This is a genomic window from Streptomyces melanogenes, assembly GCF_014649795.1.
Taxonomy (GTDB): Bacteria; Actinomycetota; Actinomycetes; order Streptomycetales; family Streptomycetaceae; genus Streptomyces; species Streptomyces noboritoensis.
Map to the genome: position 1 here is coordinate 228680 of NZ_BMTS01000012.1, position 57671 is coordinate 286350.

Annotated in this window: 34 protein-coding genes and 1 other RNA gene (1 of these 35 cut by a window edge); 14 read left to right on the forward strand and 21 right to left on the reverse strand. The window is 71.5% G+C overall.

Going from position 1 to position 57671, the window contains the following annotated elements:
• Positions 1 to 636: 636 nt before the first annotated feature.
• Both IE252_RS25800 and IE252_RS25805 read right to left on the reverse strand, forming a co-directional pair.
• Positions 637 to 1107, reverse strand: coding sequence for a DUF1877 family protein (locus tag IE252_RS25800; RefSeq protein WP_190091852.1), 471 nt, complete (start codon positions 1105 to 1107; stop codon positions 637 to 639).
• 37 nt (positions 1108 to 1144) lie between these two features.
• A complete protein-coding gene (locus IE252_RS25805) occupies positions 1145 to 7789 on the reverse strand; it encodes an RHS repeat domain-containing protein (protein WP_190091853.1) in 6645 nt (2214 codons plus the stop codon).
• Positions 7790 to 8343: 554 nt separating this feature from the next.
• Between IE252_RS25805 and IE252_RS25810 the strand changes: the two genes are divergently transcribed.
• Positions 8344 to 11814, forward strand: coding sequence for an FG-GAP-like repeat-containing protein (locus IE252_RS25810; protein WP_190091854.1), 3471 nt, complete (start codon positions 8344 to 8346; stop codon positions 11812 to 11814).
• A 57-nt stretch (positions 11815 to 11871) separates the two neighbouring features.
• Here the strand turns inward: IE252_RS25810 and IE252_RS25815 are convergent, their stop codons facing one another.
• The 4 genes from IE252_RS25815 to IE252_RS25830 all read right to left on the reverse strand — a co-directional run bounded on the left by IE252_RS25815 (position 11872) and on the right by IE252_RS25830 (position 17300).
• Positions 11872 to 13176 (reverse strand): acyltransferase family protein, encoded by a 1305-nt coding sequence (locus tag IE252_RS25815; protein ID WP_190091855.1) that lies wholly within the window; start codon positions 13174 to 13176, stop codon positions 11872 to 11874.
• Positions 13173 to 15302: a bifunctional polysaccharide deacetylase/glycosyltransferase family 2 protein gene (locus tag IE252_RS25820; protein ID WP_190091912.1), complete on the reverse strand. Its 2130-nt coding sequence runs from the start codon at positions 15300 to 15302 to the stop codon at positions 13173 to 13175. Before IE252_RS25820 ends, IE252_RS25815 begins: the two co-directional genes overlap by 4 nt.
• A 71-nt stretch (positions 15303 to 15373) precedes the next feature.
• On the reverse strand, positions 15374 to 16057 hold the full coding sequence (locus IE252_RS25825; protein ID WP_190091856.1) for a hypothetical protein: 684 nt from the start codon (positions 16055 to 16057) through the stop codon (positions 15374 to 15376).
• Positions 16058 to 16340: 283 nt separating this feature from the next.
• Positions 16341 to 17300, reverse strand: a complete 960-nt coding sequence (locus tag IE252_RS25830; protein WP_190091857.1) for a LysR family transcriptional regulator — start codon at positions 17298 to 17300, stop codon at positions 16341 to 16343.
• Between the two features lie 125 nt (positions 17301 to 17425).
• Here IE252_RS25830 and IE252_RS25835 point away from each other — a divergent pair, with 125 nt between their 5' ends.
• Positions 17426 to 18694, forward strand: a complete 1269-nt coding sequence (locus IE252_RS25835) for an MFS transporter (protein WP_229848787.1) — start codon at positions 17426 to 17428, stop codon at positions 18692 to 18694.
• A 149-nt stretch (positions 18695 to 18843) separates the two neighbouring features.
• Here the strand turns inward: IE252_RS25835 and ssrA are convergent.
• From ssrA to ftsE, 5 genes are all read right to left on the reverse strand, one after another.
• Positions 18844 to 19213: a transfer-messenger RNA gene (gene ssrA, locus IE252_RS25840) on the reverse strand.
• Between the two features lie 80 nt (positions 19214 to 19293).
• The gene (smpB, locus tag IE252_RS25845; protein WP_190091858.1) at positions 19294 to 19791 is read right to left on the reverse strand and encodes an SsrA-binding protein SmpB; all 498 of its coding nucleotides are present in this window, start codon (positions 19789 to 19791) and stop codon (positions 19294 to 19296) included.
• A gap of 18 nt (positions 19792 to 19809) precedes the next feature.
• Positions 19810 to 20982, reverse strand: a complete 1173-nt coding sequence (locus IE252_RS25850; protein ID WP_190091859.1) for a S41 family peptidase — start codon at positions 20980 to 20982, stop codon at positions 19810 to 19812.
• 89 nt (positions 20983 to 21071) lie between these two features.
• Positions 21072 to 21989 carry a permease-like cell division protein FtsX gene (ftsX, locus tag IE252_RS25855; RefSeq protein WP_101388536.1) on the reverse strand — a complete coding sequence of 306 codons (918 nt, stop codon included), beginning with the start codon at positions 21987 to 21989 and terminating at the stop codon, positions 21072 to 21074.
• Positions 21990 to 22038: 49 nt separating this feature from the next.
• Positions 22039 to 22728, reverse strand: a complete 690-nt coding sequence (ftsE, locus tag IE252_RS25860) for a cell division ATP-binding protein FtsE (protein ID WP_101388537.1) — start codon at positions 22726 to 22728, stop codon at positions 22039 to 22041.
• Between the two features lie 280 nt (positions 22729 to 23008).
• On the opposite strand from ftsE, the gene IE252_RS25865 reads away from it, so the two are divergent.
• Positions 23009 to 23200 (forward strand): hypothetical protein, encoded by a 192-nt coding sequence (locus IE252_RS25865; RefSeq protein WP_190091860.1) that lies wholly within the window; start codon positions 23009 to 23011, stop codon positions 23198 to 23200.
• Between the two features lie 76 nt (positions 23201 to 23276).
• Here the strand turns inward: IE252_RS25865 and IE252_RS25870 are convergent, their stop codons facing one another.
• From IE252_RS25870 to IE252_RS25885, 4 genes are all read right to left on the reverse strand, one after another.
• Positions 23277 to 24320 carry a hypothetical protein gene (locus tag IE252_RS25870; RefSeq protein WP_190091861.1) on the reverse strand — a complete coding sequence of 348 codons (1044 nt, stop codon included), beginning with the start codon at positions 24318 to 24320 and terminating at the stop codon, positions 23277 to 23279.
• Between the two features lie 282 nt (positions 24321 to 24602).
• Positions 24603 to 25706: a peptide chain release factor 2 gene (prfB, locus tag IE252_RS25875; RefSeq protein ID WP_190091862.1), complete on the reverse strand. Its 1104-nt coding sequence runs from the start codon at positions 25704 to 25706 to the stop codon at positions 24603 to 24605.
• A 68-nt stretch (positions 25707 to 25774) separates the two neighbouring features.
• Positions 25775 to 27004 carry a serine/threonine-protein kinase gene (locus IE252_RS25880; RefSeq protein ID WP_190091863.1) on the reverse strand — a complete coding sequence of 410 codons (1230 nt, stop codon included), beginning with the start codon at positions 27002 to 27004 and terminating at the stop codon, positions 25775 to 25777.
• A 158-nt stretch (positions 27005 to 27162) separates the two neighbouring features.
• Complete coding sequence (locus IE252_RS25885; RefSeq protein ID WP_190091864.1) at positions 27163 to 28851, reverse strand: serine/threonine-protein kinase; 1689 nt, start codon at positions 28849 to 28851, stop codon at positions 27163 to 27165.
• Positions 28852 to 29259: 408 nt separating this feature from the next.
• Here IE252_RS25885 and IE252_RS25890 point away from each other — a divergent pair, with 408 nt between their 5' ends.
• The 6 genes from IE252_RS25890 (at position 29260) to IE252_RS25915 (ending at position 41306) form a co-directional block, all read left to right on the forward strand.
• Positions 29260 to 32493: an FtsK/SpoIIIE domain-containing protein gene (locus IE252_RS25890; protein WP_190091865.1), complete on the forward strand. Its 3234-nt coding sequence runs from the start codon at positions 29260 to 29262 to the stop codon at positions 32491 to 32493.
• A 420-nt stretch (positions 32494 to 32913) separates the two neighbouring features.
• Positions 32914 to 34281, forward strand: a complete 1368-nt coding sequence (locus IE252_RS25895; protein WP_190091866.1) for an ABC transporter substrate-binding protein — start codon at positions 32914 to 32916, stop codon at positions 34279 to 34281.
• Positions 34278 to 35621 carry a carbohydrate ABC transporter permease gene (locus IE252_RS25900; RefSeq protein WP_229848798.1) on the forward strand — a complete coding sequence of 448 codons (1344 nt, stop codon included), beginning with the start codon at positions 34278 to 34280 and terminating at the stop codon, positions 35619 to 35621. Before IE252_RS25895 ends, IE252_RS25900 begins: the two co-directional genes overlap by 4 nt.
• Positions 35618 to 36496 (forward strand): carbohydrate ABC transporter permease, encoded by an 879-nt coding sequence (locus tag IE252_RS25905; RefSeq protein ID WP_190091868.1) that lies wholly within the window; start codon positions 35618 to 35620, stop codon positions 36494 to 36496. The genes IE252_RS25900 and IE252_RS25905 overlap by 4 nt, the downstream gene beginning before the upstream one ends.
• Before the next feature lie 105 nt (positions 36497 to 36601).
• Positions 36602 to 38842 carry a bifunctional glycosyltransferase/CDP-glycerol:glycerophosphate glycerophosphotransferase gene (locus tag IE252_RS25910; protein WP_190091869.1) on the forward strand — a complete coding sequence of 747 codons (2241 nt, stop codon included), beginning with the start codon at positions 36602 to 36604 and terminating at the stop codon, positions 38840 to 38842.
• Positions 38843 to 39092: 250 nt separating this feature from the next.
• Positions 39093 to 41306 (forward strand): bifunctional glycosyltransferase/CDP-glycerol:glycerophosphate glycerophosphotransferase, encoded by a 2214-nt coding sequence (locus IE252_RS25915; protein WP_190091870.1) that lies wholly within the window; start codon positions 39093 to 39095, stop codon positions 41304 to 41306.
• On the opposite strand, the gene IE252_RS25920 is transcribed toward IE252_RS25915, so the two are convergent.
• The 3 genes from IE252_RS25920 to IE252_RS25930 all read right to left on the reverse strand — a co-directional run bounded on the left by IE252_RS25920 (position 41278) and on the right by IE252_RS25930 (position 44676).
• On the reverse strand, positions 41278 to 41652 hold the full coding sequence (locus IE252_RS25920) for a DMT family transporter (RefSeq protein ID WP_229848788.1): 375 nt from the start codon (positions 41650 to 41652) through the stop codon (positions 41278 to 41280). The genes IE252_RS25915 and IE252_RS25920 overlap by 29 nt on opposite strands.
• 34 nt (positions 41653 to 41686) lie before the next feature.
• Entirely contained in the window at positions 41687 to 43255 is a 1569-nt protein-coding gene (locus tag IE252_RS25925) for a bifunctional glycosyltransferase/class I SAM-dependent methyltransferase (RefSeq protein ID WP_229848789.1), read from the reverse strand.
• 188 nt (positions 43256 to 43443) lie between these two features.
• Positions 43444 to 44676 carry a glycosyltransferase 87 family protein gene (locus IE252_RS25930; RefSeq protein WP_229848790.1) on the reverse strand — a complete coding sequence of 411 codons (1233 nt, stop codon included), beginning with the start codon at positions 44674 to 44676 and terminating at the stop codon, positions 43444 to 43446.
• Positions 44677 to 44878: 202 nt separating this feature from the next.
• Here IE252_RS25930 and IE252_RS25935 point away from each other — a divergent pair, with 202 nt between their 5' ends.
• The 3 genes from IE252_RS25935 to rfbD are packed head-to-tail and all read left to right on the forward strand — an operon-like array spanning position 44879 to position 47807.
• Positions 44879 to 45946: a glucose-1-phosphate thymidylyltransferase gene (locus tag IE252_RS25935; protein WP_190091872.1), complete on the forward strand. Its 1068-nt coding sequence runs from the start codon at positions 44879 to 44881 to the stop codon at positions 45944 to 45946.
• On the forward strand, positions 45943 to 46926 hold the full coding sequence (gene rfbB, locus IE252_RS25940; protein WP_190091873.1) for a dTDP-glucose 4,6-dehydratase: 984 nt from the start codon (positions 45943 to 45945) through the stop codon (positions 46924 to 46926). Before IE252_RS25935 ends, rfbB begins: the two co-directional genes overlap by 4 nt.
• Positions 46923 to 47807 (forward strand): dTDP-4-dehydrorhamnose reductase, encoded by an 885-nt coding sequence (gene rfbD, locus IE252_RS25945; RefSeq protein ID WP_190091874.1) that lies wholly within the window; start codon positions 46923 to 46925, stop codon positions 47805 to 47807. Before rfbB ends, rfbD begins: the two co-directional genes overlap by 4 nt.
• 68 nt (positions 47808 to 47875) lie before the next feature.
• On the opposite strand, the gene rfbC is transcribed toward rfbD, so the two are convergent.
• From rfbC to IE252_RS25960, 3 genes are all read right to left on the reverse strand, one after another.
• Positions 47876 to 48490 carry a dTDP-4-dehydrorhamnose 3,5-epimerase gene (rfbC, locus tag IE252_RS25950; RefSeq protein ID WP_190091875.1) on the reverse strand — a complete coding sequence of 205 codons (615 nt, stop codon included), beginning with the start codon at positions 48488 to 48490 and terminating at the stop codon, positions 47876 to 47878.
• The gene (locus tag IE252_RS25955; protein ID WP_190091876.1) at positions 48478 to 50841 is read right to left on the reverse strand and encodes a glycosyltransferase family 2 protein; all 2364 of its coding nucleotides are present in this window, start codon (positions 50839 to 50841) and stop codon (positions 48478 to 48480) included. The genes rfbC and IE252_RS25955 overlap by 13 nt, the downstream gene beginning before the upstream one ends.
• Positions 50842 to 50922: 81 nt before the next feature.
• Positions 50923 to 52131 carry a CDP-glycerol glycerophosphotransferase family protein gene (locus IE252_RS25960; RefSeq protein WP_190091916.1) on the reverse strand — a complete coding sequence of 403 codons (1209 nt, stop codon included), beginning with the start codon at positions 52129 to 52131 and terminating at the stop codon, positions 50923 to 50925.
• A 378-nt stretch (positions 52132 to 52509) separates the two neighbouring features.
• On the opposite strand from IE252_RS25960, the gene IE252_RS25965 reads away from it, so the two are divergent.
• A complete protein-coding gene (locus tag IE252_RS25965; protein ID WP_229848791.1) occupies positions 52510 to 56070 on the forward strand; it encodes a bifunctional glycosyltransferase/CDP-glycerol:glycerophosphate glycerophosphotransferase in 3561 nt (1186 codons plus the stop codon).
• Positions 56071 to 56128: 58 nt separating this feature from the next.
• A protein-coding gene (locus IE252_RS25970) for a hypothetical protein (RefSeq protein ID WP_373298613.1) crosses the window boundary here: on the forward strand, positions 56129 to 57671 show its 5' portion. The gene runs 38 nt beyond the window's last position; 1543 of the gene's 1581 nt are visible here — the first part of the coding sequence; its start codon is at positions 56129 to 56131; the stop codon falls past the right edge of the window.

Consider the following 57671-nt stretch of genomic DNA (forward strand, 5'->3'; position numbering starts at 1 on the left):
GGAGCAACTGCCTGACTCAGACAAGGGCAGCCCGATCGGGCTTGACCTGTGCTGGACACCAGCGCCGGGCAATCCGGCCCGCACTGCACGCTGGGGGACAGACATGTCGGGCGGCACTTCCACGAGTACTCGGGCATTGCTTGGGATCGGCCATGACCGCGTACGAACGACGGGAGCCACAGGTAGTACTGACACTGCGGGTCTCACGGGACAGCGGCCGAACGTGGTAACCGCTGCGCACGATCCACATGACCAGGCTCCTGATCCCGGAACTCACATCCGCGTGGCCACCTTGCCGGTGCCTTCGATGCGCCCCGAGATCGCCAGGGCGCTGAGTTCCATCAGCAAGAGCACGTACCTGCGATCGAATGCCAGCCCCCTTGACAGATCACCCCACCGCAGCTAGCCCGGTTGGACAGCCTTCACAGTGAGCAAAATCGGCCGCGCCGTGGAGCCCCCATCCGTGCACCCAGAAACAGCTGACGGACCGCTGAAGGCGGATTGGGTACGCCGCTCGCGGCGACACCACAACTTCACCCCCCTCGCCACAAACATATGCACGCCATGACTCGCTCATGCGACTTCCAACGAAGCCTTTTACCGCTTCGCTAGCTTTCACCAATCTGACGCCAGAATTTATCCTTGAAACACGAAGGCCATGTTTTCACGCGACACTACAGCCCTGTCATACACCACACACAGACTCGAAATGCGGGCGTCCAGATCACTTAGATACCCCTCAGGGATCTCACCGGAGAAGAGCCTTGACGCCACAGTCACCGCATGAGTGAGGAAGGATTCATGACTTACAGAACCCAGGAAGTCTCGCACTCGAAGGACGTCAACGTAGTCCAGAATCGTGCACACTGTCCCGGCCCCATCATCCCCGAGAACATAGTCACCCTCGACGGCCATATCAGAGATGTCGTCCGCGCCTCCAGCAAGCAAGAATACCTGTCGAATAATATCCCACTCCTCCCCGAGATCACAGACCTCCCACTCGTCTTCACTTCGCTCCAGGTCCGCCTCCTCGACGGACCCGAATTTTGTAAGCACGAACTGAAATCCCGACTGAACATCGCCCGGCGCCACAGGGAAAGCAGCCATTTTCATCATTCTCCTCCTACCTTCTACAGGGAATTTATCAGTAGCTCCAAAGCGGGATCAGCGGCCCCGTCGGCAGCAGACTACCTCCGTAGCCCCAAGGTGACTTGGACCAGTCGTGGTTGTTGATGTTGCTACCCCACCAGTCCCGCGCACCATCCCATACCCTCCCGAGCCTGGATGGTTCGTTGGCCGGAGTCCGCACTGGAACCCGTTCAGGCGATGCCTCCGGGCTGCGAGGCTTGACCCTTTGGTTCTTATAGGCAATCACACCGGGGCTTATCGCCGAAGGGTAGGATTCTATAACCTCCCCCTTCTTGAACACGTTCGGCCCAGCCAGCGCGGGAAGATCGAACCCGACTTCCACGTTCAGGTGACTCGTAGATTTATCTTTCTTCAGCTGCAATTGGAGCTTTTCAACGTAGTCAAGCACCTCATCCTTTCCTTTCTTCTCGGCCTCACCTCCCGCATGCTTGACATCCCACACATACACCGTGTCAGAAGTCCAGTAAAGCAAGTCCGCCCGGCCTCCGAACTTTACACCTTTGACTCCACGGATATAGTTTTCACTATCCGAGAACCTCCTCGTCTGGCTAAGGTCAACGGTGACCTTACCCGGACCCATCGGTAGGGATATTCGCAGGTAATCGCGGTACCACATAATCACCGTGTCATGGGCCAAGGTGTACTGATCCTTGATCGCGGCATTCCTTGCCCTCCGGCGTTCCGCTTGAAGGTCTGGGTCGTAGAGTCCCGTCGGGTCGCTTCGAGAGATCGGACTGTTGTGACTGTAGGCGTACCCATTTACCTGTAGCGGATCGGCAACATCAACCACAGGGTCGGCTGAGAGGAAGTGGCCGTTGGCTTGGTCGTATTCACGGGCTCCCAGGTGCGTTAGATCGGTGGCCGTATCGTCGATTCCGGCACCCAGATACGTCCGCTTATTCGGCCAAGCCCCCGGCTTCGCCCCCCGCACCTCCCCGTACGGCTTGAACGCCCGGCGAGTGATCGGCTGCCCCGGCGACTGCTCCACCGACGTCGACGCCGTCCCCAGCTGGTCGCTCAGCAGGACGCTCAGTTTGTGGCCCGAGGTCGCGCCGTCCGTCGTCGACCGGACCACCGTCGGCGCGCCCGCCTGACCGTACGAACGGCTCGCCCGCGTGACCTTCCCCGCCGCCGTCGTCAGTTCCGTCTCGCCCAGGTACAGCACGCTGCCCGACGGCGAGTTCTCCAGGACGCGGTTGCCCTCGGCGTCGTAGACGTACTGCGTCTTGACGCCGTCGACCGTCACCGTGTCGACCTTGCGCTCCTGGGTCCAGGTGAAGCGCTGGGTGACGTCGGCCAGGTCGCGGACCGTGGTGTTGCCCGTGCGGTCGTACTCGTAGGCGCTGCCGCTGCCCGACGGAGTCGAGGTGACGTCCGTCAGCACGTGGGGCTGGATCAGGGTGCTCGGGCTGGTGCCGTTGCCCGTGATCGTCGTGCCGTAGCCGTACCGGAAGGACACGTCCTTCGTCGCGTCCGCCGGGTCGTGCTTGACATGGGTCGCGCGGTTGCCGAGGACGTCGAAGGTGTAGCTGTCCCAGTAGCCCGTCGACCCGCCCGCGACCGAACCGGCCGCCGGGGCGGCCGACTTGAGCGAGGCGGTGAGCGCCGCGTCCGGGCTGCTCTTGTCGGAGGCAGTGTCGGCCGCGTTGGCGATCGGGCCGCCCGACGCCGTGCCGTCCCCGTTGTACCCCCACTGCTGGCCACTGTCGGACTTGCAGCCCACTGACGTGGTGCCCGGGGTCAGGTTGGACGTCCAGGCGTGGACCAGCTGCCCCATCGCGTCGTACGTGAAGCACTGGTTGTCCCAGACGGACGTGCCCGCGTCCGTGAGCTGGCGGGCGTTGGACGTGACGTTGCCCGCCACGTCGTAGGAGTAGAAACTGCTGTTCACCCGGTGCGAGTTGGTCGTCTCACGGTCCGTGACCGTGCGCTGGAGTCGGCCCGTGTGCTCGTCGACGAAGTTCGTCGTCCAGACCCGGTACGGCTGGGGGCCGCTCACCACGCGCAGCGGCTCGCCGTACGGGGAGTACGTGACGTCCGTCGTGTACCAGCTCTGCCCCGACGTCGACTCCGCCAGACCATCGCTGTTGTAACGCGTGACGACCTTCTCCGCCGCCAAGCCGCCCACCGCCGGCAGGGTCACCGACAGTGGCTTGCCGGTCGGGGTGTACGAGAAGGCGTACGCGTACGTGCCGGACACGCCCGTCGTCATCGCATTGGCCGGGACCACCGTCTCCTTGCCCGTCGGCCGGTAGCCCGTGTCGTAGCCGGTGACCCTGTTGACGTAGTCGCCGCTCTTGTCGTGGCGGATCGACTCGACGGGCTGCCCGAGCGCACCCGGCAGGGTGTCGAACGAGAACTCCTTCACGGGCGAGGCCGTCGTGGAGCCTTCGCGGACCGCGACGATCCGGCTCAACTCGTCGTACGACGTGTACGTGCTGCCCCGGGAGTCGGTCACGCTCACCAGGCGGTCCGCGTCGTCGTATCCCGACGTCGTCTCACCCGTGTCCGGGTCGGTCGAGGCGATCAGGCGCTTGCGGGCGTCATAGGTGTACGTCCAGGCGTTGCCCGCCGGGTCGATGACCTTCGAGCGGTTGCCCCGGGCGTCGTACTCGTAGCTGGTCTGGCGGTACTCGGTGGACTGCGGGTTGGTGAAGTGCTGGATCGCGGTGACACGGCCGCGTGCGTCCGTGAGGGTCTTCACCGCAGGGGCCGCGCCGCCCGCCGGGACGGAGAACGTGCTGGTGTCCTGGTAGCTGGTGCTCGCCGCGTAGACGGACTTGCCGCTGAAGAGCGTGGAAACCCGGACCGGGCGCTCCAGGCCGTCGTACGTCGTCCGCGCCATGCTCGGAACCAGGCTGTCCGAGGCCCGCTTGAACTGTGCGGTCTGCGGGTCGCCCGCCGCCAGGTAGGGGTTCGTCTGCTCCCGGACGAGGCCGTGGTCGTCGTAGCGGGTGTCCGCGATGATCCGGCCGGGCCCGTGCGCCTCGCTCTGGGTCTGCACGGCACGCATCAGGCCGTCGTAGACGGTGACCTGCTTGGCGTACGTGCCGTCGTCCTTGATGTTCTCGACGGTGACGGCGGTCGGCTTGGTCTCCTTGTCCGTCGCCACCGCCATCTGGTAGGTGATCTTGACGTCGGGCGTCTGGGTGCCCGAGGAGCGAGCCGGGGTCCAGCCCTTCACGAGGCGGCCGAGCGCGTCGTACTCGGTGCGCGCCACACGACCGTTGGGGTCGGTGACGGTCAACGGCAGGGCACGGCCGGGGTCGAGTGTCGTGGTGGTCGCGAAGCCCTTGGGGTTGATGACCTTCGTCGAGGTGACGGGTCCGCCCGCATCGCCCGGCGTGTACTGGGTCTCGGTGGTGCCGACCAGCGGCTTCTTCACCGTACGGACGCGCCCCAGCGGGTCGTACGTCATCGTCACCGCAGGGCCGAAGGCACTGCCCGCGCCATTGGTCTCCGAGATCGTGGTGGCGAGCCCCTTGGCCGGGGTCTCGCCGTAGCCCAAACCGTCGTAGGACGTCCGGGCGGCCCCCGTCAGCTCCGTCGTCGCATCGGCGTTGGCGTAGTCGGCACACGACGTACTCGTCGAGCGGATCTGCTTGGGCAGTCCGATGAGGTTCGCGGACTCGTTGTGGACGTAGTCCGTCTTGGCACAGGTGTAGTCGCTGAGGCTCTCGCCCCCGGTTCCGTTGGGCCGGACGACGGCGGTCTGGACCTCGACAGGCAGACCGTGGTCGTCGTCGACCTTGGTCGTGGTGCGGACCGCCTGCCAGCTGGTGTCGACCGTCTGGATCGCGTCGGTGCGCTCCACCCCGGTGCGGTGGGCGAGCAGGGCGCCCGCACCGCCGTCGCGGTCGCGCGAAGCGGTCTGCTTGGACCACGGGAAGTTGAGGGTGCGCTTGAGCACCCGGCCGCCGGTGCCGTCGTACGTGATCGACTCGGCGGTCATCCCCCCGTACTGGGGCTGGTCGTCGGCGACCAGCGTCACCGTGCCGGTGGAGTCCTTGACCGCGCCGCCCGCACCCCGGAAGTAGCGGGTGACGGCGTACGACTGGGTCTGCGGGTTGCTGGCGGACGGCGTGTTCTTGCTGCCCTTGGTGGTGGCCACCTGCTGGAAGCCGCGCCACTCGCTGTACGTGCGCAGGTCGGGCTTGGTGAACTCGTCGTCACTCTTGCCCCAGGCCGCGCCGGAGTAGGAGTAGTTCGTCGTGATGCGGTCGGAGACCCCGGTGATCCGGTCGGTCTCCGTGACCGAGTCGACTAGGTACTTGTTGAACCAGGAGAGCGCGGGCTTCTCCTCCTCGCCGTCCGGCGACCATCGCACCGGGTAGCACGTGCCGGTGTTCTTGTCCTGGTCGACCGACGGCTCGGTGCGGCAGCCGCCCTTGTAGCGGACCTCGATGTCCGCCCCGTGCTCCGTGGCGACCGTGCCGATGCGCGGACGCGTGAAGCCCGGCCGGGGATCGCTGGACGACCTGGGAACCAGGTTGGGGAGTTGCTTGTCCTTGAGGTAGCCGCGCAGAGGGTGGTCGCTGCCCACGACGTACGGGCCGAAGCTGACGCCCGCGCTGGACATGAGCGTGCCGGTGCTGTCGCCCGGGGCGTATCCCCGACGGGTGATCTTGGTGAGCCACAGGCCCGGCGAGGTGTCGTACCAGTCGCGCGGGAAGCTCTGCTCAAGGCCGTACGTATCGACCTTGGCCAGACCGGTGACGCCCGGGCGCGCTGCCTCGGTGGTGATCGACTCCAGGCGCTTACGGGTCCAGAAGGAGGGGAATGCCGGACAGAGCTTGGAGTCGGACTTGCAGTTCAGGTTGCCGGGGACGTCCCACCAGGGACGGTAGGAGGCGGGATCCGCCGTGTTGTTGAACTTGGCCTCGTCGCAGGCGGTCGCGCCGGCCAGGCAGCGCTCCTTGGTGTTGAAGACAACACGGGCCGAGGGAGAGGTGAGCGACCCGGTGCGCAGCCCGTACTCGATGCTCGTCGGATAGCCGCCGCGGATGTACTTCTCGGGTGACTTGAACTTCTTGTTGGGGGCGTAGTAGTTCGTCTCCTGGGCCCAGTTGACGACCATGGCGTTGCCGTGGACGTCGACGACCTTGTCCAGACCCCAGTGCCAGGCCTGCTGCTTCTTGGTGGTGCCTTCGGCGCAGCGGGAGTCGGCGAACGCCGTGGCGTAGCAGGGCTCGCCGGGGTGGTTGCCGTAGACCGGGACGGTGAAGACGGAGTTGGTGTCGGCGTGGCTGCCGCCGACCTTGTTGAGGCCGTAGAAGTACTGGGTCCCATCGGTGGTGGTGACCACCCAGTACTCACCGTTGTTGTCCCCGTTGTCACCGCCGGTCCTGAGCTCGACGCGGGTGCCGTCGTCGTTCTGCGGACGGTAGGTGTCCGTGGTGCCGACCCGCACCAGCTCGGTCGTCCGGCCGCCGAGCGACATGACCGCGTTGTACGAGACCCAGCACAGGTCGGACGTCTTGTACTTCTTGTCCTTGTTGTTGGGTGCCCCGGCGTCGGTGTCCTTGCGGTCGTCCTGGCAGGCGCGGTAGCGGCGCTCGATGTGGCCGGGCTCGTACGTCCAGCCCTCACCGATCCACGAGGCCTGCGGCGAGCTGGTGGACGTCTTGCCGTCGACGGTCTGGGACGAGTACTCGAAGGAGATCTTCGGGGCCGGGCCCGCGGGGGCGGGCGGCACCGTCACGGGGTACGACCAGGTGAAGGCGCCGGAAGAGCTTCCGGCCGCCCACTTGCCGTCGCCCGCGAGCGGGGTGGCCTTGAACGAGCCTCCGTTGCCCGCGCCGGAGTCGACCGCGCCGATGACCGCCTTGTCCCCGCCGGCGGCGACCGGCTGGACGTACGCCGCCTGCATGACGCCGGAGGGAGCGGCGGCCCGGGGGGCGGCAGCCGGGGTCACCGTGCCGTCTGCGGCGGTGTCGACGGTCGCGGTGATCGTCTTGCCGTCGGTGTCGTTGACGGTCTCCAGGTCCTGGTAGGCCCGGCACTCCTCCACGTCCGGCGTGGTCAGGTAGCACTCGGGGAACTGCACGAAGTGCAGCCGGGAGGCCCAGTCGGCGCCGTAGAGGTTCGCGTACGTCTTGTAGTCGAGCTGCACGGACACCGGCACGGAAGCACCCGCCGGGGCCGTCACGGTGACGACCGCGCCGTCCACGCCGTCGGACTCGGCGGCCGTACGGGCGGACACACCCACCTGCCAGGTGCCCGTGGGTACGGAGGCTCCCGGGGCCTGGCCGAGCTTCACCGGGAGGGTTCCCACAGGCTCCAGACCGGCCGGAGTCGCGGTGGCGGACCCCGCACGGAGGGCCGTCTGCTGCGCGCTGGAGGAGAAGGTGACCGAAGCCGTGCCCGCGACGGGGGGTGTGGTGGTGCCCGCGGGAGCGTCGGTGGTGTTCGCCGGAGCCGCGACATCGATGCGGTCGAGCTTCGGGTCCCGGGTCCCGCCCTTGATCAGCTGGTCCTGGTGGAGGCTCTCCAGGACCAGGGCGTCACGCGGCACCTCGTCCCTGGCCGGGTCCGGCGGCTGCGCGAGCGCGGGCGTGGGCAGCAGGGCGATCGCCAGGGCCGCGCACACGGCTGAGAGCGCTGAGGCACGGCGGCGCCGACCACGTGCGGACAGCGGCATGACAAACACGGTGAAGTCCCCCCGGACGTCAACGGACGGCGCCTGGAAGGAACACAGGTGATGCCGCTTCAGAACGCGCTGATTCTGTGTGCCCGTTGTGAAGAAAGCCAGGGATATACGTGATCAGTGAAAATAACCACGCCGCGTATCGCCTCAACCACACCATCGGGGCAGGGAGTGCAGTATCCCGCCCAGGGGAGCAGGAATAGATCCTGATCGGCGGAGAACAGATAGCTCGGCCTGTTCGGGAGCAACTGTCGCTAATCAGCTCACGGATATGAACCGTTCGGCCATGAAAAGTGATCAATTGATGGGGTCATTTCCGCTCGGAGGACCTGGTTCGACTTTCGCGCGCACGGCAAGCGCACAGCTGCCGAAGGTGAGTCGGCGAGTGCGCGGGGTGACAGATCGGGCGTGACGGCGCTCCCCTCTTGAGCAATGATCTGGTCGCATCTTCACGTCTCGCGCACAGAAGCGGCAGGGCGTGACGACAGGAAGTGCCCGGTCGGTGGTCCGTAGCGACGCCGGCACGAGGGGGGAAGGGAACCTCGCGCATGACGAGCAGAGCGCGCCGCATGCCCGGACGCAAAGCAACAGCCGCCATGGCAGCGGCTGTTGTGGTGGCTTCGGGCGTGACCTATATCGGCCTGAATGATTCCGGGGGCAGCCACAAGAAGCCGCGGTCCACCGAAAACGCCGCGCCACTGGACGAGGCCGGGGCTGCGGCCAAGGCGAAGCGGACCGGAAAGGCGGTGGAAGCAGCGGCACTGCGTACCGCGTATTCGACCACCTGGGCCCGCCCGGACGGAATGCTCCAACGGCGCATCCACGCAAGTCCGATCCGAGCCAAAGTGGGTGGCGAATGGAAGGCGATCGACCCCACTTTGATCAAGGTCAGCAACGGCTGGTCCCCCAAAGCGACGAACGTGCGGATGACCTTCTCCGCCGGCGCCTCCGGCAGCGGGACCGAGCGCGCCTCGCGTGACCGGGCCCGCCGCGTTCCCCTGCTCGCACCCGCCGCGCCCAACGCCGCCACCGCGACCGGCAACACCCTCGTCACCCTGTCGACCGGTGGCCACGACATCGCGCTGACCTGGCCGGGACCGATCCCCCAGCCGGTGATCGACGGCTCGCGTGCGCTCTACCCGGAGATCCTGCCGGGCGCGGACCTGGTCCTGACCGCCGACGACGGCGGCTTCGCTCAGCTCCTGGTGGTCAAAAGCCGTCAGGCCGCAGCCAATCCGCAGGTGGCGCGCCTCGCGTACGGGCTCTCCTCTCCCGATCTCAACTTCTCACTCGACCCCACCACGCGCATCCTCACCGCGAAGGACGGCGGCGGAGATGACGTCGCCGAGTCACCCACCCCGCTGATGTGGGACAGCGCGGGGGCTCCGGCCAGCACCGACAGCGGAGGCGGGGGAACGGGTACGCCGCCACCGCCCGAGCCGACCCCGACGGACACACCGGACGGCTCGGCGTCGGGCGGGGAGACGCCCACGGCCTCGCCACAGCCGTCCGGCGCGGGCGACGACACGGACCGGGGCGACGTCTGGAAGGAGGTGCTGCCCGGGCCGTCGGACGTCGCGCCCGACCCTTCGATCGTCCGGCCCAACCTCACGCCTCCGCCGATCCCTCCGGAGGCCTCGCCCGAGCCCACCCGGACCGGGCCGGACGCGACGCTGGGCCTGGCTGCCCTGTCCGGGCCGCAGCCCGCCTCCCACGGCGCACTCGCTGACGTCGATCTCCAGGGATCCGACTGGGTTCTGACGGCAGATCAGGACTTCCTCAACGACTCGTCCACGGTGTATCCGGTCTTCATCGACCCGTCCGTCAAGAAGCACACCAACGACTGGACCACGGCTTACGACCGTCACCCGAACGCCAACTTCTACAACGGCCGGAACTTCAACAAGGGCGGCACCCACGAGGCCCGGGTGGGGTTCGAATCCGACACCTGGGGGACGTCCCGGTCCTTCTTCACCATCGACTGGGACGACGACCTCAAGGACGCCATCGTCTCCGACGCGACCTTGCGCATCCTGGAGACCTACTCGTGGTCGTGCGACGCACGACGGATGGACATCTATCTCACCGGTCAGATCAGCTCCAGGACGACGTGGAACACCGCGCCGAAGATGACCAGCGGCAACAAGCTGGCCAGCCGTAGCTTCGCCCATGGCTGGAAGTCCGGGTCCTGCCCGGACGACTACGAGGCCTTCAAGATCACGCCCACCGCACAGCGCGCGGTCACGAACGGCTGGAAGACCCTGACCATCGGTCTGCGCGCCGCAACGGAGGACTCCCAGTACGCCTGGAAGAAGATCCAGGCGGACGGTGGCAACGACCCGTACGTCGACCTCTCGTACAACCGGCGCCCCGAGCCCCCGACCGGACTCGACCTCGACCCGGATCTGAGCTGCGACACCACCGCCCCGTACGTCAACGTCGGCGCCTCTCAGCTGACTTTCTGGGCCGGGGCCAAGGACAGGGACGACAACCTGGCCTCGCTCCGCTTCCAGCTCTGGAAAGCGGGCACCAGCCCCACCAACAACAACCTCCTCGGCAACAAGGGCAACGTCTCCGTCGGCAGTCAGACGTCGTCCGCGAGGGTGCACACCGATCCGTTCTCGACGAGCGGGCTGCAGAGCGGTGCCACCTACTCGTGGCGCGTCATCGCCGTCGACAAGTACGGCGCCACGTCGAGCAGATACTCCCCTGCCGACATCCCGTGCCGGTTCGTCTTCGACAACCAAAGACCGAGCCCGCCCGTCGTCGCCTCGACGGACTTCCCCGACGCCGACCAGAGCGACAACGGATTCTGGAACGATCCCGAGGACTCCGTATGGAGCACCAAGAAGTTCGGCGAAGAGGGCTCGTTCACGTTCCGCACCGCCCAGAACGACGTCACGAAGTTCGAGTACAGCTACAACGGCGGCGCGTACAACTTCTCCGTCAACCGGACCGCCGGATCGCCGACCACCGTCGCTTCCAAGGCCAAGCCGCCTATGGCGGGCCCGATCGTCCTGTACGTACGGGCTGTTGATGCGGCGAACAACAGGTCCGAACCCCGCAAGTACCTCTTCTACGTGACCCCGCGGGACTCGGCCGACTCCCCGGGCGACCTCACCGGCGACAAGCTGCCGGACCTGATGGTGATCAGCGGCGACGGCGACCTGCGCACCTACCCCTCCCAGGCCCTTCCGGACCTGAGCAAGGGCAGCGGCAACCTCGGCTACTCCATGTCCGGCGGGTACCGCGGCAATCCCGACAAGGACCCCAACGGCTCGGACGGCAGGCCGATCTACACCGCGGCCCCGAGCGGCTACTGGAAGAACACGCTGATCGCGCACCTTGGTGACGTCTACGGGGGCGACGGCCTCCAGGATCTCGTCGCCGTCCGCGAAGGCAAGCTGTGGGTCTATCCCGGCGACGGATACGGCGCGGTCAACATCGACAAGCGCCAGGAGATCCTGCTGCCGTCGAACGCGCCGAGCCCTGCCTCCATCACGCAGATCGTCGCCGCCGGAGACGCCACCGGTGACGGCAAGCCGGACTTCTTCCTCCGGGTCGGCGACGCCTTCTGGGCCCTGGTCGGTTACAACGGCGCCACCGTCGACCAGGCGGTCCAGCTGTCACCCGACGCCTGGAGCACCCGTGACATCGTCACCGTCCAGGACGTCACGGGCGACGGCACCGCCGACCTCATCTACCGCAGCGACAGCGCCGGGCAACTCGCGCTGCGCGTCGGCAAGAAGGCCGCCACCGGCGGGGTCGATCTGAAGTCGCTGGCAAGCGCCGCCGGTTCGGCCAACGGCTCCGACGGGGTCTATGGCGCCTCCAGCTGGGGTCGGAGCAACATCCGGCTCCTCTACGGCACTCCCGACGCCGACGGAGACGGCATCTCCGACATCTGGGTGATCAAGGCGGACGGAACGGTCCGCTTCTACGCCGGTGGCCGCACCACGATGCCGACCGCCGGGATCCAGATCAACAGCGGCTGGCAGTCGAAGCTCGCCATCGGCTGAGCGCACGAAGAGGGGCCCGGACGAATCGTCCGGGCCCCTCTGTCGTTCCTCATGTGCTCAGCGCTCGGCCTTCCTCGGCCTGCCGTCCGGCCAAAGTCTCGGGCTGCGCTTGGCGGCCACGTCCTCGACCCAGCCGAAGCTCAGGACGCACAGGCCGATCAGGGTCCAGGTGAAGGCGAGCACCGGCCAGGGGCTGTCCAGCAGCCACGGCACGCTCTCGCCCAGGGAGCCGACGCCCCACAGCTGGTCCCACATCGTCGCGGCGGCGAGGATGCACACGTTGTGCCAGAGGTAGACCGTCACCGCGCGCGAGTTGAGCAGGGTGATCAGCCGGTCCCAACGGCGCAGCCGCGGCGGCCACTCGGACCACGAGGGGCTGAAATGGAGGAGCAGCAGAACGGCGCCGAACGACCAGAGGGCCTGGGCGAGCGGGATGCCGTCCAGCTCGTTCTCGCCGCCGAAGTCGTTCCGCATGGCCCACCAGAGGCCGGCCCCGAGGATGAACGGGACCACCGCCGGGACGATGTACCGCGGCACACGGCGCAGGATGCCCTGCTGGTGGGCCATGCCCAGGATCCAGCAGGCACCGAAGGTGGAGAAGTCGGTGACCGCGGAGTCGATCCGCTCCGGAATGTCGAAGCTGCCGAGGGTCATGACCGCCGACAACACCAGCGGCGCCAGGATCGTCGTCCACGGCACCTTGCGCAGATACCGCAGGATCACCGGCGACAGCAGGACGTACCAGAGGTAGGCGCGCAGGTACCAGAGCGGCTCGGCGACGTTGCCCGCCCAGGAGCCGTCCAGGAAGCCGTGGATGCCGGGCAGGTCGGACGCGTACGGAGGGTCGCTCAGCGGGACGATCCAGAAGAGCAGGTGCGTCCACCACCAGCCCGGGTGCCCGTCCGCGTCGGGGCCCCAGCCCTGAGCGATCATGCCGGTCACCCCGATCGCGCCCAGCAGCCACATCGGCGGCAGCAGCCGCCGCATCCGGCCGCGGATCACCTGGGGTGCCGGGCGCTTGAGGGAGCGTCCCATGAGGTTGCCCGCGAGGGCGAACATGACGCCCATGGAGGGGAAGGCCAGCGGCAGCCAGGCCCAGCCCATGAGGTGGTAGAGGACGACACGGAACAGGGCCAGCGCCCTGAGCAGGTCGAAGTAGCGGTCGCGGCCGGGCTTGGCGGGCGCGGGCGCCTCGGGCTTGTGGCGCAGGGCCGCCGCCGGCGGAGACAGGTAGCGGGGTTCTCCTCCCGCCTGCTCGGGGTGGTGGCCCGCGCCCTGCTCGGCGTAGGGAGCCGCGCCGGGCTCGTTCGTTCCGTACGGGCCGGGCTGCGGCCAGGCGCCCGTGGGCTCGGTGGTGGTCATGCGACGGGCCTCCGGTCGATGTTCTCCTTGCTGCCTCGCTGCGCCGGAATGCCCCCCGGCGCCTCCACGACCCCCGTCCGCCGCAGCTTCTGCCACCGCAGCCGGCCCCCGGTGAGGGCGGTGATCCAGGACTGGAGGAGCACCACGTACATCAGCTGGCGGTAGAGGACCTGCTGGAGCGGGAGGGACACCAGGTGGGTGAGGCGTTCGCGGTCCAGGCGGAACGCGTAGGCCGCGCAGACCAGTTGGATCACCAGCACGCCCAGCCACGCCAGCACGGTCTTCTGCGTCGGGCCGAAGACCAGGCCGTACAGGAGGAACACGTCGATCAGGGGGGCCAGGAGCGGGGCCAGGACCATGAAGAGCGAGACCAGGGGCAGGCCCACGCGGCCGAAGCGGCCCGAGGGGCCGCGCTCGAAGACCGCGCGGCGGTGCTTCCAGATCGCCTGCATCGTGCCGTACGACCAGCGGTAGCGCTGCGACCAGAGCTGCTGTACGGACTCCGGCGCCTCGGTCCAGGCGCGCGCGTTCTCCGCGTACACGACCCGCCAGCCGTCGCGGTGCATCGCCATGGTGACGTCGGTGTCCTCGGCGAGGGTGTCCTCGCTGATGCCGCCGACCCGCTCCAGGGCGGTGCGGCGGAAGGCGCCGACCGCGCCGGGGATGGTCGGCATGCAGCCGAGCACGTCGTACATCCGGCGGTCCAGGTTGAAGCCCATCACGTACTCGATGTGCTGCCAGGCGCCGATGAGCGAGTCGCGGTTGCCCACCTTGGCGTTGCCCGCGACCGCGCCGACCTTCGGGTCGCCGAACGGCTGCACCAGCTCGCGTACGGTCGACGGCTCGAAGACGGTGTCGCCGTCCATCATCACGACGATGTCGTACCGGGCGTGCCTGATGCCGTTGTTGAGCGCCGACGGCTTGCCGCCGTTGGGCTGGCGGATCACCCGGACGTTCGGCAGCCACATCGCCTCGACGATGTCGGCGGTGCCGTCGGTGGAGCCGTCGTCGACGACGAGCACCTCGATGGGGTGGTCGCTGGCCATCAGCGAGCGCACGGTGTTGGCGATGCACTCGCGCTCGTTGTACGCGGGGACGATCACCGAGACCGGCTCGATCACCTCGGGACCCCAGCGGAACCCGCGCGCCCGCACCTTGCGCGCGTGCAGGAAGGAGAGGATCAGCATCAGGCCGAACCGGGCGAAGACCAGCACGCCGATCACGGCGAGTCCGCCCACCAGGACGTCGGTGGTGTGCTCGGAGACCTGGACGGCGAAGACGAACGCCTTGCCCTTCCACAGGTCCATGCCGGTGACCGGGGTGTGCGCGCTCGGCGCGTTCAGGGCCTCGGTCAGATTCACGAACGTGTAGCCCTTGCCCTGGAGCTCGGGCAGGAAGGTGTCGAGCGCGGCCACGGTCTGCGAGCGGTCGCCGCCGGAGTCGTGCATCAGGACGATGGCGCCCTTGCCGTGCTTGGGCGTGGCGTTCTTGACGATCGTCTTGATGCCCGGGCGCTGCCAGTCCTCACTGTCCGTGGAGTCCAGCGCGGTGATGTACCCGCGGCTGCCCACGTACTTGATCACCGGCCAGTTCTTGTCGTCGATCGCGTCCGCGAACGACGAGTACGGCGGCCGGAAGAGGGAGGTGCGGATGCCGGCGGCGCCTTCGAGGGCCAGCTGGTTCTGCGCGAGCTCCCAGTCGATGCGGGCGTGCGACTGGTAGGAGAGGTCGGGGTGGTTGAAGGTGTGCAGGCCGACCTCGTGGCCCTCGTCGACCATCCGCTTGATCAGATCGGGGTAGCGGGCGGCGTTGGCTCCGGTGACGAAGAAGACGCCGTGCGCGTGGTACTTCTTCAGCTGGTCGAGCACCTTCGGGGTCCAGGTGGGGTCCGGGCCGTCGTCGAAGGTGAGCACCAGCTTGTGCTTGGGGATGTCGAGGCTGGTGGGCTTGCCCGTGCCCCGCGCGTCAATGACCGGGCCGCCGTCCAGGATGTGCTCGGGCACCCTGTCGGTGGAGGCGTCCGGGCGGATGCGGTGGTCGGCGAGTATCTCGTTGTGGACGTACCCGCGCAGCATCAGCATCGCGAAGAGCGCGACGAGGAAGAGCAGCGGCAGCAGATAGCGCATCGGCAGTCTGCGGCGTCTCTTGCGCGGGGTCGTGGCGGAAGTCGTACGACGGGTCGTACGGCGAGGGGCTTTCACGTGCTGGCTCCAGAGTGCGGAGTCGGCTTCGTCGACAGGCCCGTCGGGCCGCCGGACGAGCCGGTGGGGAGGCCGGGGCTCGCCGAGCGGCCGCCGATCGGCTTCGCGCTCTGCGAGGTGCCGGGGTGCGGGGTGGCGCCGGTGGGCTTGCCGGAGTTCTTCGTCCTGCCCGGCTTGGCGGTGCCGGAGGCCTTGGCCCGTGCGGAGCCACTGGCCGAGGGGTGCGCCTTGCCCTTGGAGGCGCCGGGCTTGGTACCCGGGCGGGGGGCGCGGGAGTCGGTGGGGGCCGGAGTGACCTGGACCGTCTCCGTCTTCTTCTCCTTGGCCGCGGGGCCGGGTATGCCGAGCCAGGGCGCGCGGGAGCTGCCGCCCATGAGGCTGCCTACGAGCATCACGGCGTAGCAGGTGCATGCCAGGCCGAAGACCCAGCCGAGCCGGCGCAGGTTCTTGCCGCGGCGGCCGCTCTCGTCCACGAAGACGGGACCGTCGGGGTCCCCCGCGGGGACCGGCGCCTGCGCCAGGTCCTGAGCCGGGAAGCGGACCTGGGCCTGGACCTGCGTCTGGACCTGGGCCTGGAACTGGGGCTGCGCCTGGGTCCGGACGTGGTCCTGAGTCCGGTCCTGGGCCCCGTCCTGCGCCGGGGCGTTGCCCGGCAGGCGTCCGGCGACGTTCAGTTCCATCGTGAAGTCGTCGAGCGGCCTACGGGGCTCCTCGAACGGGTTCCGGGGTCGCCCCGGAGGGGCTTCTTTTCGCCAATTGTCCACTTTGCGTACGCACTTCCCCACTGGATGATTCGCGGGTTGCGCGCACTCCTCTAGCGGGCGCTGCGTTCCGGACCGGGTCCCCACCCGTTCCACGCACCCCCACTACCACACCGCACCCGGGGAATGAATGTAGCGCACGCCGCTGTGAGCCGAGTTCACGCGCCAAGTGTTGTTCCTCAACTGGAACAACAGAGAGGCATCAGTCGGACATGAGGGACAGATCCTCCCCCGGAAGCCAGTATTCAGGGGGCAGTTCGAGCCACCCTGCGGCCTTTTCCATCCGCCGGGCGACCTCCTGGAGAACCTCCAGGCCGGGGTGGTGCAGCCCCTTGCGCCACACCAGCGACACCGGTGACAGCGGTACGGGGCGGACCAGCGGCCGCAGCACCATCCCGGATATCTCCATGAAGTCCGTGCTGGCCAGCACCGACCAGCCGCGCCCCAGCACCACCCGGGCGAACTCCTCCTTCCCGGAGATCTCCGGGAACGGCGCGGCCAGTTCCGCACCCCGCCCGGCGAAGAGCCGCGCGGCCAGATCCGTCCACTCGGCGGTGGCCGGATTGCCCGCCCCCGCGTACAGCGTCTCGCCCGCGAGCGCGTCCACCGGCACCTCCGCCAGATGCGCGAGGCGGTGACCGGACGGGAGCAGCACCGCCATCCGCTCGTACCGGACGGGCTGGTGCGAGAGGCCCGCCAGCACCGACGGGTCGAGACCTGCGACCCGGCCGAAGGAGACGTCGAGGCGCCCGGCCAGGATCTCGGCGGCGGCCCCGGTGAGCCCGCTCAGATAGCGCGCCACGAACTCCTGCCCGGCCGCCGCCTCGCGGGCCCGCACCAGCACCCGGTGGCCGGTGCCGACCGAGGCGCTGACGTCGACGAGCAGCGGACGGGCCTCGGCCGCCCAGCCGGTCCGCAGCTCGTCGTGCGCGGCGAGCACCCGCCGCGCGTACGGCAGCAGCCGCGCGCCGTCGGCGGTGAGCTCCACCGCGCGTGTGGTCCGTACGAACAGCTCGGCGCCCAGGTCGCGTTCGAGCCGCCGCACGTCCCGGCTGAGCGCCTGCTGGGCGACGAAGAGCCGGGCGGCGGCCCGGGTGAAGTGCAGTTCCTCGGCGACGGCGGTGAAGGCGCGCAGCAGCCGGGGGTCGATGTCCTGGGTCACGGACGGCAGTCAACCGCACCGACGCCGACAGCAGAAGCCCTCGTCCAGGACTGACAACGCAGATGCGTGAATGGCCTCTGATCAGGTGTTGGACGCCCGCGCCCGGCCCGGGCGAAGCTCGGTGCATGCCGCAACTGATGACCGTCTCGGGTTCGACGCTGGTGCTCGCCGGGCCCGTTCCGTACGAGCGCGAGCCCCGCGCTCCGAAAGCGCGGGCCACCCCCTACCGCCGCCTGTTCGCCGTCCCCGGCGCCCGCGCCTTCACCCTGGGCAACCTCATCGCGCGGCTGCCCATGGGCATGTTCAGCGTGAGCGCCGTGATCATGATCGCCGGGTCTCGCGGCTCGTACGCCCTCGCCGGAGCCGTCACCGCCACCGGCCTCGCCGCGACCGCCCTGGTCGCGCCCTGGACGGCCCGCCTCATCGACCGCCACGGCCAGGCCCGGGTCGCCGTGCCCGCCACCGCGCTCGCGGTCCTCGGCTCACTGGCGCTGCTGCTCTGCGTACGCCTGGACGCACCGGACTGGACGCTGTTCGCCGCGTACGCCGCGACCGCCACCACCCCGAACACCGGCGGCATGTCGAGGGCGCGCTGGGCGCACGTCCACCGGGGCGACCCGGCGGCCCTGCACACCGCCAACTCCTTCGAGCAGGCCGTGGACGAACTCTGCTTCATGCTGGGCCCGGTGGCCGCCGCGTTCCTGTGCACGGCCCTGTTCCCGGAGGCGGGCACGCTGCTGGGCGCGGTGCTCCTGATGACGGGCGTGCTGATCTTCTCGGCCCAGCGCGCCACGGAACCCCCGGTCGCCCCGCGCACCACGGCCCGCTCCCCCCTGCGCTCCCCCGGCCTCGCCCCGCTGCTCGCCGTCTTCCTCGCCACGGGCGCGGTGTTCGGCTCGATGGAGGTGGTGACCCTGGCATACGCGTCGGGGCTCGGCCACGGCCCGTCGGGCGGCGCGGTCCTGGCGCTCCAGGCCGCCGGGTCGGGTGCGGCGGGTCTGGTCTACGGCTCGGTGCGGCCCGCGCGTTCCGTCGCCCGGCGGCTGCTGGTGTGCGTCGGCGCGATGACGGCCCTGATGTGCCTGCCGCTGCTGGCGGCCCGTACGGGTTCGCTCGCCGTCCTCGCGGGTGCCCTGCTCCTGGCGGGCGCGGCGACCGCGCCGACGATGGTCACCGGGATGACCCTGGTCCAGCGCCTCACCCCCGAGGGCCGTCTGAACGAGGGGATGACCCTGGCGGTCACCGCGATCCTGGGCGGCATCGCGGCCGGCTCGGCCACCGGCGGCTGGCTCACCGACCACGCCTCGGCCCCGACCGCCTACCTCGCCCCGGTCTGCGCGGCGGCCCTCGCACTGGCGGCGTGCGCGGCGGGCCCGGCACGGCGCCGGGCGTGAGGACGTGCGCGTACGACAAAGGCCCGGTCGCTGTAGTAGCGGCCGGGCCTTGGTCTCACATGGGATGAGGGGGTCTGGGGGTCATGCCCCCAGAAAGAGGACGAGGTGGACCGGGCTCGCGCTGTTTGCGAGCATGGTCCACCTTCACCTCGTGGAGATGGCGGGAATCGAACCCGCGTCCAACGGTGCGGAATCAGGGCTTCTCCGTGTGCAGTTCGCTGCGATTTTCTCAGCCCCGGAGATCACGCGAACAAGTCTCCGACGGGCTCAGTCACTGTTTGATTTCCTTCTGGGCCCCGTGACCGGGCTCAGAAGTTTAGATCCCTTGATGATGCCAGGATCCGGGTCGGGATCACCCCCGGGCTGACACTTCGCAAGTCGCTACTTAGGCAGCGAGGGCGAAGGAATCGCGCTTGGTGTTGGCGATTATTGGTTGCGACATATGGTTAACGAGATCATTGCCGCTTCCTCGACACGCTTCCCCTGCTTCGACATCCGCTGTCGAAACCGATCATCCCCATGTTGATTTTTCAATGCGCGCACCCGCTGTGAGGTGCAGAGCCCATCGTACGTGACCGACGTGGGCGGGTGCCAGCGTATTAGGCCCGCTGACGCCGCCGGGCCGCCGAGATCGCCCGGTTCGTCTCCCGGGTGTCCTGCTTCTCGCGCAGCGTCTGCCGCTTGTCGTACTCCTTCTTGCCCTTCGCCAGCGCGATCTCGATCTTCGCCCGGCCCTCCTTGAAGTACAGGACGAGGGGCACGATCGTGTGACCCGACTCCTGCGACTTGGACTCCAGCTTGTCGATCTCGGCGCGGTGCATCAGCAGCTTCCGCTTGCGCCGCGCGCTGTGGTTGGTCCAGGTGCCCTGGGCGTACTCCGGCACATGGACGTTGTGCAGCCAGGCCTCGCCCCCGTCGATCTGCACGAACCCGTCGACCAGCGACGCCCGCCCCTGGCGCAGCGACTTCACCTCGGTACCGGTGAGCACGAGACCGCACTCGTAGGTGTCGATGATGGTGTAGTCGTGCCGCGCCTTCTTGTTCTGCGCGACGAGCTTGCGCCCGCTGCCCTTGTCCTTGTCTTTTGCCTTAGCCATAGTGCGGCCATTTTCGCACTACGACCGCCCCCCGAGGCCACTCAATACCGCCTGGGCCCGCTCCTGGGCCCGGTCGGTGACCGGTACGTCCGGGGTGATGCCCTTCCCGTCGACGCCGTGGCCCGCCGGGGTGCGGTAGTGGCCGACGGTCAGCTCGGCCACCGAGCCGTCCGGCAGGTCGGTCGGCATCTGGACCGAGCCCTTGCCGAAGGTGCGCGAGCCCACCGTGACGGCCCGGCCCCGGTCCTGCAGGGCGCCGGTCAGCAGCTCGGCCGCACTCATGGTGCCGCTGTCGACCAGGACGACCAGGGGGCGGCCGGTGTCGCCGGCCCGCTCCGCGTACAGCGCGCGCTGGCGGCCGTGCACGTCGTACGTGGCGACCAGGCCGCCGTCGAGGAAGGCGGAGGCGGCCGAGGCGGCCTCGGTGACCAGGCCGCCGGTGTTGCCCCGCAGGTCGAGGAGGACGCCGGCGCCGCCGGGGGCCGCGCGGACCGCCTTCCGTACCCGCTCGCCGGAGCCCTTGGTGAAGGCCGCCACCTTGATCATCACGTCGCCGCCGGGCAGCGCGCTCACCGTCACGGTCTCGGTGGTGAGCTCGGCCCGCCGCAGCAACTCGCTCCAGGTGCGCCCGGCGCGCTCCAGGCCGAGCACGACCCTGCTGCCCGGAGTGGCCCCGTCGCCGCGCAGCAGGGCGACGACCTCGGTGACCGGCAGGGTGTCGAGGGCGCGGCCGTCGATCGTACGGAGCCGGTCGCCCGCGCTGATCCCGGCGCGGGCGGCCGGTCCCCCGGGCTGGAGGCGGGTCACCTCGACGCGGCCGTCGGCGGTGCGCCGGGCCCACAGGCCGACGCCCGTGTACCGCCCGTCGAGGGCGTCCTCGAACTGCTCGTACGCCGTCGGGTCGTACACCGCGCCCCAGCGGTCGCCGCTGCGGCTGACGGCCTCGGCGGCCGCCTGGCTCGCCGACTTGCCGTCGGCCACCGCCTCGGCGGCGGCCCGGGCCACGTCCGCGCCGCGGTCGCGGGGCTCGGTGGCGGAGGCGGGCAGCGCGTGCAGCGGGGTGCGGCGCTCCTCGGCCTGCGGCAGCGAACCGGTCACCGCGGCGGTCGCCAGGACCGAGACGAAGACCAATGTCAGAGTCGCCCCGCGGCGCACTCCGCGGGACCTGGGACAGCTGTCCGGACCTGACATGGCGTCGAGTCTAGGACAACGCGAGGGCGCCGCAGGGGCTGTTGCTCCTACGGCGCCCGGGGCGCATCTCACACAGTGAAGCGCGCGCGTCACACCTTCAGGTACTTGCGCAGCGCGAAGAAAGCGGCGAGGGCGGGCATCAGCACGCTCGCCGCGAGCACCAGCGGCAGCTTGGCCAGGACCGCGTCCCAGCCGATGAAGTTGATCAGGTTCAGCTTGTGCGACAGGTCGAGGCCGTGGTCGATCATGAAGTAGCGGCCGACGATCAGCATGCCGGAGGCGGCGATGCCGCCGAGCACGCCGGCGAAGGCGGCCTCCATGATGAACGGCGCCTGGATGTAGAAGCTCGACGCACCCACCAGGCGCATGATGCCGGTCTCGCGCCGTCTGCTGAACGCGGAGACCCGGACCGTGTTGACGATCAGCATCAGCGCCACGACCAGCATCACCGCCATCACCAGGACCGCGGCCACGTTCATGCCGCCGAGCAGGCTGAACAGGTTCTCCAGGATGCCCTTCTGGTCCTGGACGGACTGCACGCCGTCGCGCCCGGCGAAGGCGGTGGCGACCACCTTGAACTTCTCCGGGTCCTTGAGCTTGACCCGGAACGACTCCTGCATCTGGTCCGGCGTGATCGAACCGGCCATCGGCGAGTCGCCGAACTGCTCCTTGTAGTGCTTGAACGCCTCGTCGGCCGACTCGTAGGTCACCGTCTGGACGATGTCCAGCTTCTTCAGGTCGCCCTCGATGTCCTTCTTCTGCTGGGCGGTGACGGCGCCCTTGGAGCACTTGGCGACGGACTCGGCGTCGGCCTTGTTGCAGAGGAAGATCGAGACGTTGACCTTGTCGTACCAGTAGCCCTTCATGTTGTTGACCTGGTCCCGCATCAGCAGCGAACCGCCGAACAGGGCCAGGGACAGGGCCACGGAGACGATGACGGCGAACGTCATGGTCAGGTTGCGGCGGAGACCGACGCCGATCTCCGAGAGTACGAACTGCGCGCGCATGGCGACTGGTTAAGCCTTTCCGTGCTTTACGGGCTCGATGCTCAGCGCATCAATGCTGGTAGCCGTAGACGCCGCGCGCCTGGTCACGTACGAGACGGCCCTTTTCGAGCTCGATAACACGCTTGCGCATCTGGTCGACGATGTTCTGGTCGTGGGTCGCCATGATCACGGTCGTCCCGGTCCGGTTGATCCGGTCCAGGAGCTTCATGATGCCCACGGAGGTCTGCGGGTCCAGGTTGCCGGTCGGCTCGTCCGCGATCAGCAGCATCGGCCGGTTGACGAAGGCCCGCGCGATGGCGACGCGCTGCTGCTCGCCGCCGGAGAGCTCGCCCGGGCGGCGGTCCTCCTTGCCGCCGAGCCCGACGAGGTCGAGCACCTGGGGCACGGCCTTCCTGATCTCCCCGCGCGGCTTGCCGATGACCTCCTGGGCGAAGGCGACGTTCTCGGCCACGGTCTTGTTGGGGAGCAGCCGGAAGTCCTGGAAGACGGTTCCGAGCTGGCGCCGCATGTGCGGCACCTTCCAGTTGGAGAGCCGGGCCAGGTCCTTGCCGAGCACGTGCACCTGCCCTTGGCTGGCGCGCTCCTCGCGCAGGATGAGTCGGAGGAAGGTCGACTTGCCGGAGCCGGACGAACCGACGAGGAAGACGAACTCACCCTTCTCGATGTCGAGGGAGACGTCCCGCAGAGCGGGATGGCTCTGCTTGGGATATGTCTTGGAGACGTTGTCGAATCGGATCACGGTGCACCACGGTCGCCGGGAATAGGTGTGCGTGACACTACGCGAACCGGCCTGGGCCGTGCAGGCACCGTCCGAGGATGTTCCGGGGATGCGCCTTATGTCCCGTTGACGGGGGCCCGTGGACCCCTTACGAGCCCCCTCTAGGGGGCAGAATCCGGCGGGGCGCGCCGAAACGCGCGCGAGCTGGCACAGTGGTAGGGGGAACGGTTGCGTTTCCCTGAGCGTTGTGCGGAGCAGTAGGTGCATACGGCGGCTCCGCCGCGCGGGAGGAGGAAAGCGCATGACCTATGACCGATTGGTGTGCGCGAACTGCGCGGCGCCGGTCAGCGAGGGCCGCTGCCCCGTCTGCCGGGCCAACCGCGCGCGGCTGCAGCAGGAAGGCCCCTGGGGCGGTCTGAGCCCGGCGGCGCTGGTGACGCTGCTCGTGGTGCTCGTGGCCGCGGTGGCCCTGCTGGCCCACCAGACCGTCTAGCGACGTCATACGTACGTGGGGCCCGGGGTGCGTCGCACCCCGGGCCCCACGTCGTTCTGATCCGCTACGAAGCAGGTCAGGCGGCCGTACGGCCACCGACCAGGCGCGGCATGAACCGGAAGCCGATGCCACCGGCGATCATCGTCGCGGCACCGAGCAGCAGGAACGTGGTCTCGCCCGCACCGGTCTCGGCGAGCTCGTCCTTGGCCTTGCCCTGCTCGACCGGCTTCGAGCTGACGTTGTCGGTGTCGGTGTTGTCCGGGCACTGGGCGCCGTCGAGCGAGACGGTGCAGGTGCCACCGCTGGTGCTGCCACCGGTGCTGGAGCCGCCCGTGGCGGAGGAGCCGCCGGTGGAGGAGCCCCCGGTGGACCCGCCGGTGGAGCTGCCGCCGGTGGCGGTGGTGCCGCCGGTGCCCGTGGTGCCACCGGTGGACGTGGAGCCGCCCGTGCCGGTCGTACCACCGGTGGCGGTGGAGCCGCCCGTGGTGCTGGTGCCGCCCGTGGAGGACGAGCCACCGGTGGACGAGGAACCGCCCGTGGAGGACGAGCCACCGGTGGACGAGGAACCGCCCGTGGAGGACGAACCGCCGGTGGACGAGCCACCCGTCGAGGACGTCGAACCGCCGGTGGACGAGCTGCCGCCCGTGGACGAGGAACCGCCCGTGGACGACGAACCGCCGGTGGAGGACGACCCGCCCGTGCCGCCGGTGTCGGCGCCGCCGATGCCACCGGTCGAGGACGTCGAACCGCCGGTGGACGAGGAACCGCCCGTGGAGGACGAACCGCCGGTGGACGAGCCGCCCGTCGACGACGTCTCGCCCGTGGTGCTGGTACCGCCCGTGGAGGACGAACCGCCGGTGGACGAGGAGCCACCCGTGGAACCGCCCGTGTCGGCGCCGCCGATGCCACCGACCGTGCCGGTGCCGCCGTCGGCCTCGCCGTCGGCGCCGAGGCCGACCTTCACACCGCTCTTGTCGGCCTCGGCCTTGGCGCTGATGCCGCCGATGTTGACGTCGACACCGACGGCCTGGGCCGCCCCCGCGGCGGTCAGGGACGCGCCTGCCGCGATCACCGCGCCCGCGGCTATCCGTGCAACGCGGACCCGCGTCATTTTCGTCATCTGCCTGCTACCCCCAGTAGCTCAATCGTCATGGAGCAGCGCCCGGGGGCCGCGGGACTGGAGGAGCCGATTTCCGTCGCCCCCGTCACACGCGCCCCGGAAATACGCATGCCGCGCGTCACCCTTCCGCACTCCCGAGAATGACGTCAAGGCCGTTGCGCACGGAATGCCCGGATTAAGGCGACTTGCCCGTCGTACGGGGTTGCGACTGTGACGTAAAAAGGGAACTGCCGCTCAATAAACGGCAGTTCCCTTGTCGACAAAGCCCCGAAAGGGCGTCGGTTACTTCTCCTGCTGCTTGCGCCAGCGAATTCCGGCTTCCAGGAAACCGTCGATCTCGCCGTCCAGAACGGCCTGCGGGTTGCCGACCTCGAACTCGGTGCGCAGGTCCTTGACCATCTGGTACGGGTGCAGGACGTAGGAGCGCATCTGGTTGCCCCAGGAGCTGCCGCCGTCCTTGAGGGCGTCCATCCTGGCCTGCTCCTCCTGGCGGCGGCGCTCGAGGAGCTTGGCCTGGAGGACGTTCATAGCGCTGGCCTTGTTCTGGATCTGCGAGCGCTCGTTCTGACAGGAGACCACGATGCCGGTCGGGATGTGGGTGATGCGCACGGCCGAGTCGGTGGTGTTGACGCCCTGGCCGCCGGGGCCGGAGGCGCGGTACACGTCGACGCGCAGCTCGGACTCGTCGATCTCGACGTGGTCGCTGGTCTCGACGACCGGCAGCACCTCGACGCCCGCGAAGGACGTCTGGCGGCGGCCCTGGTTGTCGAACGGCGAGATGCGCACCAGACGGTGGGTGCCCTGCTCGACGGAGAGCGTTCCGTACGCGTACGGCGCCTTGACCACGAAGGTGGTCGACTTGATGCCGGCCTCTTCCGCGTACGACGTCTCGTAGACCTCGGTCGGGTAGCCGTGGCGCTCGGCCCAGCGCAGGTACATGCGCTGGAGGCGCTCGGCGAAGTCGGAGGCGTCGACGCCGCCCGCCTCGGCGCGGATGTTGACCAGCGCCTCGCGCTCGGCGTACTCGCCGGAGAGCAGGGTGCGGACCTCCATCTCGTCCAGCGCCTTGCGGACCGAGACGAGCTCGGTCTCGGCCTCGGCCAGGGTGTCCGCGTCGTCCATCTCCTGGGCGAGCTCGAAGAGCACCGCGAGGTCGTCGATACGGCCGCGCAGGGTCTCGGTCTTGCGGACCTCCGCCTGGAGGTGCGAAAGCTTGCTCGTGATCTTCTGAGCCGCCTCCGGGTCGTCCCACAGGGACGGCGCGGCGGCCTGCTCCTCGAGCACGGCGATATCTGCCCTCAGCTTGTCGAGGTCCAGGACGGCCTCGATCGACCCCATGGTCGAGGAGAGGGACTTCAGCTCTTCGGATACATCGACGACTGCCACGGGTCCAGCGTAACGGCTGTGCGCAAGGACGTTTCCCCGGCGCCGTGCCAGGGGCGTCGGGGGCGCCTCTACGGGGGCGTCGGCGCCGAGTGCTTGGAGTCCTGCGGGGGCTTGTCGTCCCCGCCCGACGCCACCAGCCAGCCGCCGACCGCCACCGCTGCCGTCAGGGCGACCGCCGAGGCGCCCAGGATCAGGCGGCGTCTGCGGAGCTGGTCGGCGCGGTGGCGGGCCGAGCCGGGGCGGGGGGTGCCCGACGGGCGGGGGGCGCGGGCCGTGCCGAGGGGGCCGCCCGCCAGTTCGTCGGGGGCGGGGACGCGCATGCTGGTGTGGGTGTCGCGGTTGGAGTCCAGGGGGGCGCCCGGCACCAGCGGCACCGCGCCCCGGCGGGGCCTGCCGGAAGGCGACGCGGGCTCCTCGTACACCGGCTCCTCGGGCTCCTCGGCGTCCGGCTCGTCCACGTCCAGCGGCGGCATCCCCGCCACCAGCGGCAGCAGCTCGCGCAGCCGTACGGAGAGCTCGGAGGCGCGCAGCCGGGAGGCCGGGGCCTTGGCGAGGCACTGGACGACCAGCTGCCAGAGCTCGTCGGGGATGCCCGGCAGCGGCACCACGGTCTCGGTGACGTGGCGGCGCAGGACCGCGCCGGGGTGGCCGCCGCCGAAGGGCGTGAAGCCCGCCAGGAGCTCGTACAGGACCGTCGCCAGGGCGTAGATGTCCACCGCCGCCCGGGGCGGCAGGCCCTCGACGATCTCGGGGGCCAGATAGTCGGGCGTGCCGATGATGCGGGTGGCCTTGGTGCGGCGCGGGGTGTCGATCAGCTTCGCCACGCCGAAGTCGGTGAGCAGGGCCGGGTGCGAGCCGCCGGGGCCGAGCGGGCCCTGCATGTCCAGGAGGATGTTCTCGGGCTTGACGTCCCGGTGCACGACTCCGGCCGCGTGCGCCGCGGCCAGGCCGTCGGCCACGTCCGCGACGATCGCCACCGCCGCCTCGGGGGCGAGCCGGCGCTCGCGGTCGAGCCGGGTGCGTACGTCCGTGCCCCGCACCAGGTCCATGACCAGGGCGAGGTCGTTGCCGTCGACGACGAGGTCGCGCACGCCGACGACGTTGGGGTGGTCGAGGCCGAGCAGCGCGGTGCGCTCCTGGACGAAGCGGCCGACCAGCTCCTGGTCGGCGGCGAGGTCCTCGCGCAGCAGCTTGATGGCGACGGGCCCGTCGGGCCCCTCGCCTAGCCACACCGTGCCGGCGCTGCCCCGCCCCAGGATCTGGTGGGCGGTGTACCGGCTGCCGATATTCCGTGCCAAGACTGCTCCCTCAGCGGCTGGCTGTGCACGCCGAGGCTACGCGGCCAGAAGGGCAACCTTCACTTCCGAGGGGGAAATCACCCCCTGGAAGTCGACAAATCCACGAAGTCGGTGTGGCTCACGCCTCGGTTGCGCCCGGTCGCCACCCCGTCAGCCGCTCAGTTGCCGCCGAGTTTGCCGACCCAGCCCGACACCTTGTCGGCCGCGTCGCCGATCGCCTGCCAGTAGCTCTTGCCCTCGGCCACCCAGTCCTGGAGCGGGGTGAGCTCCCAGATCAGCCAGCCCGCCACGAACAGCAGGACGAGCGTGAACAGGCAGCCCTTGAGGCAGCCGAGCCCCGGGATCCGCATCGGGTTGGCGCTGCGGCGGCGCGGCTCGCGGGGCGCGGGGGCCTGCGGCTGCTGCGGCTGGGGCGCCTGCGGCGGCGCGTACTGCTGACGCTGCTGCTGATGCTGGGGCGGCGGCGCGTACTGCTGGTGCTGCGGGGGCTGTGCGTACGGCTGGGGCTGCTGCGGCTGCCGGTACTGCGGGGGCTGCTGCTGCGGGGCGTACTGCTGGGGCCGCTGCTGCTGTTGCGGGTGGGGCTGCTGCGCCTGGCGGTGCGGGCGGCGGCGCAGCGGGTCCTGCTCCGGGTCCAGGTACTGGACCTGCGTCTGCTCGTTGCGGTCGCGGGCCGCCTGGAGCTGGGACTGCCAGGGGTGCGGCTGCTCGGGCTGCTGCGGGTCGGGGCCCTGGCCGTACTGGCCCTGCGGCACCGGCGGCAGCACGGCCGTCGGGTCGGCCGCGCCCCGGTTGGGCAGGACGGCGGTCGGGTCGGCGGCGCCGGGCGTGTTCGGCAGGTACGAGGTCGCGGCATTCGGGTCGTACGAGCCCGCGTTGCTCGGCAGGACCTGCGTCGGGTCGGCCGCGCCGGGCGTCTCGGGGACGGGCGCGGGCGCCGGGTCGGGCGCGAGCAGCGCGCCGACGCCGTCGGCCGCCTCGACCTGGGCCGGGCTGGAGTGCACCCCGATGCCGTCGGCCACGACGCGCAGGGCGCGCGCGAGGTTCTCGGCGCTCGGCCGCTCGTCCGGGTTCTTGCGCAGACAGCGCTCGATGACCGTCCACAGCGGGCCGGGGACGGTGGTGGGGCGGCGCGGCTCCTCGCTCAGGTGCCGGTGCAGCACCTCCAAGGCCGTCCCGCCCGCGAACGGCGGACGCCCGGTGACCAGCTCGTAGATCAGGATTCCGGCGCCGTAGACGTCGACGGCGGAGGTCTGCGGGCGGCCCTCGGCGGACTCCGGCGCCACGTACGCGGGCGTGCCCACGAACTCGTGCGTACGGGTCAGGCCCGGGGAGTCCGCCAGGCGCGCGATGCCGAAGTCGGTGAGCATCGGGTGCATCGCGCCGCCGCGCTCGTCAAGGAGGACGTTGGCGGGCTTCAGGTCGCGGTGGACGACGCCGTCGGCGTGGCTGGCGGCGAGCGCGTCGGCGATCTGCGCGGTGAGCAGGGAGGCGGCGACCGGGGTGAGCGGGCCGTTCTCGCGCAGATAGCGGTGCAGGTCGGGGCCGTCGACCAGGTCCATGACCAGGGCGAGCAGATCGCCCTCGACGACGAGGTCGCGGGTGCGCACGATGTTGGGGTGCGTCAGGCGCAGCAGCACCGACCGCTCGCGCAGGAACCGCATCACGACGTCGGCGTCGTTGGCCAGCTCCTCCTTGAGGACCTTGATCGCGACGGTCTCGCCGGGCTGGCCGGCCACGGCCGCCTCGGCGCCCGCCGCCTCCCGCTGGCTGGCACGCCAGACGGTGCCCGTGGCACCGCGTCCGAGCGGCTCCTCGAGCAAGTACTTGCTGCCTACCGGCCGCACGTCATGCGCTCCCTGCTGGTCTGGCTGGATCCGGGTCTCTTCGGGTGTCCCCCGAGCCGCCCACTGTAGTGCCGCCGACTGTCACGACGTCTGCTGCGACGGCGGTGGCGGCGCGGGCCCCCACGCTCCGGTTGTTCGAAGGGAAGACGTCACCGTCGTACGGAAGGTTGCCGAACGGCCGTGCCGAACCGGGGTGAGCGATTCCGGCGAGGTGCGCAACCGGCCACTTTGCGGCCACATTTGCGTCTAGAGCCGACCATTCAAGATCACTTGGAGGTGGGGGGCGGGCGTGTTGTCAGTGGCAGGTGCGAGGATGCCCTCAGCACGACATGTGTGCCTGGTGGGGGGAATCACAAGGGCCTTTCCCTCCGTGCCCGGCACCCCCGCGCAGAAGGGACCGCCGAGGCGATGCAGATCCGGCTGACCGTCCTCGCGCCGCGCAGCGGCCACGCTGCGGCGCGCGCCTGCGACGTGCTCGTGACCGCGCCCGCCGGGACCGCGCTCGCGGCCGTCGCCTCGGGCCTCGCCACCGCCGCGTCCGGCTCGGAGGTGTCCAGCACGGTGGTGCTCTACGCGGGCCGCGAGCGCCTCGACCCCCAGCGCCGCGTGCTCGGCGAGCCACCGCTGGTCGACGGGGCGGTGCTGTCCCTCTCCGCCCCGGCCGACTCTTCCTCGTACGCGTACGAGGAGCACGAGGAGGCGGCCCCGGCCCGGCTGTGCGTGGTCGCGGGGCCGGACGCGGGCGGGGTCCATCTGCTGCACGGCGGCCAGATCCGCGTCGGCCGCTCGGCGGACGCGGACGTTCCGCTGGACGACCCGGATGTGTCCCGGCTGCACTGCGCGGTCACCGTCGGCGAGGGCGGCCGGGTCTCGGTGGCCGACCTGGGCTCGACGAACGGCACGCGCGTGGACGGCGCCCCGGTCGGCCCGCACCCGGTGCGGCTTCCGGTGGGTGCGCTGCTGCGCCTCGGGGAGTCCGCCCTGCGGCTGAGCACCGGCAACCCGGCTCCTGAGCCGCTGCCGACGGTGCCGGACGGGGAGGGGCACGTCCGGGTGACCCCGGCCGCCTCGCCTCCGCAGCCGCCATCGGGGCCGGTGGCGTACGGGGAGGGCGCCCCGGCGGCCGCGGAGGCGCCCCGGGTGCCGTCCCCGCGCGCGTCGAGCGAGCCGGGCCCGGCCGGACACGGCCCGACGACCCACGGACCCACGACCCACGGCACGGGCTTCACCGGGGAGAGCGGCGGGCGGCCGCACGGGCCGGAAAGCCTCGACCCGGGGCGTACGGAGGGTGGATACGGCACGTACGGCGGCGTGCCCGGGCCGCCCGGCGGAAGCGGCCACGCGCGCGTGCCGGGCGCGCGGCGCACGGACGAGGAGAAGGACACCCGGGGCAGCGACGACCAGGCCTGCGCCCCGGGCGCGAGCAGGCGGGTCGGGACGCCGCCGCGCGGGACCCGGCTGCCCGAGGACGTCGAGCACGCGCGCGCGGACGACGGGGCGCCGTCCCGGCGGCGCGGCGGGATCGGGGCCTGGGCGCGGCGGCTGACCGGCGGGCGCGGTGAGGACGTGCACGAACCGGAGCCCGCCGAGGCCGCGGCCGTGGCGCCGGGCGCGCCGCCCGCGCCGGAGCGGTGGCCCGACCCGGCCGCGCTGCTGCTGACCGCGCTGGGGCCCGGGCCGCGGCTGTGGGAGCGCCGCCCCGGGCACCCGGAGGAGCTGGCGGTCCGGGTCGGGACGGCGGACCGGGGCGAGCTCGCGGCCGTGCCGGTCACCGTGGGGTTGCGGGAGGCCTGCTCGCTCGGGCTCGCCGGCCCCCGCCCCCGGCTGAACGGCCTGGCGAGGGCGGTCGTGGCCCAGCTCGCGGCGCTGCACGCGCCGGCCGACCTGGAGATCGTCCTCATCAGTACGGAGCGCGGCCGCAGCCTCCAGACGCGTACCGCGGAGTGGGGCTGGCTCGGCTGGCTCCCGCATGTGCGGCCCGGGCACGGCCAGGACTGCCGGCTGCTGCTCGCGTACGACCGGGAGCAGGCCACGGCCCGGACGACCGAGCTGGTCCGGCGCCTCGACGACAGCCCGCTGGGGCCGGGCTGGGCGTCCGCCGACGCGGCGGCGGTGGCCGACGCGACCCGCCGCTACTCGGGTCCGTACACGGTAGTGATCGTCGACGGCGACCCCGGCTCGTCCGTGCTGCGCGAGACGACGGCCCGGCTGGCGTCCGCCGGGGGCGCGGCGGGCATCCATCTGCTCTGCCTCGCCGAGACGCCGGCCGCCTCGCCGGTGTCGCCGGTGGAGGCGACGTACGAGTCGGCGTGCGCGGTCTCGCTCCCGTTCCGCGAGTGCGGGGCGGCGGCGCTGCTGAGCGGGGACGTGGCCACGGCGCTGCGGCTGCTGCGCACGGCCGGGGGCCGCCCGGCGGGACACGGCACGCTGGCGGTGGTGGACGCGGTGTCGGTGGCGTGGGCGGAGCGGTTCGCGCGGGCCCTCGCGCCGCTGCGGGCGGGCGACGGGACCAGCGCGCCCGGGCGGCCGCCGGTGGCGCTGCCGCCCTCGTCCCGGCTGCTCGACGAGCTGGGCCTGGCCCGGGCCACCCCGGCGTCCCTGATGGCGCGCTGGGAGTCGGCGCCGGACGGCGCGGTGGTGCTCGGCACCGGGCCGCGCGGCCCGGTCGGCGTCGCCCTCGCCTCCGACGGCCCGCATCTGATGATCGAGGGACCGGCGGGCAGCGGGCGTACGGAGCTGCTGCGGGCGGTCGCCGCGTCGCTGGCGGCGGGGGCGCGGCCGGACCGGCTGGCGCTCGTGCTGGTCGACGGGGCGGGCGGGGAGCGCGGCGAGGGCCTGCGTGCCTGTACCGAACTCCCCCATGTCTCCACGCACTTGGTGGCCTCGGACCCGGTCCGCATGCGGGAGTTCGCGCAGGCGCTGGGGGCGGAGCTGAAGCGGCGGGCGGAGCTGCTGGGGGAGCTGGGCTTCGCGGAGTGGGTGGCGCGGCAGGCGCAGGAGGTGGCGGCGGAGCGGGTGGCCGGGCCGCGGCCGCCGTCCGGCGGCGAGGGGGACGTGGACGCGCCGTCCACCAGCACGCTGCGGCTGCGGCCCCTCGGGCGTACGCGTACGGAGGCGGGGCCGCCGCCGCTGGCCCGTCTCGTCGTCCTGGTGGACGACCTCGACGCGCTGGTCGCGCCCGCGCTCGGCAGCCCCGGGCGGCCCGCCGCGGGGTCGGTGGTGCGGGCGCTCGAAGCGGTGGCGCGGGACGGGGAGCGGCTGGGGGTCCACCTGGTGGCGACCTCGGCCCGGCCGGAGCGTACGGCGGACACGGAGCTGGCGCGGGGGGTGCGGCACGTGGTGCGGCTCGACGCGCCGCCGGTCGTGCCGTCGCCGGAGGAGCCGTCGCCGGGGAGGGGGCGGCTGTTCCTGTCGGACGGATCCGTGACGCCGTTCCAGGGCGGGCGGGTCACCGGGCGGATACCCCGGACGGCGACGCTTCGTCCGACGGTGGTGCCGCTGGAGTGGGAGCGGATGGGGGATCCGCCGGCCCGGCGGCCGGTGCGGGAGCTGGGGAACGGGCCTACGGATCTGGCGTTGCTGGCCAGTGCGCTGGAGAGGGCGGGGAGGGTGGTGCACGCGTCCGCCCCGACGGGCCTTTAGGCCCCCACCCCGCCCCTTCCCTAAACCCTCCGGGGGTGGGTGGGGGTGGAGGTGGCGCTCCCGGGGCTATGCCCCGGACCCCGGGGTCCGCGTTCGTCTGCGGACCGTCCCCAACTGGTCGCGCAGTTCCCCGCGCCCCTTAAATGCGCCCCTGCGGGGCGCTCCTGTAGGGGCGCGGGGAACTGCGCGAGCAACCCACCACAGCCCGCAGACGACCGACGCTTTTAGGGGCGCGGGGAACTGCGCGACCAGCCCACCACCCACCCGCAGACAAACAACAATCCCCCTGACGGGACGTCACAAGCCCATCACGATCGGCCAGTTGGGATCGATCGAGCTATTGCGGGGCACCCGCACCCGGCGTAGGACTGTCCGGACGGGACGACCTCGGCGGCGGGAGGCGGCACCATGCGTACAGGCATGCGTACAGGCACGCGGACAGGTCGGAAGTTGGCCGGGATTGCCATCGTCGGGGCGCTCGCGCTCACCGCCACCGCCTGCGGGGACGACAAGAAGGACGACGGCGCGAAGGCGGAGAAGAGCAAGTCCGGCAGCCCCGCCGGAGCCGTCGCCCTGCCCCGGCTCGACGGGCAGAAGATCGAGGTCGCCGCCGTCTGGACCGGGCCCGAGCAGGCCAACTTCGTCAAGGTGCTGAAGGAGTTCGAGAGCCGGACCGGCGCCACCGTCACCTTCGTCCCCGCCCAGGACCCCATCGTCAACTTCCTCGGCACGAAGATCGCCGGTGGGAGTCCCCCCGACGTGGCGATGCTGCCGCAGGTCGGGGCCATCCAGCAGGCCGTGCAGAAGAAGTGGGTCAAGCCGGTCGGCCCGGAGGCCAAGGCGCAGCTCGCCAAGAACTACGCCAAGGTCTGGCAGGACCTCGGCGCGGTCGACGGCACCCAGTACGCCGTGTATTTCAAAGCCGCCAACAAGTCCCTGGTTTGGTACAACAGTAAGGTTTTCGAGGCCGCTGGGGCGCAGGTGCCGAAGACCTGGAAGGACTTCCTCGCCACCGCCGACACCGTCTCCGCCTCCGGCGTCACCCCCGTCTCCGTCGGCGGCGCCGACGGCTGGACCCTCACCGACTGGTTCGAGAACGTCTACCTCTCCCAGGCGGGGCCCGAGAAGTACGACCAGCTGGCCAAGCACCAGATCAAGTGGACCGACCCGTCCGTCAAGGACGCCCTGACCACCCTCGGCCAGCTCTTCGGCAAGCCCGACCTCATCGCGGGCGGCGCGACCGGCGCCCTCCAGACCGAGTTCCCCGCCTCCGTCACCCAGACCTTCACCGGCGGCGACCAGCCCAAGGCCGCGATGGTCTTCGAGGGGGACTTCGTCAGCGTCAACATCGCGCAGGCCGGCGCGAAGGTCGGGACGGACGCCAAGGTCTTCCCCTTCCCCGCCGTCGGCGCCACCGCGCCCGTCGTCACCGGCGGGGATGCCGCTGTCGCCCTCAAGGACACCAAGGGCGCCCAGGCCCTGCTGACCTGGCTCGCCTCCCCGGACGCCGCCAAGGTGTGGGCCGCCGCGGGCGGTTACATCTCGCCCAACAAGGCCGCCGACCTCGCCGCGTACCCCAATGACGTACAGCGTGACATCGCCAAGGCGCTGATCGCGGCCGGGGACGACGTGCGGTTCGACATGTCCGACCAGGCGCCGCAGTCCTTCGGCGGGACGCCCGGGAAGGGCGAGTGGAAGGACCTCCAGGACTTCCTGAAGAACCCGAAGGACGTCGCCGGCGCGCAGGCCAGGCTGGAGGCCGACGCGGCCGCGGCGTACAAGAGCTGAGCGGGCCGCCCGCCGTGACCGCCGCCCCCGCGCCGGCCCCCCGCGCCCGCAAGAGCGTGACCGGGACACGTACCTACCTCGCCGCCGGGTTCCTGCTGCCCGCGCTCATCCTGCTCGGCGCGCTCGTGGTCTATCCGATCGGGTACTCCGTCTACCGCTCGTTCTTCGACCAGTCGGGCGACGGCTTCGCCGGGGTCGACAACTACAAGACGCTCTTCACCGACGACACCATCCTGACCGCCGTCGAGAACAACGCGATCTGGGTGGTCTGCGCCCCGACGATCGCGACCGTACTCGGGCTGATCTTCGCCGTACTGACCGAACGGGTGCGCTGGGGAACGGCGTTCAAGCTGATCGTCTTCATGCCGATGGTGATCTCGATGCTGGCCGCGGGGATCATCTTCCGGCTGGTGTACGAGCAGGACCCGGACCGGGGCGTCGCCAACGCCGTCTGGGTGGGGGTGCACGACACGTTCGCCGAGTCGGCCGGGTTCCCGCGGGCCCATCCGCTGCCCGCCGCCCCGCTCAAGCCGGGCGGCGGCGGTTCCTTCGTGACCAAGGACGCGGTCCGCGCCGGGCAGCCCGCGCTGCTCCCGCTCGTCGGGGTCGCCGCCGACAAGATGCCCTCGTCCGCGAAGGCGGCGAAGGCCGCGGCCGCCGAACCCGGCGAGATCACCGGCACCGCCTGGCTCGACTTCACCAAAGGGGGCGGCAGCACCCCCAACACCATCGACTCCAAGGAGCTCGGCCTCAAGGGCCTCAAGATCGAAGCGGTACGGGACGGTCAGGTCGTCGCCACCGCCACCGCGCGCGCCGACGGTACGTTCACCCTGCCCGCCAAGGCCGACGGGGCCCAACTGCGGCTGCCCCGCAGCAACTTCCGCGAGCCCTACAACGGGGTGAACTGGCTCGGCCCGACCCTCGTCACCCCCGCCATCATCGGCTCGTACATCTGGATGTGGGCCGGGTTCGCGATGGTGCTCATCGCGGCCGGGCTCGCCGGGCTGCCGCGCGAACTGCTGGAAGCGGCGCGGGTGGACGGCGCCAACGAGTGGCAGGTCTTCCGGCGGGTGACCGTGCCGCTGCTCGCGCCCGTCCTCGCCGTCGTCCTCGTCACGCTGATGATCAACGTGCTGAAGATCTTCGACCTGATCTTCATCATCGCGCCCGGCTCCAGCCAGGACGACGCCAATGTGCTGGCGCTCCAGCTCTACCGCTCGTCGTTCGGCACGGACGCGGACCTCGGCGTCGGCAGCGCGATCGCGGTCCTGCTGCTGGTCCTGGTCGTACCGGTGATGCTCTTCAACATCCGCAGGATGCGGCGGGAGGCCCGGCGATGACAGTCGTGGGAGTCGTCAAGGCCAAGCAGTCGCTGCCCGCCCGGATCGCCGCCCGGGCCGGCGGCGGCGCGTTGCGCGTCTTTCTCATCCTCGTCGGGCTCTTCTGGCTGATGCCGACCGTCGGGCTGCTGCTCTCCTCGCTGCGCAGCCCTTCCGACATCGCCTCCACCGGCTGGTGGAAGATCTTCAGCGAGCCGTCCCAGCTCACCTTCCACAACTACTCGAACCTGCTGGACAACAGCACGATCACCGACTCGCTGCTGTCCACCGTCGTGATCACCGTGCCCGCGACCGTCCTGGTCGTCGTCATCGGCTCGTTCGCCGGATACGCCTTCGCCTGGATGGACTTCCCCGGCCGCGACTGGTGGTTCATGGTCGTGGTGAGCCTGCTCGTCGTCCCGGTCCAGGTCGCCCTCGTACCGGTCGCCAAGCTCTTCGGCGAGATCGGGATCTTCGAGACGACGGTCGGTGTCATCACCTTCCACGTCGCCTTCGGCCTGCCCTTCGCGATCTTCCTGCTGCGGAACTTCTTCGCGGAGATCCCCCGGGAGCTGCTTGAAGCCGCACGGCTCGACGGGGCGGGCGAGATCCGCCTGTTCACCCGGGTCGTGCTGCCGCTGGGCGGCCCGGCGATCGCCTCGCTCGGCATCTTCCAGTTCCTCTGGGTCTGGAACGACATGCTGGTCGCGCTGATCTTCGCGGACTCCAAGCACCCGCCGATCACGGTCGCCCTCCAGCAGCAGGTACGGCAGTTCGGCAACAACATCGACGTCCTGGCGCCCGGCGCCTTCGTGTCCATGGTCATCCCGCTGGCCGTCTTCTTCGCCTTCCAGCGCCAGTTCGTGTCGGGGGTGATGGCGGGCGCCGTCAAGTGACCGGCGTCAAACGGGCAAGCACCCCACGTCAAACGGGCGCCGCGGCTTTACCCCGTCTGCCGCCACCGGCGTAACCCGGTCGCGCCATCCGCCGTTCTACGGGCCATGCCCCGGTTCAGCGTGATCGTTCCCGTGTACAAGGTCCAGGCCTATCTCCACGACTGCCTGGGCTCGGTGCTCAGCCAGTCGTACGACGATCTGGAACTGATCGCGGTGGACGACTGCTCACCCGACGCGTGCGGCGCGATCATCGACGAACACGCCGCCCGCGACCGCCGCGTCACCGCCGTGCACCTGGACGCCAACACCGGCCTCGGCCCCGCCCGCAACGCCGGACTCGCCCACGCCACCGGCGACTACGTCGTCTTCCTCGACGGCGACGACACGCTCACCCCGGGCGCCCTCCAGGCCGTCGCGGACCGGCTCAAGGAGACCGGCGACCCGGACGTGCTGCTCTACGACTACGCGCGCACGTTCTGGTCGGGCGAGCGGGTCCGCAACAAGTCGGCCGCCCAGCTCGCCGAGGCCGGGCCCGCCACGTTCCGCCTCGCGGACCGGCCGGGGCTGCTCAAGCTGCTCAGCGTGGTGTGGAACAAGGCGTACCGCCGCGAGTTCATCGAGGAGCAGGGCTTCAGCTTCACGCCCGGCTTCTACGAGGACGCGCCCTGGACGTACCCCGCGCTGATGGCCGCCGACTCGCTCACCACGCTCGACCGGGTCTGCGTCCACTACCGCCAGCGCCGCCAGGGCAGCATCCTGTCCACCACCAGCCGCAGCCACTTCGACCTCTTCGACCAGTACGACCGGGTGTTCGCGTTCATCGACGCCCGGCCCGAACTGGCCCCGCTGCGGCCGCTGATCTTCCGGAAGATGGCCGACCACTTCCTGACCGTGTTCACCACCCGGGTGCGGCTGCCGCGCGGCAGCCGCGCCGAGTTCTTCCGCCGCGCCCGCGCCCAGTACCGCCGCCACCACTCCCCCGGCGGCGGCCCGCGCACCCTCCGCGTCCGAGTGCGGCACGGTCTGGTCCGGCTCGGCGCCCACCGCACCTATCTGGGCCTGGGGGCGCTCAACGCGCTGCGCGCCCGCGCGGGCCGCCCGCTGCGCGCGCTCGACCGCGCTCTGCGCTCCGGAGTGCTCCAGTTGCACTACCGGGTCCAGCGGCGGCTGCCGGTGCGGGAGGAGGCGGTCTTCAGCGCGTACGGGAACAGGGGCTACGCCTGCAACCCGGCCGCGATCGAGGCGAAGGTGCGCGAGCTGGTGCCCCGGGTGCGCACCGCGTGGGTGGCCGCGCCCGCGCACCTGCACACGGTGCCGCCCGCCACCCGCAAGGTGGCGCCGGACACCTTCGCGTACTGGACGGCGCTCGCCCGGGCCAAGTACCTGGTCAGCAATGTGGAGTTCGACGGCCGGCTGGTCAAGCGGGACGGCCAGGTGCTGCTCCAGACCCACCACGGCACCCCGCTCAAGACCATGGGCCTGGACCTGATGGACCGCCCGGCCGCCGCCCGCGACACCGACTTCGCGCATCTGGTGGCCCGCAGCGACAAGTGGGACTTCAGTCTCTCCGCCAACCTCCACTCCACGCTCACCTGGGAGCGCACCTACCCCTCGGGCTACACCACGCTCGAATACGGCTACCCCCGCAACGACGTCTTCCACGAGGCGAGCGCGGCCGACGTGGCCCGGTTCCGCGACTCCCTGGGCATCCCCGCCGACGCCACCGCCGTCCTGTACGCGCCGACCCACCGCGACTACCGGCGCGGCCAGCACCGCCCGCTCGACCTGGAGCGCGTGGCCCGCACGCTCGGCCCGGAGGTCGTCCTGCTGACCCGCGCGCACTTCGCGTACGGGGCGCCGCTGGCGGACGAGGGCGTGCACCCCCGGATCATCGACGTCAGCGGGCACCCGTCGGTCGAGCAGCTGTGCCTGGCCGCGGACGCGCTGATCACCGACTACTCGTCGCTGATGTTCGACTACGCCAACCTGGACCGCCCGATCGTCATCCACGCCGACGACTGGGAGGCGTACGAGGCGGCTCGCGGCACCTACTTCGACCTGCGGGCGTTCCCGCCGGGCGCGGTCGCCCGCACCGAGGACGAGCTGATCGACATCTTCACCACGGGCCACTGGCGCGGCTCCCGCTCGGCCCAGCTCCGGGCGGCGTTCCGGTCCCGCTTCTGCCCGTACGACGACGGGCACGCGGCGGAGCGGGTGGTACGACGGGTGTTCCTGGACCAGCCCGACGGGCTGCCCCCGGTAACCCCTCCGGAGGACCGCCGCCCGGCCCCCTCGGCGGCCCTGCCCACGACCGCGGTCCAACGAGAACTGGCGGGCTTGGTCTAGGACCCCGGTGATTCGACTGCGGGCCGTCGCGGGCTGGTCGCGCAGTTCCCCGCGCCCCTAAACCCCCGCTGCCTCCGCTGTGGGCATTCGTGCCGCTTAGGGCGGCACGGGTGGGCACAGCGGCACCCCGTCCCGGGCCCCTCCGCTCCCCGCCTGTACGTGCAGTGATTCGTCTGCGGGAGCGTCGTGGCTGGTCGCGCAGTTCCCCGCGCCCCTTATAGGGCCTTCGGCCCCCCGAAAAGAGGTCCCGTTGCCCCGTTTCACCGTCGTCGTCCCCGTCCACGACGCCCGCGGGCTGCTCCGCGAGTGCATGGAGTCCGTGCTGCGGCAGCGACCCGCCGACATCGAGGTCATCGGCGTCGACGACGGCTCGACGGACGGCTCGGGGCGGCTGCTCGACGAGCTGGCCGCCGCCGACCCTCGCGTCCGGGCGATCCACCTGGCCGCCCCCGTCAGCGCGGGCGAGCGCCGAGACGCCGGAGCGGGCCAGGCCCGCGGGGAGTACCTGCTCTTCCTGGAGCCGGGCCTCGTCCAGCTCCCCGGCGCGCTCGACGCGATCGACGCACGTCTGAAGGCCGCCGAGGACCCGGACGTCCTGCTCTTCGGCCACCTGCGCACCCCCTTCCTCGGCACCCCCGAACCCACCCGCTCCCTCGACGTCCTACGGGCCGCCGGGGACGCGGTCACCACGGCGTCCGCCCGCCCGGACCTGCTCACCGTGGCCCCGGTGAGCTGGAACCGGGCGGTCCGGCGCGAGTTCTGGCGCGACGGAGGTCTGCGGTTCGGTTCGGGCGAGCGGGCCGAGGCGATGTGGGCCCTCGGCTCACTCGTCGCGGCCGGATCCGTGGCCGCCCTGGCCACCCCGTGCGTCGACCACCGCCAGCAGCGCCCGCTCCCGGGGCCGCACCGGGACCCCCGCGAGGTCGTCACCGCGTACGACACCGTGCTCGCGGACGTCACCGCCCGCCCCGCCACCGAGCCCCTGCGCGGACCGCTGTACGCCCTGGCCGTACGGGAGTTGCTGAAGACCTACGCGGGCGTGCGCAAGCAAAGACGGGCGTACGTCCGGGCCGTCGCCGCCTTCAGCCGGACCCACCGGCCCGCCGGGCACCGGGCGGGCGGCGGCCGGTCCGGCCTGCGCGCGCGGCTGCTCACCGACGGCCGGGCCCGCACGCTGGCCGCGCTCGACCACGCCCTCGCCGCCCGCCGCAAGCTGCGCTGCCGCGTCCGCGCCCTGCGCAAGTCCGCACTCCGCACGGCGTTCCGGCACTACTACCACCTCCAGCGGCTGCTCCCGCTCGACCCGGGGCTCGCGGTGTACGCCTCGTACTGGAACCGGGGCGTGAGCTGCAACCCGGCGGCCGTCCACCGCAAGGCCGCCGAACTCGCCCCGCACATCAGGGGCGTGTGGGTGGTCGGCAAGGCGGAGGCGGCGGACGGGCACGCCTTCGTGCTGCCGGACACCCTGGCGTACTGGCGGCTGATGGCCCGTGCCACGTACTTCGTCAACAACGTCAACTTCCCCGACCACCTGGTCAAGCGCCCGGGCCAGCGGCACCTCCAGACCCACCACGGCACCCCGCTCAAGCGCATGGGCCTGGACCAGCTCGCGCACCCGGCCGCCGCCAAGGGCTTCAGCTTCCTCCGGTTCCTGGGCCGCGTCGACCGCTGGGACTGGTCGCTGTCCGCCAACCCGCACTCCACCGAGACCTGGTCGCGTGTCTACCCGAGCGCGGTGCGGCACCTGGAGTCCGGCTATCCGCGCAACGACGTGTACGCGACGGCGACCGCCGAGTCCGTCGCCGCCGCCCGCGACGCGCTCGGCATCGCGCCGGGCCGCCGCGCGATCCTGTACGCGCCGACCCACCGCGAGTACGAGCGCGGCTTCACCGGCGCCCTGGACCTGGTCCGCGTCGCCGACGCGCTGGGCCCCGACACCCTGCTGCTGGTGCGCGCCCACTACTTCCACGCGTCGGCCGGGCTGCCCGAGCACCCCGGGCTGCTCGACGTCTCGGCGCACCCCCGGGTCGAGGAGCTGTGCCTGGCGGCGGACGCGCTGGTCACGGACTACTCGTCAGTGATGTTCGACTACGCCAACCTGGACCGCCCGATCGTCGTCCACGCCCCCGACTGGGAGGTGTACCGCACGGTCCGGGGCGTCACCTTCGACCTCCTGTCGGGGCGCTCGGGAGACACCCCGGGCGCGGTCACCACCAGCACGGACGAGCTGATCTCCTGCTTCCGGGACGGCGGTTGGGACAGCCGGGCCAACGCCGGGCTGCGGGCCGCCTTCCGGGAGCGGTTCTGCCCGTACGACGACGGGCGCGCCGCCGAGCGCGTGGTGCGCACGGTGTTCCTGGGCGAGCCGGCCGACGCGCTGCCGCCGGTGGAGCCCGCCCGGCGCACGGTCCCGCCGCAGCCGGACGCCCGCCGGGTCAGCCCTGCTGGCCGGCCATCACCGTGACCAGCCCGACGACCACGAGCAGCGAGCCCGCCCACGTCCACACCGACGTCCGCTCGTGCAGCACGGTCGAGCTCGCCAGCACGATCAGCAGGTACCCCAGGGCGTTGAAGGGGTACGCGACGGACAGCGGCACGCGGGCCAGCGTCGACATCCAGGCGACGGCCGAGACGGCGAAGACGACCAGCCCGACCACGATCCACGGACTGGTGGCGGCCCGCAGCGCGATCGAGCCGCCGCCCCGCTCCACGGCGGCAGCGGCGCTGCGCATGCCGTGCTTGAGCATGATCTGACCGCCCGCCGAGGAGAACACCGCGAAGAGCAGCAGGGCGAGGCTGGACAGGTTCAACGTCCTACTCCTGACCGGGACTTCGGAGCGGTCTTCAGACACCGACGCGGTCGGCGGCGGGGGTGTACTGACGGTTGAGGATGTCCTGTACATCGACGTGCTCCCCAGCGATGATCGTCTCCGCCGCGTGCGGCGTGAGCAGGGCGATGTGCTGATAGCCGAAGAGGGTCGGCCGCAGCCGCACGAGCAGCCGGGACAGACCGCCGAGCGCCCCCGCCACCGCGCGCCCCACCAGGCCCGTCCCGCCGAGCAGCGCCCAGAAGGGCGCCCCGGTCGAGGTCGTGGCGAGGATGTCGTAGCCCGCGCCCTGGACCGTGCGGCGCAGGCTGGCGCGGGTGAAGAAGCGCAGGTGCGTCTCGTCGAGGATGCCGCGCCGGTCGTACCCGAACAACCCGAGGACGACGCGCAGCCGGGCGTACCAGTGGCTGAAGTTCGGTACGGAGAGCAGCACATGTCCGCCCGGGCGCAGCACGCGGGCGATCTCGGCGAGGACGCGCTCGGGCCGGGAGAGGTGCTCGATGACGTCCCCGGCGACCACGTAGTCGTACCCTCGTCCGATCTCCTCGGGCAGGCCCTCCTCCAGGTCCGCCAGGAAGAAGCGGGTGCAGCGCTCGCGCACGCCCGGCACCTCGACGCGGTCGACGCCGGTCACCTCGTGGCCCAGCGCCTCCAGGCGTTCGGCGAAGAGTCCGCCGGAGCAGCCGAGGTCCAGGACGCGCCCGGGCGGGAGGGCGCGCATGCGGTCCAGGATGACGGAGTGGGAGGAGCCGTCGCCCTCCTTGAAGGCGTAGCCGTCGGGCTTGGGGATCCATGGGCAGGTGCCGAACCCCTTGGCCGCGAGCCGGTATTCGAGGACGTCCTTCACCACGTCCTTGGCGTATCTGAGCCCGTTGACGTAACAGATCTCGTCGCCGTAGTAGGTGGGGATGGGGATTTCCCGGATGCGCATTCCCGCGTCGATGAGCTGGACGATGATCTGGGTGTCGAAGTCGAAGGCGTCGGTGTTGCGCTCGATGGGGAGGCGGCGCAGGGCGGCGACGCTGTAGGCGCGGTAGCCCGAGTGGAACTCGGTGAGCCGGGAGCCGAGCAGGGAGTTCTCCAGCCGGGTGAGGATACGGTTCCCCAGCCATTTGTAGAGCGGCATTCCGCCGCGCAGGGCGCCGCCCCGGGCCATCATGCGCGAGCCGAACACGGCGTCGGCCTCGCCCTCGACGATGGGCGCGACCATCTCGGGGAGGAGTTCGGGGGCGTACTGCCCGTCGCCGTGCAGCAGCACGACGATGTCGAGCCCGCGCTCAGCGGCGAGCGCGTACCCGGCCTTCTGGTTCCCGCCGTATCCGAGGTTCTTGGTGTGCCGCATGACGACGGTACGGGGCATGCCCTCGGCCTGCGACCAGCGGCAGCCGGCGGTGAAGGTGCCGTCGTGGCTGGCGTCGTCGAGGATGAGGATCTCGTCGATACGGGAGCGGAAGTCGGCCGGGATCCGGTCGAGGGTCTTCTCCAGCGTGGTCTCGGCGTTGTAGGCGACGACGAGGATGCCGATGCGGGGGTTTTGACCTGAGCGGTCGACGGCTTCGGGGGTACGGGCCGGGGTCGGCTGCACGGGCGTCTCCAGGGGTGACGTGGGTTGGGGGACGTGTTTGTCTGCGGGCCGGTGGGGGGCTGGTCGCGCAGTTCCCCGCGCCCCTAAAAGCGGGATTGCCGCGGAGCGGCACCTTCAGGGGCGCGGGGCTGTGACATGTGCGGCTCCGCCGCGTGGGCGCGAGCAACCGGCCACAACCCGCAGACGAATCACCGCACCTCCAGCGGTGCACTCGGAGCCGGAACCGTGGCGGCGGGGATCGGAGCGGGGGCATCCGGGCCGCGCTCGCGCGACCGGAACACCGCCGCGTACCCCGACGCCACCCCCACCAGCAGCGCCGCCCAGGCCCAAGCACCCAGCACCTGCTGCTCGTACGTCCAACGGGTCGGCTTCTGGATCGTGTAGACCCAGGAGGCGAGGACTCCGGCGAGGACGCTGTACGCGACGCCCTCCCAGAAGCCGATCGCGAAGAGCGCCGCGACCGGCCAGGCCAGGTACTGGACGCCGGACGCGGTGCTGAGCAGCAGCAGCACGCCCAGCGTGATCGCGACGGCCAGCGGCGCGCGGTCCGGGCGGCGCCAGGCGGGCCAGACGCCCGCCGCCACGCAGACCAGGACCACCACGAAGTGGCCGGGCCCGCGCAGCACCGCGATCGACTCGTTGGAGAAGCCCAGCCACTCGGCGAACTTGACGATGCCCCACAGTCGGAAGTTGCCGCCCTGGTACTCGAGGACGTTGGCCCGCAGCGCACCCGGCACGGTCGCGAGCACCGGCCCCCACACCACGAGCAGCACCGCGCCGAGCGCCGCCGAGAAGCGCGTGAACTCCCGCCGCCCGCCCCGCCAGGCAGCCACCACGAGGACGGGCAGTGCCACCACCGGCACGAACTTGACGCTGACCGACAGCGCCGCCACCACTCCGGCGGCCACCGGCTTCCGCCGGTCCGCGAGCAGCCAGGCGGCGGCGAGCGCCAGCGTCACGGCGACCGAGTCGGTGTTGCCGTGGTAGCCGGAGGCAGGGATCAGGACGGGCGAGAGCGTCACCCCGATCCCGCAGGCGACGGCCGTCCGCACCGAGCGGCGCCGCCGTACGATCTCGAACACCAGGAGCGCCGCCGCGAAGTCCGCGAGGCAGGCGGGGGTGCGGATCAGCGTGCCGAACTCGACGCCGAGGCGGGAGAGGCGGTCGAGTCCGAGCAGCATCCAGCCCGCCAGCGGCGGATGGTTGTAGACCGGCAGCCTCGGCATCGGATGCGCGTAGATCCGTACCGGCCCGACCTTCTCGATGTGCTGGGCGAAGGCCCAGAAGAAGTAGACGTCGGCGGGGCCCCGGGTGCGGGCCGCGAGCACCATCTTCGCGACGAATCCGACGGCGGCGACGGACCCGACGAGGAGCCTGCCATGCCGTACGTACCGGTTCATCCGGAATGTCTGCTCGCTCATGGCGGTCGAACGTACCAACCACCGGCCCGAATCCACCGGAGCGATCAACGCACTTTCCCGCCGGGGCCGTTGTTCCGCCTGCGGATCTTGGCCAAAAGCACCCGCCCGGAAATCACCCGTATGGTTCACCACCAGCCGTAATCCCCGGCTTCAGCTCTCGTTCACTACCTGTCCCTCGCCTCCCAGACTCCGGTGGTCCCACGTGAAAGCACTCGTCCTCTCCGGCGGCGCCGGCACCAGGCTGCGACCGATCACCCACACCTCGGCCAAACAGCTGGTGCCGGTGGCCAACAAACCGGTGCTGTTCTACGGCCTGGAGTCGATCGCGGCCGCCGGGATCACGGACGTCGGCATCATCGTCGGGGACACGGCCGAGGAGATCAGGGCGGCCGTGGGCGACGGCTCGCGGTTCGGCCTGACCGTCACCTACATCCCGCAGCACGCGCCGCTGGGCCTGGCCCACGCGGTGCTGATCGCCCGCGAGTTCCTCGGCGAGGACGACTTCGTGATGTACCTGGGCGACAACTTCGTGGTCGGCGGGATCACCGATCTCGTCGACGAGTTCCGGGCCGCGCGCCCGGACGCCCAGATCCTGCTGACCAAGGTGCCCGACCCGCGCTCCTTCGGCGTCGCGGAGCTGGACGCGGACGGGCGGGTCGCGCGCCTGGAGGAGAAGCCCGCGCACCCCAAGAGCGATCTGGCGCTCGTCGGCGTCTACCTGTTCACCCCGGCCGTGCACGAGGCCGTCCGCGCGATCACCCCCTCGGCGCGCGGCGAGCTCGAGATCACGCACGCCCTCCAGTGGCTGATCGACCGGCGGCTGAAGGTCAGTTCGACGGTGATCTCCGGCTACTGGAAGGACACCGGCAACGTCGAGGACATGCTGGAGGTCAACCGCTCGGTCCTGGAGCTGCTCACCCCCGGGCACGAGGGCTCGGTCGACGACGCCACGGAGATCATCGGGCGGGTGCGGATCGGCCGGGGCGCCACCGTGCGCGGCTCGCGGATCGTGGGCCCGGCGATCATCGGGCCGCGCACGGTCGTGGAGAACTCCTACATCGGCCCGTCCACCTCGATCGCGGAGAACTGCCGGGTGACCGACAGCGAGATCGAGTACTCGATCGTCCTCAGCGGCTCGTCGCTGCACGGCGTCGGCCGCATCGAGGCGTCCCTGATCGGCCGTGACGTGGAGATCACCCCGGCCCCGCCCACTCCGGCCGCCCACCGGCTCGTCCTCGGTGACCACAGCAAGGTACAGATCTCGGCATGACCCTTCGCATCCTCGTCACCGGCGGCGCCGGGTTCATCGGCTCGCACTACGTCCGTACGCTGCTGGGCCCCTCGGGTCCCGGCGACGTCGCGGTGACCGTCCTCGACAAGCTCACCTACGCGGGCTGCCCGGCCAGCCTCGACGAGGTGCGCGCCCACCCCGGATTCGCCTTCGTCCCGGGCGACATCTGCGACGCCCGGCTCGTCGACAAGCTGATGGGCGAGAACGACCAGGTGGTGCACTTCGCCGCCGAGTCGCACGTCGACCGCTCGATCCTGGGCGCCGCCGAGTTCGTACGAACCAATGTGCTCGGCACCCAGACCCTGCTGGACGCGGCGCTGCGGCACCGGCTCGGGCCGTTCGTCCACATCTCCACGGACGAGGTGTACGGATCGATCGACTCGGGCTCCTGGCCGGAGGAGCACCCGCTGCGGCCCAACTCCCCGTACGCCGCCTCCAAGGCCTCCGCCGACCTGGTGGCGCTCTCCTACCACCGCACCCACGGCCTGGACGTACGGGTGACGCGCTGCTCCAACAACTACGGGCACCACCAGTTCCCGGAGAAGCTGATCCCGCTGTTCGTCACCCGGCTCCTGGACGGCGGGACCGTGCCGCTGTACGGGGACGGGCTCAACGTCCGCGACTGGCTGCACATCGACGACCACGTGCGGGCCATCGAGCTGATCCGCACCGGCGGGCGCCCCGGCGAGGTCTACAACGTCGGCGGCGGCATCGAGCTCACCAACAAGGAGCTGACCGGGCTGCTCCTCGACGCGTGCGGCGCCGCGTGGGACAAGGTGGTGTACGTCGAGGACCGCAAGGGCCACGACCGGCGCTACTCGGTCGACTGCGCCAAGATCCGCGCCGAGCTGGGCTACGCCCCGCGTAAGGACTTCACCGAGGGCCTCGCGGAGACCGTCACCTGGTACCGCGAGAACCGCGACTGGTGGGAGCCGCTGCGCCGGAAGGCCGCCCTGTGAGCGCGAGTTGGCTGGTCACGGGCGCGGGCGGGATGCTCGGCCGGGACGTGATGGCCCGGCTCGCGGGCCGCGACGCGCTCGGGCTCGACCGCTCGGCGCTCGATCTGACGGACGCGGCGGCGGTGGCCGCGACGGTGGCGGGCGCCCGCCCGGACGTCGTCGTCAACTGCGCCGCCTGGACGGCCGTCGACGACGCCGAGACCCGTGAGGGCGAGGCGCTGCGGATCAACGGCGGGGGCGCGTCCCATCTGGCGCGCGCCTGCGCCCGCGCCGGGGCGGTGCTGCTGCACGTCTCCACCGACTACGTCTTCGCGGGCGACGCCACCGCCCCGTACCCGGAGAACGCCCCGCCGGGCCCGCGCACCGCGTACGGCCGCACCAAGCTGGCGGGCGAACGGGCGGTCCGCGCGCTGCTCCCGCGCACCGGCCATGTGGTGCGGACCGCCTGGCTGTACGGGGCGGGGGGCGCCAATTTCGTACGGACCATGATCCGCCTGGAGTCGGCGCGCGAGCACCTGGACGTGGTGGACGACCAGCGCGGCCAGCCCACCTGGACCGCCGACCTGGCCGACCGCCTGGTCCACCTCGGCGAGGCGGCCCTCGCCGGGACCGCCCCCGCCGGCTACTGGCACGGCACCAGCGCGGGCCACGGCACCTGGTGCGAACTGGCCCGCGAGACGTTCCGCCTCCTGGGCGCGGACCCGGAACGGGTACGGGCGACGACGAGCGCGTCCTACCCACGACCGGCGCCGAGACCGGCGTACAGCGTGCTGGGGCATGCCCGGTGGCAAGAGGCGGGCCTTGAATCGATCAGGGGCTGGCAGGAGGCCCTGGCGGAGGCGCTGCCGGAGTTGATCGCGTCCGAGAAGGGGCGCGCTTAAGGGGCGCGGGGCCGTGACATGTGCGGCTCCGCCGCGTGGGCTCGACCAGCCCCCCACGGGACGAAACGTCACGGCTGAGCCGGAATCAAGGCGGCCCGCTGCCGCGCGTACCAGGCCGTACAGGCGGAGTACGACGGCAACAACCCCCGCTCCTCCGCCTCCGCGAGGCAAATGGCACTGGAATCCTTTGGCGAAAGCAGCGGCGTGAGGTGGGTCGGCCACTCGATGGCCAGATCGGGGTCGAGGGGGTGGATGCCGTGCTCCCGGGCGGGCGCGTACCCCTCCGAGCACAGGTAGACCACCGTCGCATCCTCCGTGAGCGCCAGGAACGCGTGCCCGAGCCCCTCGGCGATGTGGACGGCCCGGTGGTCGCGGTCGTCGAGCAGCACCTGCTCCCAGCGCTTGAAGGTGGGCGATCCGGTCCGCAGGTCCACCACCACGTCCAGGACCGCCCCGCGCACGCACTTGACGTACTTCGCCTGGCCGGGCGGCACGTCCGCGAAGTGGACGCCGCGCAGGGTGCCGCGCGCCGACACCGAGCAGTTGGCCTGCGCGAGGCCGAGTCCGTGGCCGGTGGCGGCCGCGAACCGGTCGCCCTTGAACCACTCGTGAAAGCTGCCCCGGCTGTCCAGGAACACCTGCGGCTCGACGACCCAGGCGCCCTCGATGCTCAACTCCCGCACGGATCGGCCCCCTTGGTGGGCGCTGCCTCAGAAACAGGTGTTGCTTGGGAGGCAGGTGCTGCTTTGGAGACGGTGAGGACCAGGTGGTCCTGGCCCTGGCGCCGCACGCCGACGTCCCGTCCGGCGATCGTGCGCGGGGCGGGGAGGGTCGGACGGGCGGCGGCCGGGATGCGGACGGGGGCCTCGCCCAGGGACACCTGCCACTCCCCCTCCCCGATCAGCGTCAGCGCCTCGTACGCCGACTCGACCCGGAAGCGGCCGTCCGCACACCGGACCGGCAGCTCGACCTCTTCCTCCTCGGCCCCGGTGCGGCGCAACTGCAGCGGGACGGTCGGGCCGCCTCCGTAAAGCCCTTGCAAGACCAGCGAGTTGTCGGTCCAGGTCACGCTCTCGGTGTACGCGTGGGGCAGCTGGTCGGTGAGGACGGCGTTGCCCCAGGCGCTCACGGTGAAGGCCAGTTCGCGGCCCCCGGGGACGGCGTGGCGGCCGAGTGGCAGACCGGGGGGCGCGGCGACGGGGAGCCGTTTGCCATCCGGCTTGACCAGCTGGACGCTGTACGCGTCGGCGGGCCGGGACTCGCCGTGCGGCGCCCTGACCGGGCCCCGGCCGCGTACGGCGGCGAGCTCGTCGAGGGGCACCTCGGCGGTGAACCGTTCGCCGTCGCGCGCGAGGGGGACCTGGATCGCCGCTTCCGAGTGCCAGTGGCCGAGCCGCAGCGCGCTCGCGCGGCTGTGGGTCTCGCCGGTGAGCGTGAGCACGCCGTCGTGGCAGTCGTGGCCGGTCAGCCAGGTCTGGACGCGCTCGGCGTTCAGCTGGAGGCGGCCGCCCGCGAAGACCGGGACGATCCTGGTGTGCTCGTCGAGGTAGTGCACCTCCAGTTGCGCGCCCCCGTCCGCGACCCCGCCCCGGCGCGCGACCCCGTGGCCGAGCACGCCGCTGTGGCCGAGCACCCCGAGGACCAGCTTCCAGGTGGTGGTGGCGGACTCGGTGAGCAGTCGGGCCGGGTCGACGGCGAGCTCGAAGCCCGCCCAGTCGTAGCCGTGCAGCTGCTGGCCCGAACGGGCCGTGATGGCGGGGTCGTTGACCCGCTTCAGCCGCAGCGGCAGGGCGCGCCGGTCGGGGGTGCGCAGCCAGGCGGCCTTCAGCGCGTGCCGCCGGGCCCGGGCCGGGAGGTTGCGGATGTAGCCGTACCCGGTGAGGCGGAGCGTTCCGTCGCGCCACTCGGCGCCGGTGAGCCGGGCCTCAAGGGGCAGGTCGCCGGGAGCGAGGGCGCGGACCTCGCGCGGGAGGGGCGCGGTGAGCGGCGGATACTCGGCGGTGCGCCGGCGCAGGCCGCGCACCCGGTGCGTACGGGGGTTGCGGCGCTCGAACTCCAGCAGGCCGACCAGCTCTTCTAGGCGCCGCTCGCGGGCCAGGTGCCACTTCACCCGGTGGTGCAGCGGCAGCCCGGCGAGCACCTCGGGGTCCACCTGCGCGGCGAACTCCCCCGCGTGCTCGAGAAACGCCTCCCGGTAGGCCGCGTCGCCCTCCGGCAGGACCTGCATGAAGTACCAGAGGTCCTCGCACAGCACCGACTCGTCGTAACGTTTCTTGTGCTCGGGCGTCCCCGCGAGCCCCCGGCTGACGCCGAGCACCACCGCCGTACGGTCCGCCACGCCGCGCACGACCGCCCGCCTGTTGGTGATCGAACTGTCCCTGAAGCGCCAGTAGTAGACGGCGTCCTGGAGGACGTCGACCGAGCGGGCGGCGAAGTGCGCGGGCAGGACGACGGGAATGTCCTCGTACAGCACCCCTTCGGGGAAGGCGAAGGAGTGCGCGTCCCAGAAGGTCCGCCGGAACACCTTGTTGCAGGCGATCCGGTCCAGGAGCAGCGACCAGTCCTTGGTGACGTGGGTGGCGGGGCGGGTGGAGCGCATCGGCTTGGTGAAGAGCGGGTGCTGCTGGAGGCGGCCGCCGCCGGTCAGCCGCAGGACGTTGCCGGACGCGAAGTCGGAGCCGGACTTGTCGAGCGCGCCGGTCAGCAACTCGAAGGCGCGCGAGGGCAGTACGTCGTCGCTGTCGACGAAGGCGAGGTACTCGGTCCCGGGCGCGGTGTGCTCGACGCCGGTGTTGCGGGCCGCGCCGAGGCCGCCGTTCTCCCTGCCGACCACCCTGAACCGGTCGTCCCGCGCGGCGAACTCACGGGCGATACGGGGGCTGTCGTCGGTGGAGCCGTCGTCGACGAGGACGACGTCCAGGTCCTTGAGGCTCTGCCGGGCCAATGACTCCAGACACGCGTCCAGATGCTCCTCGACGTTGTGGACGGGGACGACGACGCTGAGGCGGGGTGTCGGGGACGTCAGGGGCGTCATACGGGGAGCACCTTCCTGCGGCGGACGGGGGCGCGTCCCGCCCCCACGCGTGCTCAACCCCCGAACGCGGGGGCGGTCACCTCAGCCCGTCCATCCGGGTGACGGTCCCTCGTTCAGGAAGAGGCGGCGCACGACCCGTTCCGCCGCGTGCCCGTCGTCGTACGGGCAGAACCGCGCCCGGAACGCCGCCCGCAGCTTCCCGCTCGCCTCCGACTCCCAGCCGCCGTCCCGGAACAGCCCGATCAGCTCGTCGTCGCTGGTGGAGACGGCACCCGGGGTGTCGCCGGGACGCCCCGAGAGCAGATCGAAGTACGTGCCACGGGTGGCTCTGTACTCCTCCCAGTCCGGGGCGTGCACGACGATCGGGCGATCGAGGCAGGCGTAGTCGAAGAGCAGCGACGAATAGTCGGTGATCAACACGTCCGAGGCGAGGCAGAGGTCCTCGACGCGGGGGTGCGCGGTGACGTCGACGACGCGGGGGTGGGCTGCGGCGAGCCCCGCGGAGATCCCGTGGAAGTAGTGGGCCCGAACAAGCAGGACGTAATCCTCTTCCTCACCGATCTCGCGAACGAACCGCGCGAGGTCGAGCGGCGGGGAGAACCGGCTGGCCCCGCCGTCCCGGTGGGTCGGGGCATAGAGGAGGACGCGACTGCCGGGCGCGATACCGAGGGTGGCGCGGATGGCGGCGATGTCGTCCGAAGTGGCGTTGAAGTACCGGTCGTTACGCGGCTGCCCGAGAGGCAGATGCTCGTACGAGCCGCCCGGGTAGACCCGCCCCCAGACCTCGGCCGCGTGGGGGTTGGCGGCGAGGCTGAAGTCCCACTGGCGAACGTGCGCGAGAACCTTCTCGAAGTCCATGCCACGGGCGGAGTCCGGATAACGACGCTGGTCCAGCCCCATGGACTTGAGCGGGGTCCCGTGATGGGTCTGCAGATAGACCTGCCCGGCACGCTTGCGGAACCCGCCCGGGAAGCTGGAGTTGTTGACGAGGTACGTGGCGGTCGCCATGACCCGCCAGTACGCCCGCGACCCGGCGACGACATACTCCACGCCGCCCGGCACTCGCTCGGCATGCCGACTCCCCACCACCCACACATGCCGCAACCGAGGCACGACCTCCAACGCCTTGGCGTGAATGGCAGCGGGATTACAGGCGACGCCCCGATTCCAGTAAGCCCCGTGGACGACGAGGTCGGGGTCGAGGGGGCGACGAAGGTGGACGCGATAGAGGAGGCGGAGGACACGGGCCCGAATGCGCGTCTTGACCCGCGGCCCCAAATCCCGACCCATGCTTCCGCCTTCCTGCCGCCGCCGCGTGGGCAAGCGTGCCGCTCCCGCGCTGCCACTGCGGGCCGACGCGCCGCTCCCCCCTCCCGCCGCCGCTGTGGGGCACGCGCGCCCTCTCCCCCGCCGCTGTGGGCAATCGTGCCGCTAAGGGCTGGGGGTCCCCCTGCTCCTTAAGAGCTTGGGGGAGGGTGGGCACACGGCACCCCGTCCCCGGGCACCTTCGCACCACGCCCGGCCCGCACCCCGCCCGCCTCAGGCCGCGCGCCGCCCCCACACGACCGTCACCCGATCGGGCCCCCCTCGGTAACCCGTACAGAACCCCCGTGTTGACCGGGCGTGAACCCACCACACCAAATTCCCCCGGAAGCGCCGGCACCGCACGTGCCACACCCCCACGCACCCCCAAGGCTCAGCATCGTCGTCCCCATCCACAACGTCGCCCCCTACCTGGAGGAATGCCTCACCTCCCTGGCCACCCAGACGATGACCGCCCTCGACATCGTCCTGATCGATGACGGTTCCACGGACGACAGCCCCCGCATCGCCAAAGAGTTCACCCGCCAAGACCCCCGCTTCCGTTACGTACGACAGCCCAACGCCGGCCTGAGCGCAGCCCGCAACACGGGCATCGCCCACACCACCCCCGGCACCGAATACCTCGCCTTCGCCGACAGCGACGACGTCCTGGCACCCCACGCCTACGCCCGCCTCACCGCCTCCCTCGACGCCTCCGGCTCCGACTTCGCCTCCGGCAACGTGTGGCGCCTGGACCCGGGCGGACGGCGCCAGGCCTGGCAGTACCGCTGGCTCACCGCCGACCGGATCGGCACCCACATCACCCGCGACCCCCGCCTCCACACCGACCGCGTCGCCTGGAACAAGGTCTTCCGCCGCTCGTTCTGGGACCGCCACGGATTCACCTATCCCGTGGGCAGGTTGTACGAAGACGCCCCGGTGGTGATCCCGGCGCACTACCTCGCCGACGCCGTGGACGTCCTCCACGAGCACGTCTACTACTGGCGGGTGCGCGAGGGCTCGATCACCCGGCTGCGCACCGACGTCCGGGGTGTACGCGACCGGATCGCCGCGTGCGAGGACGTCAGCGGGTTCCTGGCCGGGGCCAGGCCGGATCAGCGGCGGCACTACGACACCTCCTGTCTGCGGGACGACTTCGTCTACTTCCTGGAGGGCCTGCCGATGGGCGGGCCCGCCTACCGGGCGGCGTTCATGACCGGCGCCCGGGCGTTCCTGGAGCGCGCGGGCACGGACGCCACCCGTGACCTGCCGCCCGACCTGCGGGTCAAGTGGCAGCTGGTGCGGGAGGACCGGCTCGCGGAGCTGGTCGAGCTGCTGGCCTTCGAGCAGGCCAACGGGGTGGGTACCTACGCGGTGCGGGGCGGCCGCGTCTCGTACCCGGGAGTCGGAGCGGTGACGGGCCGCGCCGCCCGGGTGCGACGCGGTGAACTATCGGTGGTGGCCCGGCTGTCGGCGGTGGAGCGGCAGCCGGACGGAACCCTGCGCCTGACCGGCTTCGCGTACGTACGCAACGCCGGTCCGGGCAGGCTGGTGCTCGCGCTGGCCCAGGAGCACGGCACCCGCCGACTGCGCCGTTTCCCGACCCGCACCATCAGCCTGCCACTCGCCACTGACAACGCCGCCCAGGAGCTCCACGACTACGACCGCTCGGGCTTCGAGACGACCCTCGACCCGGCCCGCCTCGGCGAGGGCGAGTGGACGGTGGGCGTGGTCCTCGCCGGAACCGGCGCTCGCGGCGGCACGCTCCGCCGGGCCGCCCTCCGCCCCCTCGGCCGCTCCGAGGACCAGCCCCGGGTGTGCGAACTGACCGACGCGAAACGGCTGGTGGCGGCGTACCGGGAGGGCCGACTGGTGCTGTCGGTGCGGCGGTACGGGGCGCGGGTGGAGGCACATCGGGTCGTCGCGGCGGACGAGGCGGAGACGCACGGGGCCGAGGCGGACGAGGGCATCACGGGGCGCGCGGGAACGGACGGGGGCGCGGGAGCACGTAGGGGCGCGGGAACAGGTGGATGCGCGGGGACGGGCGGGCGCGCGAGGGCGGGCGCGCCCCCCGCCCCCGTCACCATCGAGCTCCTGGGCCGCCTCCACACCCCCGCCCCGCACCCCACCCACCTCGTCCTGCACCACCCGCCCTCCGGCACGGAGTTCAGCCTCCCCGTGCGGGAGCAGGGGGACCGGTTCGCCGTGCGGATGCCGCTCGCCGCGCTCACCGACGTGCCGCCCGCCCCCCACACCGCGCCCCGGGGCGTGGAACCCCCGGACACGGACCGCTGGGAGGTCCGGTTCCGGTACCCCGACGGCAGTCTCGGCGCGGTCCCGGCCGTGTTGGACCTGGCGCCCGGGCCCGGCCTCGACCGGCTGTGCCTGCGCGCGGACTCGGCCGGGAACCTGGTGGTCGAGCTCACCCGGCGGCCGCTCGTGGACACGGTCGCCTGGGCCGTCGACGGCAGCCTGACCGTGGCGGGGACCTGGGGCGCGGAGGCCAACGAAACCGGCGCCCGCCTGGTGCTTCGCCACATCGTCCTGCGCGAGGAGGTCACCGTGCCGGTCACCAGGGACGGCGTGCGCTTCCGGGCCACCGTGCCTGCGGAGGTGACGGGCTCCCTGACCGAGGGCCGCTGGTCCACACTTCTGGGTGATGTTCCGGTACGCCTGCTGACGTCGGCCGGAGCCGACCTCCCCCGCCATCACACCCTCGCCGGGCGCCGGTTCACCGCGGGCCGCCGCCACGGCGACCGGCTGGAGCTCGTCGCCGGGTCCCCCCTCGCCGAGGCCGAGCGCGGGGCGTACCGGCAGCGCGGGCTGCGGACCGCGTACTACCCGGACCACCGCCGCCACGGCCCGCTGAGCGACACGGTCCTGTTCGCGGGCGGCGACTCCCCGCGCGCGGTGCTGGCCGAACTGGTTAGCCGGGACAGCGGGTTGACCCCGCTGTGGGTCACCGGCGAGCGGTGGCGCGCGGCCCCGCCCGGCGCCGAGCCCGTCGAGCCGTACAGCCGTGGCTGGTACGAGGCGCTGGCGACCGCCCGGCACATCGTCACCGACGACCAGCTGCCCGAGTGGTTCGAGCGGCGGCCCGGGCAGACCGTCGTGCAGACCTGGCACGGCACCCCGCTCGGCCGCATCGGCACCGATCTGACCGGCACCTCGCACGCCGACCACCGCCGCATCGAGGCACTGCCGCGCCTGGCCCACCAGTGGTCGCTCCTGGTGTCGCCGAGCCGGTGGGCCACACCGGTGCTGCGCCGGGCGCTCGCGTACGAAGGCGAGGTGCTGGAGGCGGGCAACCCGGCCAACGACCCGCTCCTCGCCCCCGACCGGGACCGCGTCCGCGCCCAGGTGCGCGCCGCCCTCGGCGCGGGCCCCGACGCGCGCGTGGTGCTCCACGCGCCCACCTACCGCACCCACCTCCCCCTCGGCCCCCGCCACCCCGGCCTCCACCGGCTCGACCCGGCCGGGCTCGACCTCGTCGAGCTGGAGCGCAAGCTCGGGGAGGACCACCTGCTCCTGGTGCGGCGCCACGCGCGCGTAGCGGGAGCCCCGCGCGGCGGCCGCGACGTCTCGGCGCACCCCACGACGTCCGGGCTGCTGCTGGCCGCCGACGTCCTGGTCACCGACTACTCCGGGCTGATCTGCGGTTTCGCCCACACCGGCCGCCCGATGCTCTTCCACACGTACGACCTCGCCCACTACCGCGACACCGCGCGCGGCTTCTACGCCGACTTCGAGGCGCTGGCCCCCGGCCCGCTGCTGGCGGACACCGGCGCCGTGGCGGAGGCGCTGCGGGAACCGGAGTCGGCCGCCTCGGCCCACGCGGGCGCGTACGCCGCCTTCCGCACCGCGTTCTGCGACCTCGACGACGGCCGGGCGGCGGCCCGCGTCGTCGACCGGCTGACGGGCTGCTGATCGGGTGATCGACGCGGGATGCCGGGACAGATGCGGACCCCCACGGAACCGATGACCTGTGCGCACGTTTCCCCCCACCGGCCCCGCCCGGCTCCCGGCGCCCCGGCGCGCGGCCGTCCGCCCCGCCGACGCGCCGCCCCCGGGCCCCGCCTGGCGCGTCACGCCGTACTTCGTGCTCGGCGGGGTGTTCTGGCTGGTGATATCGGCGGCGGCCTGGCGGGTGCCGATGTGCTGCGACCTCGGCACGCACGCCGCCGTGGTGGAACGGCTCAAGGCCGATCTGCTCAATCCCGCCCATCCGATGGCCGACCTGCCGGGCGCGGGCAGCCCGTACTACTCGCCGTACTCGGTGGTCCAGGGCCTGTTCGCCCAGCTCACCGAGTTGCCCGGCCGCCTGGTGGTGCGGCTGTTCGGACCGGTCAACCTGCTGGTGCTGATCACCGGACTCGGCCGTTTCACCCGGCTGTTCTCCACGCGCGCGTGGGCGCCGGTGTTCGCGCTGGTCTTCTCGGCGGTGCTGTGGGGCACCGCCGTGACATGGTGGAGCGGGTTCCTCGGCCTGCTGTCGATGACCGGCACGCTGTCCTATCCGAGCACGTTCGCCATCGGACTCACCTTTCACATCTGGGCCCTGACGGGCCGTCTGACGGAACGTTCTTCCCGTACGCCCCGGTGGCGTGCGGCCCCGTTGGAGTACGCCGCGCTCGGCGTACTCACCGGCGTGGTCGTCCTCGTCCACCCGATCACCGCGATCGGCGCGGTGCTCGGCACGGCCGGGCTCGCCGTCGCGCGGAAGGGGGCGTGGAGCCGCGCGGCGGCCGTCCACTGGGCGCTGGCGGGGGCGGGCGCGCTGGCGGTGACGGTGACCTGGCCGTACTGCGACATCTTCACCCTCGTCGGCGACACCGGCATCGATTCCATGCACAGGGCCCTGTATGAAGATCTGACCGGCCGTTACTGGCTGGCGGCCCTGCTCGGCGGGCCCGCCCTGCTGCTGCGGCTGCGCCGCGACCGACGCGATCCGCTGGCCCTGATGACGCTGCTGTTCTGGCTGGTCGTCCTGTACGGCTGGGCCAGCGGCCACTACACGTACGGTCGGCTCCTCGCGGTCGCCCCGGTCCCCGCGCAGGTCGCGCTCGCCGTCGAGCTGGCCCGGCCGCGCCCCTGGTCCACGGCCCGCCGCGCGCTGGCCCCGCTCGCGGCCGCCGGGGCGTGCCTGGGGTTCGTCTCGGCCCAGGCCGGGGCGGTGGCGCCGAGCCTGGGCGTGCGGGGCGTCGAGCGCCCGCCGCACTGGGACACGTACGGCTGGGCCGCCCAGCACATCCCGCCCGGCGAGACGGTCCTGGCGGACGACTACTACGTAGTGCGTTCACTGCCCGGGTACGGGCCCTTCCTGGTGGCCCCGGTCTGGCCCGACCCGGCGCTCGCGGAGCCCGAACGGCTGCGCCGCAAGGCGGCCGTGAAGCGCTATCTGTCCCCGTCGACGCCCCGCCACGCGCGCGCGGCCATCGCCCGCCGCTACGGCGTCCACTGGCTGCTGCTCACCCCCGAGGAGCGCCTCCCCGAGGAGGCCGTGGTGGTCGCGTTCAGCCCGCACAGCG

Bases quoted from the DNA above. Each gene is read 5' to 3' on its own strand.
- IE252_RS25890 (WP_190091865.1), top strand. From the start codon at position 29,260: ATGCAGATCCGGCTGACCGTCCTCGCGCCGCGCAGCGGCCACGCTGCG.
- IE252_RS25850 (WP_190091859.1), bottom strand. From the start codon at position 20,982: ATGTCAGGTCCGGACAGCTGTCCCAGGTCCCGCGGAGTGCGCCGCGGG.
- IE252_RS25810 (WP_190091854.1), top strand. From the start codon at position 8,344: ATGACGAGCAGAGCGCGCCGCATGCCCGGACGCAAAGCAACAGCCGCC.
- IE252_RS25815 (WP_190091855.1), bottom strand. From the start codon at position 13,176: ATGACCACCACCGAGCCCACGGGCGCCTGGCCGCAGCCCGGCCCGTAC.
- IE252_RS25895 (WP_190091866.1), top strand. From the start codon at position 32,914: ATGCGTACAGGCACGCGGACAGGTCGGAAGTTGGCCGGGATTGCCATC.
- IE252_RS25910 (WP_190091869.1), top strand. From the start codon at position 36,602: ATGCCCCGGTTCAGCGTGATCGTTCCCGTGTACAAGGTCCAGGCCTAT.
- IE252_RS25805 (WP_190091853.1), bottom strand. From the start codon at position 7,789: ATGCCGCTGTCCGCACGTGGTCGGCGCCGCCGTGCCTCAGCGCTCTCA.
- IE252_RS25835 (WP_229848787.1), top strand. From the start codon at position 17,426: ATGCCGCAACTGATGACCGTCTCGGGTTCGACGCTGGTGCTCGCCGGG.
- IE252_RS25865 (WP_190091860.1), top strand. From the start codon at position 23,009: ATGACCTATGACCGATTGGTGTGCGCGAACTGCGCGGCGCCGGTCAGC.
- rfbB (WP_190091873.1), top strand. From the start codon at position 45,943: ATGACCCTTCGCATCCTCGTCACCGGCGGCGCCGGGTTCATCGGCTCG.
- smpB (WP_190091858.1), bottom strand. From the start codon at position 19,791: ATGGCTAAGGCAAAAGACAAGGACAAGGGCAGCGGGCGCAAGCTCGTC.
- IE252_RS25825 (WP_190091856.1), bottom strand. From the start codon at position 16,057: ATGGAACTGAACGTCGCCGGACGCCTGCCGGGCAACGCCCCGGCGCAG.
- IE252_RS25820 (WP_190091912.1), bottom strand. From the start codon at position 15,302: ATGCGCTATCTGCTGCCGCTGCTCTTCCTCGTCGCGCTCTTCGCGATG.
- IE252_RS25870 (WP_190091861.1), bottom strand. From the start codon at position 24,320: ATGACGAAAATGACGCGGGTCCGCGTTGCACGGATAGCCGCGGGCGCG.
- IE252_RS25955 (WP_190091876.1), bottom strand. From the start codon at position 50,841: ATGACGCCCCTGACGTCCCCGACACCCCGCCTCAGCGTCGTCGTCCCC.
- IE252_RS25960 (WP_190091916.1), bottom strand. From the start codon at position 52,131: ATGGGTCGGGATTTGGGGCCGCGGGTCAAGACGCGCATTCGGGCCCGT.
- ftsX (WP_101388536.1), bottom strand. From the start codon at position 21,989: ATGCGCGCGCAGTTCGTACTCTCGGAGATCGGCGTCGGTCTCCGCCGC.
- IE252_RS25800 (WP_190091852.1), bottom strand. From the start codon at position 1,107: ATGGCTGCTTTCCCTGTGGCGCCGGGCGATGTTCAGTCGGGATTTCAG.
- IE252_RS25930 (WP_229848790.1), bottom strand. From the start codon at position 44,676: ATGAGCGAGCAGACATTCCGGATGAACCGGTACGTACGGCATGGCAGG.
- IE252_RS25905 (WP_190091868.1), top strand. From the start codon at position 35,618: ATGACAGTCGTGGGAGTCGTCAAGGCCAAGCAGTCGCTGCCCGCCCGG.